This window comes from Salinicola sp. RZ23 (assembly GCF_003206675.1).
Classification (GTDB): domain Bacteria; phylum Pseudomonadota; class Gammaproteobacteria; order Pseudomonadales; family Halomonadaceae; genus Salinicola; species Salinicola endophyticus.
In genome coordinates this window covers 1-55,955 of the sequence record NZ_PZJK01000014.1, presented here as the reverse complement: position 1 = coordinate 55,955, position 55,955 = coordinate 1, and the positions used below count along the sequence as shown (strand labels likewise).

Below are 55,955 nucleotides of genomic sequence, written 5' to 3'. Positions count from 1 at the left end.
CGGCTTCGAGGAGTCCGAACTTGCCTCTCCCCGCGCCGCACTGCAAGGCCAGGGCGTGGAAACTCACGTCATCACCCCGGACGGCAAGGGTATTCGCGCGTGGGCCGAGACCGATTGGGGTGACACCTACGAGGCCGACAAGGCACTCGATGCCGCCAACCCCAGCGACTACCATGCGCTGGTACTGCCGGGCGGCCTGTTCAACCCGGACACCCTGCGCCTGAACGACAAGGCGCTGGCCTTCGTCAAGGCGTTCTTCGAGGCCGGCAAGCCGGTCGCGGCGATCTGCCATGCGCCCTGGATCCTGATCAACGCTGGCGTGGTCGAGGGGCGCAAGCTCACCTCGGTGGCGTCGGTCGCTCAGGATCTCAAGAATGCCGGTGCCCATTGGGTGGACGAACCGGTGGTGGTCGACAGCGGCTTTGTCACCAGCCGCACACCGAAGGATCTCGATGCCTTCAACGCCAAGCTGCTCGAAGAACTGGCCGAAGGCCGGCACAGTCATCAGCACGCCTGAGCGTCACCCCGCACGAGACCGAACGCCCGCCGTCAGGCGGGCGTTTTCGTGTGCTTTGCGGGATCGCCCTGTGCTCCGCATACTCAAGGCACTCGACCCAGGAACCGCCAGCCCGTGACCCACTTCCCCTCTTCATCGCGCCGCCTGCCGCGCCTGTTCATCGGCAAGCTGGCCCACTTCGCCAAGAAACTGGTGCGCCTGTTCACACGGCCGGTGCGCCGAGACAGTGGCCGTGGCGGGGTCGTGGTGCACCCATTTCGCGGCTATGGCTCCCAGCGCGAAGCCTTCATCATGGGGCGCGTGTTCCGTCAGCCAGGGCGCCTGCTGGCGTGGCAGGAGGGCGGCATGATGCAGGACGTGGTCGATATCGCCCGCCGCGTAGTACGCCGCGGCATCGCCGAGGCGCGGGTCGACATCCGACTCGGCGCCACCCACGCTTCGGTGACCACCGACCGCGATGGCTACTTCTATGCGCATATCGAGATCACCCATACCCTCCCCGCCGACGCGATCTGGCACACCGCCAAGCTGCAGGTGATTTCCGAAGAGGACGCGATCAGCACCGAGACCGAGGTCTACATCCCCCCGGCCAGCACCGACCTGATCGTGATCAGCGATATCGATGACACCGTGATGTACACCGGGGTCGCCAACAAGCTCAAGATGCTCTATCGGCTGTTCGTCGAGACCGCCGACCGGCGCACCGCCTTTCCCGGTGTTGCTGCGCTCTATCGTGCGCTCTACGGCGGTGTCGAGGGCAATCGCAAGCGCCCCATGCTCTATGTCTCGCGCGGGCCCTGGAGCATCTACGAGATGCTCGAAGCGTTCTTCAACATGAACCGCATTCCGGTCGGCCCGATCCTGTTCCTGCGTGAGTGGGGCATGACGCTCAAGCGCCCCTGGCCGCGCAAGGCGGAGGAGCACAAGTCGGACGTGATCCGCAACATGCTGGCGCTCTACGAAGACCTGCCCTTCGTGCTGATCGGCGACAGCGGCCAGCGCGACCCGGAGGTCTATACCGAGATCGTCAAGGCGCACCCGGACCGGGTGCGCGCGATCTATATCCGCAAGGTGGACGACGACCCGGCGCGCGACGCCGCGATCGCAGCGCTGGCCGAAGAGCTGCGTCAGGCCGGCTGCGAACTGGTGCTCGCCCGCGACAGCGTGAGCATGGCCGAGCACGCCCGCGACAAGGGGCTGATCTCGGAGGAGGGTTGCGAGGCGGTACGCGCCGATACCCGCGCCCAGCAACAGCGAGAGTGATGCGCTGTGGCGGTGCTCTGACACCATGGATGGGATGAGGCGTCAGGCCCGGGGCGCGCACGCCATCAGCGCATCGATATCCCCCGAGACGATGTGCGCCAGGTGTTGCGTAATGGTCTCGATGGGCCAGTCCCACCAGGCAAGTTCGTTGAGCCTGGCCACGTCTTCCGCCGCGAAGCGCTGTTTGATCGGTTTGGCCGGATTGCCACCCACGATGGTATAGGCCGGCACATCGGAGACCACCACGGCGCGTGAAGAGACAATGGCACCATTGCCGATGGTGACACCTGGCATGATCAGCGCGTCGTAGCCAATCCAGACATCATGACCGATGACGGTGTCACCCTTGAACGGCAAGTCACCCGCTTCCGGCATGACCTTTTCCCAGCCGTTGCCAAAGATCTGGAAAGGATACGTGGAGATGCCTGAGAGCTTGTGATTGGCCCCATTCATGATGAAGGTCGCGCCACGCGCGATGGCGCAGAACTTGCCGATGACCAGCTTGTCGCCAATGAATGGGAAGTGGTAGAGGACGTTGCGTTCGAAATTCTCCGCCCCTTCCGGGTCGTCGTAGTAGGTATAGTCGCCGACGACGATATTCGGATTCCGCACCGTATTCTTGATGAAACAAACCTGCGGGAACCCTGCCATGGGGTGCTTGGTGTCTGGGTTCGGACCGTGCACGGCGTTTCTCCAACGACTTTTCCAACGCGTTTCTTCAACCCCAGGGGAGCAGTCGCACTCCGCCGCGGGGTGTCGAAGCGCGCTGTCGTTGTCAGGCCGGCGTCATGACGTCACCGGCCTGAAGATACCTATCCGGCAGGGGCCTTTCAGGCCGCGCGGCCGGAGCCGATATCCGCCACCAGCGCCTTGAGGACCCGCCAGAACTCCTCGACCGAGGCGATCTCGGTGCGCTCGGTGGGCGAGTGGGCGCCGCGGATCACCGGGCCGAAGGAGATCATCTCCAGCTGCGGGTACTTGCTGCCGATGATGCCGCACTCGAGCCCGGCGTGGATCACCTTGACCGCCGGCTCCTGGCCCAGGGTCTCCTGGTGCAGACGCTTGAAGCGGGCCAGCAGCGCGCTGTCGGCGCTCGGTGTCCAGCCCGGATAGCCGTTTTCGACCCGAGTGCGCGCGCCGATCAGCCCGAAAAGCGCGGTAAAGCGGTCGGCCAGGTTGCGCGTGGCGCTGTCGCGCAGCGAACGCACCAGCGCGCAGAGGTGGAAACGCCCGTTCTCCAGCGTCACCACGCCGAGGTTGTTGGACGTCTCGACCACGCCCGGCACTTCCACGCTCATGCGCTCGATGCCGTAGGGCGAGGCATGCAGCGCCGCCACCAGCAGGTCGGTGGCGGTGTCGGTCAACGCCTCGGCCTCGTCGCAGGAGAGCTCGCCCGACGAGAGCGTCAGGGTGACGCCGTCGTCGACACCGGCCAGCTCGTCGCGGTAGAGCGCCTGCAGCTCGGCCAGGGTCGCTTCCAGCGCCGGCAGATGGCTCGCGTTGACCACGATGGTGGCGAAGGCTTCCCGCGGCAGAGCGTTGCGCAGGGTGCCGCCGTGGTAGTCGACCAGACGGATGTCGTACTCCTCCAGTGCCCGCAGCGCGCGCACCAGCAGTCGGTTGGCGTTGCCCCGCTCCTTGTGGATATCGACCCCGGAGTGACCGCCGACCAGACCGGTGAGCGCGAGACGCCGCATCACCTCTTCCTCGTCACAGCCGCGCATCGGCAGGTCGGCATCGATCACCACGTCGGCACCGCCGGCGCAGCCGATGTAGACCTCGCCGCGATCCTCGGAGTCGAGGTTGAGCAGATAGCGCCCTTCGAGCCAGCCCTCGTCGAGACCCAGCGCGCCCTTCATCGAGGTCTCTTCTTCCAGCGTGAACAGCGCCTCGATCGGCCCGTGGGCGATGTCGTCGGTTTCCAGGATCGCCAGCGCAGCGGCCACGCCGAGGCCATTGTCGGCGCCCAGGGTGGTGCCACGGGCGTGCAGCCAGCCCGCGTCGACGTAGGTGTCGAGCGGGTCGTTGAGAAAGTCGTGGGGGCGGTCGGCGTTGGCCTGGGTGACCATGTCCAGATGGCCCTGGAGAATGATCCCCGGCACCGACTCGCAGCCGGGCGTGGCCGGCTTGCGGATACGCAGGTTACCGCTGCTGTCGCGATCGTGGGCGAGCCCCTGGGCATCGGCCCACTGCTCCAGCGTTTCCACCAGTCGGGCTTCGTGCCCCGAGGCGCGCGGCGTGTTGCACAGGGTACGGAAATGACGCCAGACGGGTTCGGGGGAGAGCGTTAACAGATGATCGTTCATGTCGATTCCGGCCTCGCCGACACCGGCAGGCGGCGGCAGGCTTCCAACGGTGAAGGAAGAGAAGGGCCCGGCCCGCAGCGCGGCGGGCGGCCTGTTTCTGCGTGCCAACACCTTACTCGCCCGGCGCCGGCTTGACCATATCGCCGCCTTCACCGGCCGCTGCGAGCAGGCCACGGGCGAGCGCCCGGGCGCTCTCCTGGCGCCCCCGCCGGCCGTCGTCCGAGAGGCGTTCGTCATGGCCCTGGAACAGGGCCGCCACTGCGGTGGCAATGGCTGACGGCGTACCCAGCGCTGAGGCGGCATCGCCGCCCGGCGCATTGTCCGCCTTGACAGACGCCACCTCTCCCCCGGGCACGGGCTGGCGTCGCCACCAGTCGAGCCACGCCTGGCGCAGCCAGGGCCGCACCAGGGCCAACTCGCCACCACCGGCGGCAAACCAGGCCAGTCGCGCCTCGACCACCGAAGAGGCCGGGTCGGGCTCCCCTTCCCACAACAGTGCCGCCGCCACCTCGGGGTCGAGATCCCGCGCCGCCTGGCTGAGCAGATCCGGCAGCAGCAGACGGAAATCCATTGCCATGGTGGCCAGCGCATCCCGCGCCACAGGCGTCAGCCCCCGCCCCAGCATCAGTGCCGGCTCGCCGCTGGCCGCCTCGCGGGTCAACCCCAGGCGCAGGCTCACGAACCCGGCCCGGCGCCAGAAGGCGATCAGCCCCGGTTCGGCGCCGAAGCTGACGCCGAGCCGACCGACCCCTGCGGCACCGGCTTCCTCGGCCACCGCAGCGAGCAGTTGGCTGCCCACACCACGGCGGCGCCAGGCCGGATGCACGGCGATCCGCATGAGTCGCCACCAGCGCACGCGGGCCGCGTCGAGGTGGCCGCCATGGAACGCCAGCGACTGCGCCATCAGGTGCCCCCGCGGGCGGCGTCTGCCTTGGTGGATCTCCTCGGCCAGGGCGGCGTCGAAGCCCCCCTCCGGCTGGACCACGGCGATCGCCACCAGCGTCTCGCCGAGCATCACCGCCGGCAGCATGACCTCGGGGCCGTCGAGCAGATGACGCAGATCGCTGGGCGCGGTGCGGTAGTGGGCCTGCACCAGCAGTCCGAAGACCTGGGCCAGCCGCTCGGGGTCCGCCGCCAGTGCCTCGCGGTCGAGCCAGACCACCTGCGGCGCGTGGCTGACGGCGCTGGCCGCCACCGTTTCGGCGCTCGCCGCCTCGGCATCGAGGCACAGCAGATCGCGGGTCAGCGCCTCCAGCGGGTCGCCCTCGGCCCAGCGCACCGGCGCGCTCAGACGCAGCCGCCGCCAGCCGGGCGTCAGCCGGTCGAGACGCTCACGCAGGCGCACCTCGAAGCCACGCCCGGTGCCTTCGTAGCCGTGCACCGTGGTAGCAAAGGCGAGCCGCGGAAAGCGTTCGAGCCAGCGGATCAGCCGGGGGGCAGGGATCGCCGCCGCCTCGTCCACCAGCAGGGTCGGCGGCGAGTGCGGGTCGACCTCTGCCTCCTCGAGCGCGGGCAGCACCCGCTCCGGCGGCAGCCAGGTGATTTGCGCCGTCTGCCCCGCCAGGGCCAGGGTGAAACCCGCCTCATCCACGCGGCCTTCCGGCAGCAGCGCCACGAGGCGCGCAAATAGCGGCGCCACCGCCTCGCGGGAGGGCGCGGTCACCCAGAGCTGCCGCTCGCCCTGCTGCAGCCGGCGCGCCGCGGCGATCCCCAGGGCGGCGCTCTTGCCGCGCCCGCGGTCGGCGACCAGCACCAGCGGCCGGCGCCGGCGCAGCCGGGTCAGCCGCGCCACCGCCTCGGCCTGATCGGCGGTGAGACAGTCGGTGTCCCTGCTCGTCGGTGTCGATGGCGGTGTCTGCGCCTGTGCCGGGCCACCCGCCGATAGCGTCGCCCGCCCCGCCCGCGGCAGTGCCGCGTCGGGCGTCCACACGGCCACCGCTTCTGCAGCCGTCAGCCCCCGCGCCACCCGGCGCAGATAGCGCGCCTTCAGTATGTCCGCCGCGTGGGGCCACTGGGTCAGCCGGCGGTAGTCGGCGTCGCCCCGCCACGGGCCCGCCTCGGGGGTGAGCCAGTGCGCCGGGGTCAGCAGCACCAGCCAGCCGCCGGCGAGGACAGTACCGCTGAGCGCACCGAAAGCGTCGGGGTCGAAGCCCCCCTGGGGCGAGGCGGCATCGACGACCACCAGATCGTGTTCCTGGCCCAGCCGCGAGCGCGCCCTGGATGCAGCGATCCGGGGTATGTCGGGCGACACGCGCTCGCTGGCCGGGCCGACCCACAGCGGCGCGCGCCAGTCGCCGGCGGCGATCCACGCGCCAGCGCGCGTCAGCGCCGTGCCGGGGTCGGCGGCGATCCACAGGACCCCGCGCACCCGGCGCTCACGCAGCCCGTCACACTGCGCACGTAGCCACGCGGCCAGCGGGCTCACGTCTTTCTCCAAAGAGATCGCCTATCCAAAGAGATCGCCGAGATCGGGTTTCAACGTCGGGCAGAAGCGCGCCAGAACCAGCGCCAAGGCCACGCCGCCAAGGGTCAGCAGTATCGGCAACCAGCTGAAGGCCACCCCGGAGGAGACATAGAGATAGAGAAAGAACAGCGACATCACGCCGCCACCGAGCAGGCGCCCGGCGCGCGCGCCGGCCAGGTAGACGCTGACCAGCACGCCGAGGCAGGGGATCAGTACACTGCACAGGTTGATCACGAACTCGCGTCCGGACGCGGCGACACCGGGCAACAGCAGGCGCGCCGCCAGCTCCCATACCAGCAGATAGATCAACACCGGGGCGGCGAAGGCGCCGATCAGGCGCGATACGGTACGAACGGGCTCATCGGCGCCCGGCTTGGGCGAATGCGGGGTCTGCATCATGGATTTCCGAAACGGGTTGGCAAGAGCGGCGCGGCAGTCGTGGCCACGCCACCGGCGTCTGGCGCTATTGAATCATCCGCGCCGCCCGCCTGCATCTCCCCCGCCCCGCCTCAGGGAATCACTGCATAAATGCCTGCGCTTCATCTCGCTCGACGATTTATTCAGCGCTTCCTCAGTGCTCGATGCGCTTGAGCAGCAGCACCAGCGGCACGCTGAGCAGATAGAGACAGCCCATCCACAGGAAGATGTCGTTGTAGGCGAGCACCTGGGTCTGCACGCCGATCCGCTGGCCGAGCATCGCCACGGCGCTATGGTAGGGGTCGGCGACATGCCCCATCAGTATCGCCTGGTAGTTGGCAATCTCCTGCTGGACCACCACCCGCCCCTGATCGAGGGCCGGAATCAGCTGGTTCCAGTGGTAGTCCTCGCGCCAGTCGCGCACGGTATCGAGCATGGCCAGCCCGACCGCGCCGCCCAGGTTACGCATCACGCTGAACAGCCCCGCGGCGTTGCCCAGCTCCGCCGGCCCCAGGGTGCCCAGGGCGATACGCGAGGCGGGGATGATGCACATGATCATGCCGGTGCCGCGCACGATCTGCGGCCAGAAGAACTGCCAGAAACCCGATTCGCTGGTGAGATTCGAGTTCATCGCCGTGCCGATACCCACCAGCAGCAGGCCGAAGAAGAGCAGCACGCGCAGGTCGACCGAGTTGGTCAACCGCCCCACCACCGGCGCGGTGAAGAACATCGCCACCCCGGTGACGAACATGACCTCGCCGATCTGCAGACTCGAGTAGCCGCGCACGCCGCCCAGGAACAGCGGCATCAGATAGACCAGCCCGTACATGGCGATGCCGACCACGAACACCAGCCCGGTGCCGATCGAGAAGTTGAGGTTCTTGAACGCGCGCAGATCGACGATCGGATGCTCACAGGTGAGCACCCGCCAGAAGAAGCCGATGCAGGAGGAGACACAGAGCAGGGTCATCCACACGATCAGCTCGCTCGAGAACCAGTCGTCACCGGGTCCCTCCTCGAGCACGAACTCGAGACTGCCGAGGAACAGCGCGATCAGGATCAGCCCGCTGAAGTCGAGCCGCTTGGCGACGCTGGCGTCACCCTTGTCGACGTCGAGAAAACGCCACACCGCCAGGGTGACGAAGATGCCGGGAATCACGTTGACCAGGAACAGCCAGTGCCAGCTGAAGATCTCGGTGAGATAGCCGCCCACGGTGGGGCCGATCGACGGCGCCAGGGTCACCACCATGCCGATGATGCCCTGCACCGTGCCCATCGCCCGGCGCGGGAACAGCGAGAAGCTGACCGCCTGGGTCAGCGGAATCATGGCCCCGCCCATGAACCCCTGGATCGCACGCAGCACGATCAACTGATCGATGCTGGTGGCCAGCGCACAGCCCAGGCTGGCCAGGGTGAAGCCGGCGCACGAGATGACGAAGGCGACCCGGGTCGAGAGCCAGCGCATCAGCACCCCGGAGAGCGGGATCATGATGATCTCGGCGATCAGATAGGAGGTCTGGATCCACGAGATCTCATCGCTGGAGGCGGAAACACCGGCCTGGATCTCATTGAGCGAGCTGGCCACGATCTGGATGTCGAGGATCGCCATGAACATCCCGAACACCGCCGCAATGAAGCCGAAGCGGTGGTGCCAGGAGGGCATCTCCTGCGGGCCGCCATTGGCGGGCGGCGCGACCTCACTCATGCCGCGTCACTCCTCACGGGGTGCTGTCGTCGAGCGCGGGACCCGGATCGAAGTAGATCGCCTGACCGTCGACCTGACGTGTATCCACCGAGGGCTCCACCGAGAGCCCCGCCTGCAGCCGCCAGAGCTGATCCTTGGGCCCGGTGATGCGGATCTTGACCGGTACCCGCTGCACGATCTTGTTGAAGTTGCCGGTGGCGTTGTCCTTCGGCAGCAGGCTGAACTGGGTGCCGGTGGCCGGCGCCACGCTGTCGACCTTGCCGGTGTAGGCGATATCCGGGTAGGCGTCGACCTCGAGGGAGACCGGCTGCCCCACGCGCATGCGCTCGATGTCGGTCTCCTTGTAGTTGGCCACGACATAGGCACTGGAGGTCGGCACCAGCTGCATCAGGGTCAGCGACGGCTGGGCCAGATCACCGGCCTCCACCGTGCGGTTGCCGACCACACCAGCGCGCTGGGCCACGATGCGGGTCTTGGTGAGCTGGTTCTGGTAGTAGTCGATATCGGCCTTGGCGGCATCGCGCTGGGCCTGGGCACTCTCCACCGCGGCCTGATCGGCGCTCAGCCGGCGCTTGGCCGACTCGACGCTGGCCCGGCGCGCCGCCAGCGTGGCCTGGGCCACGCGCAGCGAGGCGCGGTCGTCGTCCAGTTGCTGGCGCGAGGCGTAATTCTTCGACGCCAGCGACTGCGAGCGTTCGAGGTGCTGGCGCGCCTGGGCGACGTCGGACTCCGCTGCGCTCACCTGCGCCTGGGCTTCGTCGATGCTGGCGCGGTCGAGCTCGATCTGGCGCTGGGCCTGGGTCACGCCGGCGACGTTGACCGCAAGCTGGGCCTGGGCCTGGGCCAGTTGGCTGCGGGTATCGCGATCGTCGAGCTGGACCAGCAGCTGGCCCGCCTCGACGCGCTGGTTGTCGGTCACCGCCACCCGCGTCACCTTGGCCGTGAGTTCGGCACGCACCGCCACACTGTCGGTGTGAATGTAGGCGTTGTCGGTGCCGACGAAGAAGCGTCCGGTATGCCACCAGTGCCACGCGAAGACGAGCGCGGCGACCGCCAACACCACGACCGCCGCCGCCGTGTAGAGCTTTTTCTTGATCTTCATGCCTTGATCTTCATGCCTTTGACTGGGTGCCGGAGACACAGGCGCGATTAAAGTGTAGTGTATGCTACACTATCTTTTGTAAAACGCCACCGCCATCGTGTTGCGGTTGGCAACGCACCCGGCGCGCCACACCTTCACCGAGGCCACCGCAAGCCCCATGCCCTCAACCGATGCCCCCCGCCCGCTGATGCCCACCACCGAGCGCGGACTCAAGCGCCGCGACGCGCTGATGGACGCGGCCCAGAAGCTGTTTCTCGAGCGCGGCTACGGCCAGGTCAGCGTCAACGACATCGTCGCCGAGGCGGGCGGCTCGCTCTCCACCCTCTACCGTCACTTCGGCAACAAGGAGGGGCTGTTCCAGGCGATGATCGAGCGCCGCTCCCACTACCTCTATCAGGCGCTCTCCGCCGAGGGCGTCGACGGGCTCTCGATCGAGGAGGCGCTGCAGCGCCTGGGGGTCACCCTGCTGATCAAGGTCACCGACTGCGAGACGCTCGGTATCTACCGTGAAGTGGTGGCCGAGAGCCCGCGCCAGCCCGAGCTCGGCCAGCTGTTCTATGCCGCTGGCCCGGGCCGTGTGCGCCAGGCGCTGGCCACCTATCTCGAGCGCCAGATGCGCGCCGAACGCCTGCCCCGGGGCGATGCCGTCGAGCTCGCCGGCATCTTCCTCGGCTCGGTGCTCGGCGAGCTGCACCTGACCCAGCTGCTGCAACTGGAATCGCCGCCTTCACAGGCGGCGATCGAGCAGCGCGTGGCGCGCTGCGTCTCCCTCTTCGTCGGCGGCTTGCGCTACGCCGAGGCGTGATCGGCGAGCAGCGCCTCGATGGTCACCGGCAGGTCGCGGTAGCGCTTGCCGGTGGCATGATAGAGCGCATTGGAGATCGCCGGCGCAATGCCGGTGAGACCGATCTCCCCCACCCCGCGGGCACCGAACTCGTTGAACTTGAAGTCCGGGTAGTCGAGCAGCTCGACGTCGATCTCGGGGATGTCGGCGTGCACCGGCACGATGTAGTCGGCCACGTTGGCGTTGATCAACCGAGCGTCGCGGGGGTCGTAGTCGAGCTTCTCGAACAGCCCCATGCCGATCCCCATGACGATGCCACCCTCGACCTGATTGCGCGCCGTGGGCGGATTGATCGCGCGGCCGATGTCCATGCTCGACACCACCCGCGATACCCGCACCCGTGAGATCCCCGGGTCGACCCGCACCTCGACGAAGTGGGCGCCGAAGGAGCGGAAACTATACTGTTTCTTCTCCTCGCCCGGGGCGCTGCTGCCCTGCCCGTTGACGCTGGACAGGCGCATGGCCTCGAGCACCTCGGCAAAGCGGTAGCTGCGCTCACCGTCGCTGAGCGTACCCTCGGCCACCGTCAGGCTGTCGGCGTCGCAGCCGGCGAACACCCCACCGTGGCCGGTCGCCACCTCCTTGAGCGCGCCCAAGGCATCGCGGACCGCCGCCGCCACGGCGGGCAGCGTGGTCGCAGTGGCCATCGAGCCCCCCGAGAGCGGCCCCGCCGGCAGGCTGGTCTCGCCCAGCTTGACCTCGATGTCAGCGAGGGCGACGCCGGTCAGCTCGGCCACCGTCTGGGCCACGATGGTGTAGGTGCCGGTGCCGATGTCCTGGGTGCCGCAGGCCGCGAACAGGGTGCCGTCGGCGCGCAGCTCGACCCGTGCCTGACACGGCTGACGCCCGGCGAACCAGGTGCATGCGGCCATGCCGTAGCCGATGATCTCGTCACCGTCGCGCATCGCCCCGATCCCGGGGTCGCGTTGGGCCCAGCCAAAGCGCTCGGCGGCGCTGTGCAGGCACTTGTCGAGCTGCTTGCTCGACCACGGCAGGCCGCTCTCCGGGTCCTTATGGGCGTAGTTGCGCAGGCGCAGCTCCACCGGGTCCATCTGCAGCGCCACCGCCAGCTCGTCCATCGCGGTCTCCAGCGCGAAGATGCCGGAGACCTCGCCGGGCGCGCGCATCGGGCAGGGCGTGCCGTGATTGAGCGCCAGGATGCGCTGGCTCACCGCCAGGTTGTCGCAGGCGTAGAAGCTCGGCGTGGCGCTGCCGCAGGCGTCGACGTAGCGGTCCACCAGCGAAGTCTCGGTGGTGGAGTCATGAATCACCGCGCTCAGGCGGCCATCGCGATCCGCCCCCAGCCGCAGGCGCTGGCGTGAGGCGGGCCGGTTGCCACCGCTCGTCATGTCCTGGGGCCGCGGCAGCACCAGCTTGAGCGGTCGACCGAGTTCACGCGCGGCACCGGCGGCGGCCACCGCGTGGGGCCACATGAACAGCTTGTTGCCGAACCCGGAGCCGATGTAGTGGGAGATGACCTCGATGTTCTCCTGCGCCAGATCGAAGATCCGGGCCATGGCGTTGCGCTGGTAGAACACCCCCTGGCTCGACTCGTGCACCACCAGCCGGCTGCCGCCATCGCGCCACTCGGCCAGGGTGGCGTGCATCTCCATCTGCAGGTGGCTCTCGGCGGCGATGTGATAGACCGCATCGACCTTCACCGCGGCCCCGTCAAACGCGGCTTCCGGATCGCCGCGGCGGGTGCCGGCGTCCTTGAGCAGCTCCCCTTCCGAGTGACTGTCATGGGCACCGTCGAGCAGGCTGGAGATCGCGCCGGTCTCCTGGCGGTAGCGGGCCACCACGCGCTGGGCCGCGGCGCGGGCCTGGGCGAAGCTCTCCGCCACCACCAGTGCGACGTACTGGCCGTGGTAGTAGATGCGCTCGCCCTCGAACGGCAGGCGCACCTCGCTCACCTGATCGCCGTGCCCCATGCTGTTGGGCGAGCGGTGCAGGCGCGGGAAGTTGGCGTGGTGGAAGATATCGACCACGCCGGGCATCGCCAGCGCCTCGTCGAGTTCGAGCCGTTCCAGCGTGCCGTGGGCGATGGTCGCCGCGACCGGATAGCCGTAGAGCATGCCCTCGATGCTGAGTTCACCGGTATAGCCGGCGCGTCCGGTGAGCTTGAACTCGCCATCGATACGCGGCGTGCGCTGGCCGACGACCTTGGGCTGGTCGAGTGTCGACTGGTTCAGATCGTTCATGCCTGGCTCTCCTGGGTATCGGTGCGGCCCTGGCCGGTGTCGTCCTGGTCGGTACCACGCTGTGCGGCGCGGCTGGCGTCGCGCAGGGCACGCACGATCGCCTGCTTGGCCAGGTCGACCTTGAAGGCGTTGTGCGCCCGCGGCTGGGCATCGCGCAGGGCGATCTCGGCGGCGCGCTCGAAGCTCGCCAGCACGGCCGGCTGGCCGACCAGGGCGGCCTCGACCTCGCTGGCACGCCATGGCTTGGTGGCGACGCCACCGAGGGCGAGCCGCGCCTCGATGATCCGCTCGCCATCCAGCTTGAGCTGCGCCGCCGCCGAGGCCAGCGCGAACTCGTAGGAGGCTCGATCGCGCAGCTTGAGATAGTGCGACCCCGCTGGCGCCAGCGGCGCGTCGAGGGTGAGCGCGGTGATCAGCTCGTCCGCGGCCAGATCGTGCTCGAGATGCGGGGTGTCGCCGGGCAGCCGGTGGAAGTCGGCGAACGCCACCTCGCGCTCGCCCGACGGCCCCTCGAGGGTCAGGGTGGCGCCGATGGCGGCCAGCGCCACACACATGTCCGAGGGGTGCACGGCGATACAGTCGGCGCTGCCACCGAGCAGCGCGTGCATGCGATTGATGCCGTCGCGGGCATCGCAGCCGCTGCCCGGCTGGCGCTTGTTGCAGGCGCTGCCGACATCGCGGAAGTAGGGGCAGCGGGTACGCTGCATGAGGTTGCCGGCGGTGGTCGCCATATTGCGCAGCTGGGTCGAGGCGCCCGCCAGCAGCGCCTGGGAGAGCAGCGGGTAGTCGCGCTTCACCTCAGGGTGATGGGCGAGATCGGTGTTGGTCACCAGCGCGCCGATCTTGAGTCGGCCATCCGCCAGCCGCTCGACCGCCTTCAACGGCAGCGCGTTGATATCCACCACCGCTGCCGGACGCATGACATCGAGCTTGACCAGATCGAGCAGGGTGGTGCCGCCGGCGACAAAAGCCGTCTCGGCGTTGCCGTGCTGCGCGGCGTTGCCGACGCTCTCGGCGCGGGAGAAGTCGAAGGCTCTCATGGGGTCTCCTCCCCGGCCTGGCTCGCGGCGTCGTCGGCCAGGGTCGCGCGCGCCTGCTGGATCGCCGTGAGGATGTTCTTGTAGGCGCCGCAGCGGCAGATATTGCCGCTCATCGCCTCTTTCACCGCGGCATCGTCGCTGCCGATGCGTGGATCATTGAGCAGCGCCGTCGCCGACATCATCTGCCCCGGGGTGCAGTAGCCGCACTGGAAGGCATCGCAGGCGAGGAAGCTCTGCTGCACCGGGTGCAGCTCGCCCTCCCGCGAAAGCCCTTCCACCGTGGTGACGTGCTGGCCTTCGCACATGGCCGCCAGCCGCAGGCAGGCGTTCATCGCCTGACCGTCGACGTGCACGGTGCAGGCACCGCACTGACCGTGGTCGCAGCCCTTCTTGGTGCCGCCGAGGCCGAGCTGCTCGCGCAACACGTCGAGCAGCACCGCGTTGGGGGCCACGTCCAGCGAGACCGGCTGCTGGTTGAGGGTGAAGTTGACGTTCAGGGTGGGCGCGGGGGGCTCGCGCCGGGTCGGGGAATGCACGGAATCGTCCATCATGCCGGCTCCTCATCGGTGATCGAGGCGCGGCCACAGTGCGCGTCACTGCGCTCGGCCACGCCCCGCGGTCTGGGGCGACTCACGTGAACGCCACGGTTTGGGGCAGGCGGCACCGACGCCGCGCTGGCGGGCGCCGGGCACACTGCGGCCGGGAACCAATGGGTGTCACGGGAATCCATGCAGGGCGGGGCGCTGTCAGGACGCCATCACCGTGTCGACTGATCAGCATAGACACCCGAGCGCCACCCCGCCCGGAGATGTCCGGAAAAGTCGCCGCCGGCCTTCCCCGCGCGTCGACTTCGGTTAAGCTTGGCCGCGCCCGCCACCCGACCCACCCAGCAAGGACGACTCACGACCGCCATGAATACGCTGATCCTGGTCCTGATTCTGCTGCTGGTGGCTTCGGCCACCGGCGTCATCACCCGCTTCGTGCCGGCGCTGCCGACGCCGCTGGTGCAGATCATCCTGGGCGCCCTGCTGGCCTGGCCGGCGGCCGGACTGCACGTCGAGCTGGAGCCGGAGATCTTCCTGCTGCTGTTCATTGCCCCCTTGCTGTTCGCCGATGCCCGACGCTTCCCGCAGCGTGAGTTCATGAGCCTGCGCGGCCCCATTCTGGCGCTGGCGCTGGGGCTGGTGCTGTTCACCGTGGTCGGCGTGGGCTACTTCATCCATCTGCTGTTCCCGGCGCTGCCGCTGGCGGTGAGCTTCGCCCTGGCGGCGATCCTCTCGCCCACCGACGCGGTGGCAGTGTCATCGATCTCCGGCCGGCTGCGGGTGCCGCCACGACTGATGCGCGTGCTCGAGGGCGAATCGCTGATGAACGATGCCTCCGGCCTGGTGGCGTTCAAGTTCGCCGTCGCCGCCGCGCTCACCGGCACCTTTTCGCTGGTCGATGCCACCTTCAGCTTCTTCATCATCGCGGTGGGCGGGCTGGTGGTGGGGGCGCTGCTGGCCTTGGGCTTCAACCTGCTGCGCACCCGCCTGATCGAGCGCCATCTGGGCGAGGCGACCACGGTTCAGGTGATCCTGCTGGTGCTGCTGCTGCCGTTCGCCGCCTATCTGCTCGCCGAGCACCTGGGGCTCTCCGGCATTCTCTCCGCGGTCGCCGCCGGCATGGTGATGAACCGCGCCGACCTCAAGCGGGTCGGCCAGCTGAATGCGCGGATGCAGACCCAGAGCGTGTGGGAGATGCTGGAGTTCGTGCTCAACGCCCTGGTGTTCCTGCTGCTCGGCTTCCAGCTGCCGGCGATCATCAACGGCGCATTGGATCACTCGCTGCACGATATCGGCGACTACGAGTTCCTGCGCCTGCTCGGCTACGTGGCGATCATCTCGCTGGCGCTGCTGCTGTCGCGCTTCCTGTGGATCTGGCTCGCCAGCGAGGTCGGCCTGGCGCTGACGCGGCTGCGCGGCCTGATACATGGCCGCCCGCGGCTGCCGCCCCCCGACGACAACGGCCGTCTGCCCCTGCGCCTGATGCTGGCGGCGACCCTGGCCGGTATCCGCGGCACCATCACCCTGGCGGCAGCGCTGTCGCTGCCGCATCTGATGGAGAACGGCACCCCCTTCCCCAACCGCGAGCTGCTGATCTTCCTCGCCACCGGCGTGATCCTGTTCACCCTGATCACCGGCAGCATCGGCCTGCCACTGGTACTGCGCAATCTGAAGCTGCCCCGCGACACCCGCGAGTTCGACGAGGAGCGGCGCGCGCGCATCGCCGGTGCCGAGGCGGCGATCTACCGTATCGAACGCTTCCACCACGACCGCACCGGCGAGTTCGCCCGGGCCCAGACCAACGACGAGACGATCATCGCGTTCAACGACATCAGCGCTCAGCTGATGGCCTACTACCGCGAGCGTATGGCGCTGCACTCCACCGAGACCGCTACCCCGCAGCTCGCCACCAGCCGTGAGCTGGAGCGCGAAACGCGGCTGGAAGCGCTGCGCGCCGAGCGCCGTGAGTATTACAAGCTTCGCCAGCGCCACCGAATCAACGACAATGTGCTCAGAAAGCTGGTGCGCGAGGTCGACCTCGCCGAGGCCGCGCTGACCAGTGACGAGGGCCAGGCGGCCCACTAGGATTGGCTAAACGACATGTTCGACACAGACAGGAGAGAGGGATGAGACGCCCGATGTCACGCTGGATCACCGCCGCGGGCCTGGCCCTGATGAGCTTCGCTACCGTTACCGCCGCCAGCGCCCAGGAGACGCCGGCCGCCACGGCGGTACCGGGCCTGATCGCAACCCCTGTCGAAGGCAGCGTTCACCAGGTGGCCGGCCGCTTTGCCAATAACGTGCGCACCAGCGGCATGACCATCTTCGCGCGCATCGACCACCGCCAGGGTGCGATGTCCCGCGATATGGCCATGCTGCCCAACGAAGTGATCGTATTCGGCAACCCCAAGACCTCGACGCCCCTGATGCAGTGCGCCGCCACCGCCGGCATCGATCTGCCGATGAAGGCGCTGATCTGGCAGGACAGCGACGGCCAGACCTGGCTCGGCTACGACGACCCCCAGTGGATCGCCACGCGCCACGGCGTCGGCGACTGCCCCGCGGTCGCCCCGCTCAGCCGCGAGATGCAGGCGCTGGTCGACGCCCTCAAGTCGTGACCGCGAAAGCCGTCAGGCGCGCAGCCCGGCACTGCTGAAGCCGCCATCCACCGCGAGTATCTGGCCGGTCACGTAGGCGGCCTCGTCGGAGAGCAGGAAGGCGACCACACTGGCGACCTCTGCGGGCTGGCCATAGCGCCGGAGCGATACGCGCTCGTGCCACTGCGCGCGCACCTCATCGGTATGCAGGGCTCGCGCCAGTGGCGTATCGATCGGCCCGGGGGCTACCGCGTTGACCCGGATCCCCTGGGCGCCCAGCTCACAGGCCATGACCCGCGTCAGCGCATCCTGCCCCGCCTTGGAGGCGCCGTAGGCGCTGCGCCCCTTGTTGCCGCAGCTGCCGGAGATCGACGAGATATTGACCACACAGCCCGGCCACCCGCGCCCGACCCAGTAGCGCGCCAGTGTCCGCGACACCACGAAGGCGCCGACCAGATTGACGTCGAGGATGCGGCGAAACTCCGCCACTTCGGTGTCGAGGGTGGCCTTGTCGATGCCGATCCCGGCACTGTTGACCAGCGCGGTCAGCCGATAATGCGCGGCCAGGGCGTCGACCGCCGCCGACACCGCCTCTTCGTCGGCCACGTCACAGGCGCAGGCGGCGTGGCTGGGCAGGTCGAGCTCGGCGCACGCCCTGGCCAGCCCCTCGGCCGAGCGATCCAGCAGGCAGACCGCCCACCCGCGCGCCTTCAGCATCGAAGCGATCGCCAGGCCAATGCCCGATGCGCCACCGGTGATCACCACCGCCCCGCCGCCTGCGGCCTGCGCCGGGGCGTTTCCAGCGCCCGTCGGGTTCATCTCAGGCTCTTGGCTCATGCCGCTGTCTCCGTATCGGGCAACCACTCTTCCAGCGTCACCTCGAAGGTCACGCAGACCGGATTCCAGCCCGCCAGAAAGGGGCCGCCGTAGACGTTGCCCTGGGTGTCGGCGACGATTCCTGCCAGCGCTGCCACCGGCGCGCCGTCCGGTCCCGAGCGCACCTCGCCGGCGATGCTCACCACCTCCACCGCGGGCCCGGCGACCTGCTGGTAACCGCCGTCGCGCAGGCCGAGGCTGGCGTCGATCAGACTCCCCAGACCACCACGCACGAAGGCGTGGCGGAACCCTTCGGCGAGGCAAAGCTTCTCCACTCCCTGCACCAGATCCTCGTTGGGTGCGATGCGCGCGTAGGCGACCCGCCCCATGCGGCCGGTCTCGGTGGTCGCAACCCGTGTCGTATCCGTGGTGGCCATCTCAGGACTCCTTGAAGGGCTTCAACAGAGGGATGTTGGTCTCGTCGTCGAGGGCCTGGCGCAGCTCGAAGCCCTCCAGCGCGGTCACCAGCACCGGAATCGGCTGCGCGCCGACGATCGAGGCCTGCGGCACGATGTGCCCACCCTTGACCTCGCCGCTCGCGACGCGCACCGACGCATGGCAGTGCACCAGGGCCTTTCCCTGCATGTCCTTGCCCAGGGTGGCGTTGCCGAACACCAGATAGGCCGCCCCCGCGTCGATCGGCGGAGAGTAGGCGATGACCGCATGACCGCTGGGGTCGGGGGGGGCCACGCAGTACTCGAGGCGTGCGAACTGGCCACCGAGAATGGTGGTCGAGGCGCTGGTCACGCCGATCTCCGCCAGCGGCCGCACCAAGGCGTCGTAGAGCGACAGCCCCGGCGCCAGCAGCAGCCGGATGTGGCGACCGCTCTGGTGATGCATGCTGTGAATGCGCACCGGGCTGAAGCGCCCGACATGGCGCAGCATGCGCGGGCGGTGATAGCCGGCGTGAAGCGACTGGGTCATGGGGTTGCCTCCCGGCGCTCGACCGCCTGCCGCACGAGCTGCTTGGTGATCTTGCCGTAACTGGACTTGGGCAGGCTGTCGAACAGGTGATAGCGCCGCGGCACCTTGTAACTCGCCACGTGCGCCTTGACCCAGCCTTCGAGCGCCGCCAGATCGAGCTCGGCCCCCTCCCGCGGGACCACCGCCGCCACACCGATCTCGCCCCAGCGCGGGTCCGGCATGCCCACCACTGCGACCTCGCGGATATCCGGATGGGTGAGCATTTTCTCCTCGATCTCGCGCGGGTAGATATTGGAGCCGCCGGAGATGTACATGTCCGACGCCCGCCCGGTGATGTAGAGAAAGCCTTCGTCGTCGAGATGGCCCAGGTCCCCGGTACGGAACCAGCCGTTGCGGAACGACTTGGCGTTGGCCTCCGGGTTGGCGTAGTAGCCGGCGAAGACGCCGAGGCCGCAGACACAGATCTCGCCGCTCTCCTGCGGCGGCAGTTCACGGCCGGCCTCATCCTGGATCGAGACCTGCATCGCGGTACGGTCATAGCCGCAGGTGCCCACCTTGAAGCACGCGTCATCGGCGCTGTGCAACTGCGGTGGCAGCACGGTGATATTGCCGGTCACTTCGCCCAGCCCGTAGTACTGCACCAGCACCGGCCCCAGGCGCGCCAGCGCACGCTGCTGATCGGCGCGGTACATCGGCGCGCCGGCGTAGATCACGTAGCGCAGAGAGGCCGCCGAGTAGCGTTCGGCCGCGGGGTCCTCCACCAGCAGCTTGACGATGGTGGGCACGGTGAACAGGTTGGTGATGCGGTGGGCGTCGATCAGCGCGAAGATCTCCTCGGCATCGAACCCCGGCGCGCTCGGCAGCACGGTCTTCACCCCGCGCGCAAGCTGGGTCAGATAGTGGATCCCCGAGCCGTGGGAGAGCGGCGCCACCACCAGGCTGGCGTCACTCGCCTGATCGGTGCCCGGCATCAGATCGCAGAGATGGTTGGTGACGATGAAGCCCATCTGGCCGTGGGTGAGCACCGCCGCCTTGGACTTGCCGGTGGTGCCGGAGGTGAAGAAGAACCAGCACGGGTCGTCGTGCTCGATGTCCACATTGGCACAGGTCTGGCCCAGATACGCCGCCACCAGGGCCTCGTAGCCGGGCTCGCCGCCCTCGGGCGTTTCGCCCAGGCAGAGGGTCAGACGCAGCGCCGGGTCGGCCGCCGCCATGGCGCGCCGATGGTGCTCGAACTCCGGACCCACCACCAGCATCTTCGCCTGGGTCAACTCGGCGAGCCAGGCCGCCTCTTCCGGCGCGATACGGAAGTTGGCCGGCGCCCAGATCGCCCCCAGCCGAAACGCGGCGAGCTGCGTCTCGATCATCTCGAAGCCGTTACGGCTCTGCACCAGCAGGCGGTCACCCTTTTCCAGCCCATGCGCCCGCAGCCCCAGCGCCAGTGCACTGACACGCTGATCCAGCGCGCGCCAGGAGAGCGTCCTGTCGCCCATCACCAGCGCCGGCTCCTCGGGGTAGCGCCGCGCCGCCTGGGTGAGAAAGTGGCCCAGATTCATCACCCGCCGGCTCACCGGCGCGAGGCCGCCCACGGGATGCTGCCGGGTATCGCTCATCGCACGCGCTCCAGAATGCTGACGTAGTTGGCCACCGCGGCGCCACCCATGTTGAACACGCCGGCAAGACCGGCCCCGGGAATCTGCATGTCACCGGCCTCGTGCATCAGCTGCATGCAGGCCAGCACGTGCATCGACACGCCGGTCGCCCCCACCGGATGCCCCTTGGCCTTGAGCCCGCCGGAAGGATTGACCGGCAGGCGCCCGCCCTTGTGGGTCCAGCCCTCGCGAATCGCGCGATGCCCCTCGCCCCGCGGCGTCAGGCCCATGGCTTCGTACTCGATCAGCTCGGCGATGGTGAAGCAGTCGTGGGTCTCGACCAGATCGAGATCATTCAGGCCGAGCCCGGCCTGATCCAGCGCCCCCCGCCAGGCCCTGGCCGCCCCCTCGAAGGCGGTCGGATCGCGACGGCTCAGCGCCAGCACGTCGTTGGCCTGCACCCGGGCGCGAAAGCCGATCGCCCGGTGCAGCGCCTGCGCGGTCTGTGCATCCGCCAGCACCAGCGCGGCGGCGCCATCGGAGATCATCGAGCAGTCGGTACGCCGCAGCGGATCGGCCACCAGCGGATTGCCCTCGTCGGCCCGGTTGCAGCGTTCGAAGCCGAGATCGCGGCGCACATGGGCCAGCGGATTGGCGACGCCGTTGGCGTGATTCTTGGCCGCGATCATGGCCATCTCCTCGCGGCGGTCGCCGTAGCGCGCGAAGTAGTCGCTGGCGATGCGCGCGAAGACGCCGGGAAAGCCCCCCGGTGCCTGCTCCTCACGGCGATAGCTGGCCCCCAGCAGGATCTCGCCGACCGCGGACGAGGGCAGCGCCGTCATCTTTTCCGCACCGATCACCAGCGCGATCCTGCCACGGCCGGACTCGATGAAGTCCATGCCCGCATGAATCGCCGCGGAGCCAGTGGCGCAGGCGTTCTCCAGCCGCGTGGCCGGGGTCGAGGCCAGTGCCGGTTCCCCCATGCCGACCAGTGCTGCCTGGAAATCCTGCGGCGAGAAGCCGTTGTTCATGACGCCGACGAAGATGGCATCGACGGCCTCCGGGGTGATCCCGGCGTGCGCCAGGGCCTGGGGCGTGACCTGCGCCATCATGGCTTCGGTATCGGCCTCGGGGCGCTTGCCGAACGGCAGATGTGCCCAGCCGACGATCGTGGCTCGCGTTGACATGTTTTCTCCGTATTCCATAAAATGGAATTAAAAAATATGATATCAATTACGCTATTCGCCGATTAGAGCGCCTTCAATCGAAAGATGGCCGTTATATACCAAATAATTAGGCCACATTATGGAACGACAGGAGCCAGCCATGAGTTCAGGCCATATCCAGGGCGCGCAGTCCACCTATCGCACCCTGCAGGTCCTGCGTGCCATTGCCGGAGAACTGGGCAGCGGCGTGTCACTGGCCTACATCACCCAGCGCACGGGACTCTCCAAGCCCACGGTTCATCGATTGCTTCAGGCGCTCATGGCGGAGGGCATGGTCGAGAAGAGCGATGAAGAGGGTTATTTCCTGGGGCCGGAGTGTTACGCCCTGGGGGTGATCGCCAACCAGCGCTATGGCCTGAGGGAGATCGCTGCGACGCCGGTCGCGCGCATTGCCGCCGACACCGGCGACAGCGCCTTCTTCTGCCTGCGCAGCGAGTGGCACTCGCTCTGCCTCATCCGGGAAGATGGCAGCTACCCGATCAAGACCCACGTACTGCAGCCCGGCACGCGCCTGCCGCTGGGCGTGGGTGGTGCCGGCATCGCGATGCTGGCCGCGATGAGCGACGACGAGGTGGAGCAGTGTCTGGCCGCCAATGCCGAGGAGTGCGCAGCACACTTCCCCAACGACCAGCGCGCGGATCACCTGCCGCGTATCGCCGAGTGCCGCGCCCTGGGCTACGGCATCAATCGTGGCTCGGTGGTGGCGGGCTCCTGGGGCATCGGCGCCGCCGTGCGCGACCGTCACGGGAGAGTGCTCGGTGCGCTCTCGGTGGCGGCGATCGAGAGCCGCCTGCAGCCCCAGCGCCAGCGCGAACTCGGCCCGCGCCTGATCGAGGCCGCCAGAACGCTGGAAGCCAAGATCCATCGCGCCCAGCGCATGCGCTGAACGCGGGTCTCGCCCGCCCTCTCGGCGCCGGCAACCGTTCAGCCCGTGGCGGCACGCAGCGACAGGCCGCCATCCACGCGCAGGCTCACCCCGGTGATATAGCGAGCCATGTCGGAGGCCAGAAACAGCGACGCATTGGCCACGTCCCAGGCATCTCCCATGAACCCCGTGGGACACTGGCGATGGCGCGCTTCGAGCATCGCCGCGGTGTCGCCACCATAGGCCGCGGTGAGCGGCGCGTGGATCATCGGCGTATCCATCAGCCCGGGTAGAATGCAGTTGGCTCGAATGCCATCGGCCGCACACTGGGCCGCCAGATTCTCGGTGAAGGCAATGATCGCTGCCTTGGACGCGGTGTAGGCCGAGTAGGCGAAACCGATCCAGCGCACCGCCGCGATCGAGGAGATATTGACGATGCACCCGCCGCCCTGGCGCCGCATGATCGGCAGCACGTGCTTGCAGCTGAGGAAGACACTGGTCTGATTGATCCGCAGCACCTGCTCCCATGCCGCCTCGGAGGTCTCCTCCGGCCCGCCGGTGATGGCCATGCCGACGTTGTTGTGCAGCACATCGATCCCGCCGAGGACGGCGGCGGCGCGCTCGATCATCGCCGCCACCTCCGCCGCCTGGCCCACGTCCGCCTCCAGCGCCTCGCACTCACCGCCCGATTCGCGAATCAGGGCCTGGGTCTCAAGCGCCGCCGCCAGATCGCGGTCCACCGCCACGACCCGCGCCCCCTGGCGGGCATAGGCGACCGCTGCGGCCTTGCCGTTGCCCCAGCCGTCACCGCAGGCACCCGCCCCCACCACGACCACGCGCCGGCCGGCCAGCAAGCCGCCGGCGGCGAGCGCCCCTGCATGGCGCGGTGCGCCGCCCAGCGTCTCATTCGGCATGCCGCACCTCCTCGATCGCCTGCTGGAAGGTGTCGACCAGTGCCGGCCCCACCTTCTGCGACCAGCTGTCGAAGGTCTGGCGCGTCGCCTGCTGGAAGGTGCCGAGCTGGGCGTCGTCCAACTGCGTGATCTCCATGCCATGCTCGGCCAGGGTGGCGTAGCCCGACTGCGTCTGCTCGCGGGTGAGTGATTTCTGATAAGCCATCGCCTCCTGAGCCGCCTGACGCATCGTCTGCTGCATCTCAGGGCTCCAGGCATTCCACTTCTCCTCGCTCACGGCGAGAAAGGCGGGGTCATAGGAGTAGTGCCAGGCGGTCAGATACTTCTGCACCTCATAGATACGCTGCGGCACGATGACCGCCCCGACGGGGTTTTCCTGGCCATCGACCACGCCCTGCTGCAGCGCGGCAAAGGTCTCGGTCCACTGGATTTGCTGTGGATTGGCCCCCAGCTCGTCCATGACATCGATGAACATCGGGCCGGCCACGCGGATCTTCATGCCGCGCAGGTCGGCGGGGGAGGAGACCGGCTTGACGCTGTTGGTCAACTCGCGGAAACCGCTCTCCCCCCAGCCCAGCACGACGAGACCGTGCTCAGCCATGATCTGCTCCATCCGCCGTGCCGGCTCTCCCTGGAGCGTGGCGTCGACCTCCGCATAGTTGCGATACAGGTAGGGCAGCGAGAACACCGCCATCTCGGGGATCAGCGGGGTGACCGAGATCGCCGTGGAGAGCACGAAGTCGATATCGCCACGCCCCACCATCTCGGCTTGTCGCAGCTGATCGCCGCCGGCGAGCACCGCATTGGCGAATACCTTGACCTGCGTCTGCCCCTGGGTCGCGGTATCGACGAGCTGCGCGAAACGCGCCGCTCCCATGTTGCGACTCGTGGCGTCGCTGGTCTCACTGGATAGTCGCAGTGTCTCTGCCGCCACGCCGGTGGAGACCACCAGCAGAAGGCTCCCCACGACAGCGCCACTGGCCCTCAACACGCCGATCTTCACGTTACAAAACAACGCCATAACACCCTCCGATTCGTGTGAAAGCGCCACCGCAAAGACGCCGGCGCCTCCCGAGAATCGGGAAAGCACTCGCCACCCCGCAATACGACCTACTGACTAAATTTCATATAATGGAATTTTTGAAAACCCCAGAGGTGGATAAATATCGGAGAACTACGAAGAAAGGACCATGAAATAGAAAAGCTATTTTGATGATAATCAATCGATTAGGATAAAAACGACTCAAGGCCGCCCGGGTGTTTACAACCATCGTCCAATTCCCCGACACGACCCGCTCGTCCAATCTGCCAGCGACAAGCCATAACAATTCCACTCTACGGAACGCGAGACACCCCATGATCAAGCGTACGCTGATTCCGCTGGCCGTCGCGGCATGTACCACCCTGCTGTCGCTCTCGGCCCATGCCGATACCTATCGCCTGACCCACAACACCTCCGACGCCACCTCCTGGCAGAAGGGCGCCGAAAAGTTCAACGAGCTGCTGAAGCAGGCGTCCGACGGCGATATCGGCGTGCGCATCTTCCCCAATGCCGTGCTCTCCGGCGGCGACCAGATGAAGCAGGCGGAGATGGTAGGCCGTGGCGATATCGACTTCGTCATCACCTCGGCGATCAACGTCACCCCGCTGATTCCCGAGATGGCGGTCTTCTCGCTGCCCTATCTGTTCTCCAACTACGCCCAGGTGGACAACGCCATTCAGGGCGCACCGGGGGACGCGGTGAAGGAGATCGCCCGCGACAATGGCATCGAGATCCTCGCCTGGGGCGAGAACGGCTTTCGCGAGCTGACCAACAGCGTCAAGCCGGTCTCCTCCCCCGCCGACCTGCGCGGCATGAAGATCCGCGTGGCCGGCCCGATGTACATCGATGTGTTCGATGCCCTGGGCGCCAATCCGCAGCAGATCCAGTGGACCGAGACCTTCTCGGCACTGCAGCAGGGCGTGGTCGATGGTCAGGAGAATCCGGTGGGCTCGATCATCGTGCCGCAGCGGCTCTACGAGGTGCAGAAGTATCTGACCGAGTGGCACTACTCCTACGATCCGATCTTCATCGGGGTCAGCGAGAAACGCTGGAACGGCTGGGATGCCAAGACCCAGGCTCTGGTCGCCAAGGCGGCGCAGGAGGCCATGGCCTATCAGCGCGACCTCGCGCGCGACCAGACCCGCAGCGGCGTCGAGACGCTGAAGCAGCACGGCATGACCATCACCACCCTGGACGCGACCCAGCTCGAGGCGTTCAAGCAGGCCACCAGTGAGGTCTACGACCAGTGGGCGGCACGCGTGGGCGAGGATCTGGTCACGCAGTTCGAGCAGGCGGTCAAAGACACGGCTAGCCAGTAACGAGACGATCAACACGGGAGCGCAACGCTGATGCGATCGGCCTGGCACCATTTCGAGGAAGTGATCTGCGGCTGCGTGTTTCTCGGCATGACGCTGCTGGGCTTCATCAATGTCGTGGTACGCAACCTCACCAACTACTCGCTGGCATCCACCCAGGAGCTGATCATCAACGGGATGGTGCTGCTGACGGTGTTCGGTGCGGCGATCGCAGCCAAGCGCGGCCAGCATCTGGCGGTGACGGTGCTCTACGATATCGCCCCCGCCCGCTTCAAGCGCGTGCTGGTGGTGGTCTCGACCCTGCTGGTGCTGGTGACCCTGGTGCTGTGCACGCTCTTTACCGTGACCCTGCTCGGTCACCAGTACGCCAGCGGAGTGGTCTCCAGCGCCCTGCAGGTGCCGCAGTGGTACTACACGCTGATCGTGCCGCTGGGCTTCGTCATGCTGATGATCCGCCAGCTGGAGCTGGCGATCGCCGAGCTGCGCCGTCCGGGAGGTGTCGCATGCTAGACCTCTCCGCCGGTACCCAGATGATCATCCTGTTCTTCGTGCTGGTCCTGATTCGTGTGCCGGTGGCGTTCAGCCTGGCGCTGTCGGCCATGGCGGCGATGTACATCATGGGCTTCGGGCTCGACATGGTGGGCGACCTGATCGTCTCGGGCATCGCCAAGTATTCGCTCCTGGCGATCCCGTTCTTCATCCTCGCCGGCAATATCATGGGGATCACCGGCATTGCCGAGAAGATGATCAACTTCTTCCGCACTCTGGTCGGCGGGCTACCCGGTGGCATGGGCCTGGTCGGTACCGTGGTGTGCCTGTTCTGGGGCGCGGTGAGCGGCTCGGGGCCGGCCTCGGTGGCGGCGATCGGGCCGCTGATCATCCGCGGCATGGTCGCCGATGGCTACTCCCGCGCCTTCGCCGCGGGTCTGGTCTGTACCGGGGCGGCGCTGTCGCTGATCATTCCGCCCTCCATCGGCCTGGTGATCTACGGCATCCTCGCCGGCACCTCGATTTCGGATCTGTTCCTGGCCGCCATTCTGCCGGGCCTGATGCTCGGCCTGCTGATGCTGTGCGCGCTGCCGTTCGCACGGCTGAGCGCCACGCCGCCCTCGGCGAGCGAGAGCGCCAGCGCGGATGCCGCCTTTCTGCGCGCGGTGGGCGAAGGCAGCGGTCTGCCCTACGCCACGCGCCTGCTGCGCGCCTTCCGCGAGGCGTTCTGGGGCCTGCTGACGCCGGTGGTCATCCTGGGCGGCATCTATGGCGGCCTGTTCACCCCCACCGAAGCGGCGATCGTGGCCACCGTCTTCGCCATGTTCGTGGGCTTCTTCATCTACCGCACGCTCAGCCCGCGGGCGCTGTTCGCCTGCGTGGCGGCCTCGGCGGGGTCCTCCGCGGTGGTCATGCTGGTGGTGGCGTTCGCCAGCCTGTTCGGCTGGGTGGTGGTGGTCGACGGGCTGGTCGGCGACTACTCGGATGCGCTGCTCGGCATCAGCCATAGCCCCTGGGTGATCGTGCTGATGATGCTGGTCATCCTGCTGCTGGCAGGGATGTTCATGGACGCCATCACCATCATGTTCATCACCCTGCCGATCTTCATGCCCGTGGTGCAGCAACTGGGCCTCGACCCGACCTGGTTCGGGGTGGCCTTGATGACGGCGCTCTCCATCGGCCTGATCACCCCGCCGGTGGGCATCAATCTGTTCGTCGCCGCCAATATCACCGGGCTGCCGCTGGGCCAGATCGCGCGTGGAGTGATCCCTTTCCTGATCGTGTCGCTGATCGGGCTACTGATCGTGGCCTATGTGCCGGCGATCTCGCTCATCGCGCTCTAGCCCCGCCGCACTTAGCGCGACGACACCGACGACGACAAATAGCCAGACCAAGACGAAGACAAAGACGCCGGCCCTGGGGCCGGCGTCGATGCGTTGTGGATCTGGCTCAGGCCGTGCGGGCCTCAGGCACATCATCCATCAGCTTGTCGAGGGTGATCGGCAGCTCGCGGATACGCTTGCCGGTGGCGTGGTACACCGCGTTGGCCACGGCGGCGGCGAGCCCGGTGATGCCGATCTCGCCGATACCGCGGGCCCCGTACTCGTTGAACCGGGTATCGGGGTAGTCGAGCAGGATGACATCGACCTCGGGCTGGTCGGCGTGGACCGGCACCACGTACTCGGCATAGTCGTTGTTGACCGGACGACCGTTGCGGGCGTCGTATTCGGTCGCCTCGAACAGCCCCATGCCGACGCCCATGACGATTGCGCCCTCGACCTGGTTGCGTGCGGTGGTCTCGTTGATCACCCGGCCGACATCGATGGCGCTGACCACGCGGGCGACGCGCAGATGCGAGATGCCCGGGTCCCAGCGCACCTCAACGAAGTGCGCGCCGAAGGAGCGGTAGGAGTATTGTGCATCAGCCCCCTCGGTGTGGGCTTCGCCATCGGCGCTGCCGTAGCGCGCGGCGCCGAGGATGTCGGCAAAGCTCACCTGCTTGCCATCGGCGTTGCGCAAGCCGCCCTCCGCGACCTCGAGCTCGTCGCTGGCGACCCCGGCGAAGGCACCATTGGTGCCGGTGGCGTAGCGCTTCATCTCGTCCAGTGCGACCCGCGCCGCCTTGGCGATCGCCGGCAGCGTGGTCGCCGTGGCCCAGGAGCCGCCGGAGACCGGGCCATCCGGATAGGAGGAGTCCCCCAGTTCGACCGTGATCCGCTCCAGCGGCAGGCCGGTGAGATCACTCACCGCCTGGGCGACGATGGTGTAAGTGCCGGTGCCGATGTCCTGGGTGGCGCAGGAGGCCAATGCGGTACCGTCGGCGCGCAGCGAGACCCGCGCATCGCACGGGCGCTTGAGCGCCTCCCAGTTGCACGCCGCCATGCCGTAGCCGACGATCTCGCGCCCCTGGCGCATGCTGCCGATCTCGGCGGAGCGTTCGTCCCAGCCGAAGCGCTCGGCGGCACGCTGGGTCGCCTCGACGATATGGTTGCTGGAGAAAGCGAGATCCAGGCTCTCGTCGCGCTCGGCGTAGTTGTCGAGGCGGAAGGCGAGCGGGTCGGCGCCGACGGCCACGGCCATCTCATCCACCGCCGACTCCAGCGCGAACAGCCCCGGTGCCGCACCGGGGGCGCGCATCGAGGTGGGCGTACCGCGATTCACCTGGGTCGTTGCGTGGCTGACGGTGAGATGGGGGCAGCTGTAGAGACTCTTGGTCACGCTGCCGCAGGTCTCGACGTACTGGTCGGTGAACGAGGTGGTGTTGATCGACTCGTGGCGCAGGGAGACCAGCTTGCCGTTGCCATCGGTGGCCAGGCGCAGCCGCTGGCGCGTCTCCGGCCGGTGGCCGGTGGTGGTGAACATCTGCGCCCGCGGCACCACCAGCTGTACCGGGCGCCCCAGCTCGCGCGCGGCGGCGGCAGTGGCCACGGCATGGGGCCAGGTCCACAGTTTGCTGCCGAAGCCGGAGCCGATGTAGGGCGCATGCACGGTGACCCGCTCCGGCGGGATGGCGAAGATCTTGGAGAGCGCGTTACGCGCCATCACCACGCCCTGGGAGGCATCGAAGATCGTGAGATGATCGCGCTCCCACCACGCCGTGGAGGCGTGCATCTCCATCGGGTTGTGGGTCTCCACCGGCGTCCGGTAGGTCACGTCGATACGCTGGGCGGCACTGTCGAAGGCCGCCGCGGCATCGCCGCGTGAATGGTCGCCTCGGCCGGCCCGGGTGCCGTGGGCGGCCACCCCCTGATCCAGGTTGGCGAGTGCGTGGTCTTCGGCGTAGCTGACCTCGACCTCTCGCGCCGCGGCGCGGGCGTTCTCGAAGGTATCCGCCACCACCAGCGCCACGAACTGCCCGGCGTAGTAGATGCGCTCGTCCTCGAACGGCAGACGCGTCTCCTCGACCTTGTTGCCCTGAGCGAAGCTCGACGGCGAACGGTAGAGCTTGGGGAAGTGCCCGTGGTGAAAAATCTCGATCACACCGGGCATCTGGCGTGCCCGAGCCACGCTCAGTTGACTCACCTTGCCGCTGGCGATGGTGCTGAACACACCGTAGCCGTAGACGAGACCGGCGGGCTGCTGGTCGGCGGCGTAGTGGGCACGGCCCGAGAGCTTGTCGGGGCCATCGATCCGCGGCACGCCGGCGCCGATGATCGCACCGAAGTGCGGGGCAGTGGGCTTGTCGTCACTCATCTGGGTCTCTCCTCGCCGTGGCTCAGGCTATGGTCAGATCGGTCAGGTTGCGTACGATCGCCTGCTGGCCGAGGGGAATCTTGTAGGCGTTGTGGGAGTAGGCGACGGCATGCTCGAAAGCGAGCTTGGCGGCGTCGGCAAAGCGCTGCTCGCTCGCCGGCTCACCCTTGAGCGCCGCCTCTACCTCCGGCGCCCGCCACGGCTTGGTGCCGACGCCGCCCAGCGCCACCCGTGCTTCTCTAACGGTGTTTCCATCCATCTGCACGATTACCGCGCTGGAGGCGAGCGCGAACTGATAGGACTGGCGATCGCGCAGCTTGAGATAGGCCGAGCGGCTGCCGGCGAGCGGGGCGTCGAGCACCACATGGGTGATCAGCTCGCCGGGCGCCAGCGCGTGCTCGCGCTGCGGCGTGTCACCGGGCAGCAGGTGGAAGTCGGCGAAGTCGATCTCGCGTCGTCCCTCGGGGCCTTCGACCTGCACCTTGGCGCCGATCGCCGCCATCGCCACGCACATGTCCGACGGGTGAGCGGCGATGCAGCTGTCGCTGGTGCCGAGCACCGCATGCACCGAGCGGTTGACGCCGCCGATCGCGGCACAGCCGCTACCCGGCTCGCGCTTGTTGCAGGCCGAGACGCCATCGCGGAAATAGGGACAGCGCACCCGCTGCATCAGATTGCCACCGGTGGTGGCCTTGTTGCGCAGCTGGGTCGAGGCGCCTGCCAGCAGCGCCTGGGAGAGCACGGCGTAATCCTCGACGACACGCTTGTCACGGGCCAGCGCGGTGTTGGTCACCATGGCGCCGATGCGCAGGCGGCCGTCGTCCAGAGACTCGATCCGGTCCAGCGCCACGCCATTGATATCGACCACCTTGCGCGGCTGCATGACATCCAGCTTGACCAGATCGAGCAGCGTGGTGCCGCCGGCCAGAAAGGCCGCCTGGCCATCGCTGCCGTGGGCCGCAATCGCGGCCGCCGGGTTCTCCGCCCGGGCATAATCGAAGGCTCTCATGCCGGATCTCCTGCAAGTTTGCCACGTGCCGACTGGATCGCCGCGACGATGTTCTTGTAGGCGCCACAGCGGCAGATGTTGCCGCTCATCGCCTCGCGCACCTCGGCATCGCTGGTGCCGATCGCGTCATCGTTGAGAATCGCCACCGCGCTCATCATCTGCCCCGCGGTGCAGTAACCACACTGGTAGGCATCGTGCTCGAGGAAGGCCTGCTGGATCGGGTGCGGCTGACCATTCTGCTCGAGCCCTTCGACCGTGGTGATGGCGTCGCCGTCGTGGGTAACCGCCAGACTGAGGCAGGCATTGATCGCGGTGCCGTTGACCAGCAGCGTGCAGGCCCCGCACTGACCGTGATCGCAGCCCTTCTTGGTGCCGGTGAGACCGAGACCATGGCGCAACGCGTCGAGCAGAATCACGTTGGGGGTCACGTCCAGTTGCTGGCGCCGGCCGTTGACGATCAGCGTGATGCGCTGCCGGCCCTCGGCCGGCGGGACATCGGTCTGGGTCTGCGGCTGGTCCGGCGAACCGGCATAGCTCACCTGGGACAGCGCCGGTGCCGCCGCCATAGCGAGACCGGAAGCCCCCGCGGACTGCAGGAAACGCCGCCGCGCGGGAGAGCGGGGCTGGGTGTCGCGGCGGGGATCGAAGTGATCGACCCCCGGCGTCGCGCGCTCGTTGTCATCCATGTCTGAGATCCTCATCAAGGCTGTGCCGCTGCCGGCATCATTGTCTTTCTCACGTGGCGTTCTGGCGCGTCGTGCTCGCGTGTCTGTCGAGATGCCCTGTCGGGTGCGGGGCTGGCGCTTGCCGCTCGAGCGGCGATGCGCGCGTCTTGTCCCACGACGGCCAGCGCGAGAGGCGGTATGCCAGGCGGGGCGCAGGCGCGCAGGGTGTGTCAGGCACCGCAGCGCGATGTCGAAGGGCGGCCAGTCGTAGCACTGACGTTAGGAAAAGAGCGGCATCAATGCCAAATCATTGGCGTAATTCGCGCAATTCACGCAGAAATGGGCATCCTCCGCAGGCCCGCGGCGCGGCTGGCCTTTTGCTCGGGCCTGCCGTATGTTTTCGCCCAACTGCATCGTCACAGGGATCAGAGAGATGAGTGTTTCACGTCATGGCGTCCGTCTGCTGGCGCTCGCCGCCGGCCTCTCCACCGCCGCCGCGGCCAGCGCGGCCCAGCCGACCTGGGAAGGCAGCGTCGGCGCCGGCGCCCTCTACGCGCCGGACTATCAGGGTAGCGACGACTACGAGTGGAGGGCCTGGCCGTCGCTGGATGCGACCTACGGCAACACCTTCTTCGTCAGCGTGACCGACGGCATCGGCTGGAATCTGGTGCGCGAGGGCAAGTGGCGGGTCGCGCCCTTCATCGGCTACACCTTCGGCCGAGACGACACCGGCGACATCCGCGCCCTGGATCAGGTCGACGGCGGCGCCACCGCCGGCCTGCGCGCCAGCTATCTCGACGACACCTGGCACTACAGCGCCGCCGCCGAGACGCCGTTCACCGGTGACCTCGACGGCTATCGGGTCAAGTTCGCGGCGACCCATGTCGCCCGCCTCGGCGAGCGCGCCGCCTTCACCGTCGGCCCGCGCTTCAGCTACACCAGCGCGGCCTGGACCGACGATCTGTTCGGGGTCTCCGCCGGAGAGAGTGCGCGCTCGGGGATTCGTGCCTACGACCCGAACGATGGCTACTTCACCCTGGGCGCCGATGCCACCCTGAGCTACTACCTCACCCGGCAGTGGTCGGTCACCGGCCTGGTCGGCGTGGCACGCCTCACCGGCGACGCCGAGGATAGCCCGATCGTCGACGACCTCGGCGACGCCACCCAGTGGCACGCGGGCGCCTTCATCAACTACCATTTCTGATACCGGCCACCGTTGACATCGCCAGGGGCGTGCCACGCCGCCCCATCGGCAAAAACGCCCGCCCCGGCATCGGCCGGAGCGGGCGTTTTCGTCTTTCCACGGACAGCGCTGGGGGTGATGCCAAAAGTCGGCGAGCGACGTCCGTTGTCGTACCCAGCCTAACGACGCTTCAACTCGGCACCGAACTCCAGCATGCGATTCAGCGGTACCAGCGCCTGGCGTGCGATCTCGGGATCGACATGAATCTCCTGACCACAGCCGTTGGCGTCCTCCAGCACCGCCAGGGTGTTCTCGAGGCCGTTCATCGCCATCCACGGGCAGTTGGCGCAGCTTCTGCAGGTGGCGCCATTGCCCGCCGTGGGCGCGGCCATGAAGGTTCTGTCCGGCATCAGCTGCTGCATCTTGTAGAAGATGCCGCGATCGGTGGCGACGATGAAGCTGGGGTTATCGAGCTTCTGGGCCGCGCTGATCAGCTGCGAGGTGGAGCCGACCACATCGGCGATCTCCACCACCGAGGCCGGTGACTCCGGGTGCACGAGCACCGCGGCCTGCGGATGCAGCGCCTTGAGATCGAGAATCCCCTTGGCCTTGAACTCATCGTGGACGATGCACTCGCCCTCCCAACAGAGCACGTCGGCCCCGGTTCGCTCGCGCACATAGTTGCCCAGATGGCGATCCGGCGCCCACAGGATCTTTTCGCCCTGCCGGTCGAGGTGATCGATCAGTTCCACCGCGATCGACGAGGTCACCACCCAGTCGGCACGCGCCTTCACCGCCGCCGAGGTGTTGGCGTAGACCACCACGGTGCGCTCCGGATGCTGGTCGCAGAAGGCGGAGAAGGTGTCCGCCGGACAGCCGATGTCCAGCGAACAGGTCGCCTCCAGCGTAGGCATGAACACCCGCTTCTCTGGGCTCAGGATCTTGGCGGTCTCGCCCATGAACCGCACCCCGGCAACGATCAGCGTGGTCGCCGGGTGATCCTTGCCGAAGCGGGCCATTTCCAGCGAGTCGGCGACGCAGCCACCGGTCGCTTCCGCCAGCGCCTGGATCTCGGGATCGGTGTAGTAGTGCGCGACCAGCACCGCGTTACGCGCCTTCAACTGCGCCGCGATACGCGCCCGATAATGCGCCTTGGCGCCCTCGTCGAGCGTCGGCTGCGCGTGGCCCGCCAGATGCTCGCGAACCCGATCCCGCTGCCGTTCCGCCATCGCTTCGTCTCCGTCAGTCCTGCAGCCACTCGGTGTGGAAGGTCCCTTCGCGATCGACACGCTTGTAGGTGTGAGCGCCGAAGAAGTCGCGCTGGGCCTGAATCAGGTTGGCCGGCAGTTTTTCGCTGCGGTAGCTGTCGTAGTAGGCGATCGCCGAGGAGAAGGTCGGCACCGGAATGCCGTTCTGCACGGCATGAGCGATCACGTCCCGCAGCGCCGACTGATAGTTGCCGGCGATATCGCCGAAGTACGGCGCCATCAGCAGGTTCTTGAGCTCAGGATTCTCCTGATAGGCATCGGTGATCTTCTGCAGAAAGCGCGCGCGGATGATGCAGCCGGCGCGGAACAGCTTGGCCACTTCGCCATAGTTCAGGTCCCAGCCATGATCCTCGGAGGCGGCGCGCATCTGGGCGAAGCCCTGAGCGTAGGAGGCGATCTTGCTGAAGAAGAGCGCCTTGCGCACCTTCTCGATGAACTCGGCCTTGTCGCCCTCGAAGGTCTTCTGCGCCGGGCCCTTGAGCACCTTGGACGCTGCCACACGCTCCTCTTTCAGCGCCGAGATGAAGCGCGCGAAGACCGATTCGGTGATCAGCGGCAGCGGCACGCCGAGATCCAGCGCGCTCTTGCTGGTCCACTTGCCGGTACCCTTCTGCCCCGCCGAGTCGAGAATGATATCGACCACATCGTGATCGGTCTGGTCATCCTGCTTGGTGAAGATCTTGGCGGTGATATCGATCAGGTAGCTGTCGAGTTCGCCTTCGTTCCACTCACTGAACACCTCGGCCAGCTCGGCGTTGGAGAGCCCCAGCGAGCCCTTGAGGATCGCGTAGGCTTCGGCGATCAGCTGCATGTCGCCATATTCGATGCCGTTGTGGACCATCTTGACGTAGTGGCCGGCGCCATCCGGGCCGACATAGGCCACGCAGGGCTCGCCGTCGTCGGCGCGGGCAGCGATCTTCTCGAGGATCGGCGCCACCATGTCGTAGGCTTCCTTCTGCCCACCCGGCATGATCGACGGCCCTTTCAGCGCCCCCTCCTCGCCACCGGAGACGCCGGTGCCGATGAAGTTGAAGCCCGCCTCGGAGAGCTCCTTGTTGCGGCGAATGGTGTCCTCGAACGGGGTGTTGCCGCCGTCGATCAGGATGTCGCCCTGGTCGAGATGCGGCTTGAGCGACGCGATCGTCTTGTCGGTGGCATCGCCGGCCTTGACCATCAGCAGAATGCGCCGCGGGGTCTCCAGCGACGCCACGAACTCCTCGACGCTATAGAACGGTTTGAGCTTGCTGTCACCGTTCTCGGCCATCACCTCGTCGGTCTTCTCCGCCGAGCGGTTGTAGATCGACACCGTATAGCCGCGACTCTCGATGTTGAGCGCCAGATTGCGCCCCATGACGGCCATGCCGACCACGCCGATTTGCTGTTTGGCCATGGAATTGATGCTCCTTGCAAAAATGAAGCCGCCACGCGGCGATGAACGTCACCCGCTGACGGATGCTCCCTATTGTAAGGCAGAGCGGGCGTTCCGCCGAATCGCCCGCTGCCCAGCATGAGGCCACCTGGCTGGCACGCTTCCAGCCCGAGGTCAGTGCGCCTCGTCCCAGTTGGCGCCGCTATTGGCATCGACGATCAGCGGTACCTTGAGTTCAGCGGCGCGCTGCATGCGCTGGCGCACGGCGGCGATGAAGTCATCGCTCTGCGCCTCGGCGACCTCGAACACCAGTTCGTCGTGCACCTGCATCACCATCCAGGCGTCGAACTCGGCATGGCCCTGGGCCGGGTTGAGCCAGTGGTGCACGTCGATCATGGCGAGCTTGATGATGTCCGCCGCGGTGCCCTGCATCGGCGCATTGATCGCGGTACGTTCGGCGGCCTGGCGCCGGGCGTGGTTCTGCGCCTTGATCTCCGGCAGGTAGAGCCGGCGCCCGAACACCGTCTCCACGAAACCATCCTCCGCCGCCTGGGCGCGAATCCTGTCCATGAAGGTGGCGACCTTGGGGTAGCGGTCGAAGTAGCGATCGATATAGGTCTGCGCCTGGCCACGCTCGATGTGCAGCTGCTTGCCCAGGCCCCAGGCGCTCATGCCGTAGATGAGGCCGAAGTTGATCGCCTTGGCACTGCGCCGCTGATCCACGGTGACCTTCTCCAGCGCGACACCGAAGACTTCGGCGGCAGTGGCGGCGTGGATGTCCTGATCGTTGGCGAAGGCGTCGAGCAGCCCCTTATCGTCGGAGAGATGCGCCATGATGCGCAGCTCGATCTGCGAGTAGTCGGCAGCGACGATACGGTAGCCGTCGCGGGCGACGAACGCCTGGCGGATCTTGCGCCCCTCTTCGGTGCGAATGGGGATGTTCTGCAGATTGGGGTCGGAGGAGGAGAGCCGTCCGGTGGCGGTGACCGCCTGGTGGTAGCTGGTGTGAAGCCGCCCGGTGGCGGGATTGACCAGCCGCGGCAGCTTGTCGGTGTAGGTCGACTTGAGCTTGGTCATGCCGCGGTGGGCCATGATCAGCTTGGGCAGCGGATAGTCCAGTGCCAGCTCTTCGAGCACCGCTTCGGCGGTACTCGGTGCGCCCTTGGGGGTCTTCTTGATCACCGGGATCTTCTGCTCCTCGAACAGAATCTCGGCAAGCTGCTTGGGCGAGCCGAGGTTGAACTCCCGGCCCGCCAGTTCGAAGGCTTCACTCTCGAGCTCGCGAATGCGGGTTTCCAGCGCCTGACTCTGGGCGTGCAGACGTGCCGGATCGAGGGCCACGCCGCCGCGTTCCATGTGCGACAGCACCGGGATCAACGGCCGTTCGATACGGTCGAGTACTTCGGCCAGACGCCCTTCCGCCTCGAGCTTGGGCCGCAGCTCGCGATGCAGACGCAGGGTGATGTCGACATCCTCGCAGGCGTAGGGCACGGCTTCCTCTAGCCCGATCTGATCGAAGGTGAGCTGCTTGGCGCCCTTGCCGGCGATCTCCTCGAAGCTGATCGTCTTCTCCCCGAGGTACTTGAGCGCCAGCGAATCCATGTCGTGGCGCGTTGCCGTGGAGTTGAGCACGTAGGACTCGAGCATGGTGTCGATCAACTCGCCGGCGACCTGGATGTCGTAGCGCGCCAGCACCGAGATATCGTACTTGAGGTTCTGCCCGATCTTGGCGATGTCGGGGTTCTCGAGCAGCGGCTTGAGCGCCGCCAGCACCGCGTCGCGGTCGAGCTGGTCGGGGGCATCCAGATAGGCGTGGCCCACCGGAATGTAGGCGGCCTCATGGGGTTCGAGCGCCAGCCCGATGCCGACGATATCGGCCTCCATATAGTTGAGACTGGTGGTCTCGAGATCGAAGCAGAACGCCTCGCTCGCCGCCAGGCGCTCGATCCAGGCGTCGAACTCCGCCTGGGTGAGCAGGGCGTGGTCTTTGCGTGCAGCGCTGGCCTGCGCCGGGTCTGCGTCGACATCGTCGCTCGCGACCGCGGTGCCCGAGGCGACGTCATCCACGCCCTCGTCCTTGCCTTCGAGCAGCTCGCCCAGCCAGTTCTTGAACTCGAGCTGGGTGTACAGCGCCTTCAAGGCGTCGCGGTCTGGCTCGGCCAGATGCAGCTCGTCGAGCCCCACCGGCAGCTCGCAGTCGGTCTTGATCGTGGCCAGGCGATAGGAGAGGAAGGCCTGCTCGCGGTTGGCTTCGAGCTTCTTGGGCAACGTCTTGGCACCGCGGAAATCGAGCATGGTGACGCGCTCGAGATCGGCGTAGATGGTGTCCAGGCCGCCGCCCATGCCCTGGAGCAGACCGAGCGCGGTCTTCTCGCCGACCCCGGGTACTCCCGGGATGTTGTCGACCTTGTCGCCCATCAGCGCCAGGTAGTCGATGATCAACTCGGGCGGAATGCCGAACTTCGCCTCCACCCCGGCCACGTCGAGGGTTTCGTCCTTCATCGTGTTGACCAGGGTGATGTGCTGGTTGACCAGCTGGGCCATGTCCTTGTCGCCGGTGGAGATCACCGCATCGCGTCCGGACTCGGTGGCGAGCCGGGCCAGCGTGCCGATGACGTCGTCCGCCTCGACACCCTCGATGCACAGCAGCGGCAGGCCGAGCGCCTTGACGCACTGGTGCAGAGGCTCCACCTGGGGCCGCAGGTCATCCGGCATCGGCGGCCGATGGGCTTTGTACTCGGCGTAGATCTCGTCGCGGAAGGTCTTGCCCTTGGCGTCGAACACCACCGCCATGGGGCTCTGCGGATACTGCTTGATCAAGCTCTTGAGCATCGCCAGCACCCCGCGCACCGCGCCGGTCGGCTGGCCGTCGGCGGTCGACAGCGGCGGCAGGGCGTGAAAGGCGCGGTAGAGATAGGAGGATCCGTCGACTAGGACGATGGGAGCATCTGCCATGAGCTGGGGCATCCGTGACTGGCTTTCGATCGCCTCATGATACGCAAGGCGCCGCTCGGCGTCAGGGCACGCCGCCGGCGATCGGGAATCCACGCCTGCGCCTGCGGTCGAAGCAGGTGCGGATGGCCGCGATCCAGCGCTAGACTAACCACCGCCAATGGAGGTGACCGCCATGCCCACTACGCTATCGCACACCATGCTCCGCGCGCTGCCGGGCCTACTGCTGGCCGGCCTGCTGGCCGCGACCGCGCTGCCCCCCGCGGCTCTGGCGCAGAACACACCGACACCCGAGATCAAGACGCATAGCGACGCCCAGCAGACGGTCTCGGAGTATCGGCTCAACGGTAAGCTTTATGCCATTCGCGTGGCACCGAAGTCGGGACAGGCCTATTTCCTTTATGACGCCGACGGCGACGGCAACTACCAGCGCCGCGACACCGACACGGTGCCGGTACCCGAGTGGGTGCGCCGAGAGTGAGCCGCCGAGGGCGCAGCCGCATCGCCGCAATCCACACGAAGGCAGCAACGCACGCGAGGTAGGAGCGCGCCGCCGCAACCGCTACAATGCGCGGTTTCCGCTCCCAGATCCGATATTGCCATGGCCGTATTCACTCCCCTCGACGACGCCCAGGTCGCTGATTTCCTCACGCGCTACGCCGTCGGCGATTTCGCCGCGCTGAAAGGCGTCCCCCAGGGCACCGAGAACAGCACCTTCTTCGTGACCACCGACCAGGGCGAGTGGGTGCTGACGCTGTTCGAGCAGGGGGAGTTCGAGGACCTGCCGTTCTTCGTCGATCTGCTCGACTATCTGGATGCTCAGGGCCTGCCGGTGCCGGGGCCGGTCCACGACCGCCAAGGGGTCGCCCTGCAGCGTCTCGCCGGCCGCCCGGCGCTGCTGTTCCCGCGCATGCCCGGCAGCCACCCCAGCGCGCCCAACCTGGCCCAGTGTGCCGCGCTCGGCGATGCACTGGGGCGCATGCACCAGGTATCGCAGCGGTTCACCGGCCAGCGCGACAATCCGCGCAACCTGGCCTGGCTGCGCCGCCGCCATCGCGAAGTGCTGCCCCACCTGGAGAGCAGTGACCAGGCGCTGATGCGCGAAGAGCTCGCCGCCTACGCCACGGCCTTCGCTGACGCCGACCTGCCGCGCGGCGCCATCCATGGCGATCTGTTCCGCGACAACACCCTCTACGACGGTGACCGCCTCGGCGGCATCATCGATTTCTACAACGGCTGCACCGGCGAGCTGCTGTTCGATCTGGCGATCGTGATCAACGACTGGACCAGCGACGCCACGGGCGAGATCGACCGCGCGCGTTACGACGCCATTCTCAGCGCCTATCTGGCTCACCGCCCGCTGAGCGATGCCGAGCGCGCGCTGTGGCCGCTGATGCTGCGCATGACCGCACTGCGCTACTGGCTGTCGCGCCTGCTGGTGATCCACGTCGACCCGCCCGCGCACGACATCACGCCCCACGACCCGGCCCGCTTCCGCACCCTGCTGACGCGACGGCTCGAGGGTGAGGTCCCGCCGTTGCCGGCGTGAGCGCCGGGCGCTTTTTCGACTAGGCTTGTGCGGGGCCGCACCAGCGGCACCTGTTTCGGAACGCTGCCAGAACAGTCTGGCAGCCCTGGGCTTTTTTCCTGAAATTCATGGTTCCCGACACAGTGCGACGGCATAATGCGCGCCATCGTCACCCGGCGCGCTACCTGTCTTTTCGCCGGGACTTCACCGCCGGTCCATCGGAGAGCGTCATGCCGAATCCTTCTCCCGCCGCACAGGCCCGCCGCACCTACAATATCGATCAGTGGGGCAGTGGCTACTTCGACGTCGACGACCAGGGACGCACGCTGGTACGCCCGCTGGGCAGCGAAGTCCCCGGCCCCAGCATGGTGCTCGATACTCTGGTCGACAAACTGCGCGATGCCGGCCTGCGCCTGCCGGTGCTGGTACGCTTCATCGATATCCTGCACGACCGGGTCGAACAGCTGTGCATGGCGTTCGATCAGGCGATGCAGGAGGAGCGTTATCAAGGTGGCTATACCGCGGTCTACCCGATCAAGGTCAACCAGCAGCGCCGCGTGGTCGAGGAGATTCTGGCCACCCAGGAGCGCGGTCATGGCCGTGTCGGTCTGGAAGCCGGCAGCAAGCCGGAGCTGATGGCGGTACTGGCGCTCTCCGGCGACGGCCCCTCGGTGATCATCTGCAACGGCTACAAGGATCGCGAGTACATCCGCCTGGCGCTGATGGGCGAGAAGCTCGGCCACAAGGTCTACCTGGTGGTGGAGAAGTACTCCGAGCTGAGCCTGATTCTGGAGGAGGCGGAGAAGCTCCAGGTGCGACCTCGGATCGGCGTGCGTGCGCGCCTCTCCTCGGTGGGCAAGGGCAAGTGGCAGGATACCGGCGGCGAGAAGTCGAAGTTCGGTCTCACCGCGACCCAGATCCTGACCATCACCGAGCGCCTGCGCGATGCCGGTGCCCTCGACAGCCTGCAGTTGGTGCACTTCCACCTGGGCTCGCAGATCGCCAATATCCGTGACATCCAACGCGGCCTGCGCGAGTGCGCGCGCTTCTACCACAGCCTGCGCGAACTCGGTGCGCCGATCGATACCGTCGACGTCGGCGGCGGTCTCGGCGTGGATTACGAAGGCACTCGCTCGCGCAGTTTCTGTTCGATCAACTACTCCATGCGCGAGTACGCCAGCAACGTGGTGTGGGCCTTCAGCCAGATCTGCAACACCCACGAGCTGCCGCACCCGCAGATCATCTCCGAGTCCGGACGCGCCCTGACCGCCCACCATGCGGTGCTGGTGACCAACGTCATCGGCGAGGAGCGCATGGGCCACATCGAACCGGAACGCCGGGTCGGAGAGGACCCGCACGTCGACGAGCTGTGGCGGGTCTATGATCGGCTCGAGGGCATGCGCGAGCCGCGCGATCTGGTCGAGGCGTACCACGACGTGGTTCAGGCCGTGGGCGAGCTGCAGGATCGCTTCGTCATGGGGCTGGCCGATATCCAGGCCCGTGCCGAGGGCGAGTCGGTCTACTTCGCGGCCTGCCAGCGTCTGCGCGACCGTCTCGATGGCCGCAACCGCGCCCATCGTGACATCGCCGATGAGCTGGCCGAGAAGCTCGCCGACAAGCTGTTCGTCAACTTCTCGCTGTTCCAGTCGCTGCCGGACGTCTGGGGGATCGACCAGGTCTTCCCGGTGCTGCCGCTGACCGGCCTCGACCATACTCCGACCCGGCGCGGCGTGATCCAGGACATCACCTGCGACTCCGACGGGCGGATCGATCTCTACGTCGATGGCCAGGGGCTCGAGAGCACGCTGCCGCTGCCCGAGTGGGACGATGACGACGACAAGCTGCTGGGGCTGTTCCTGGTCGGCGCCTACCAGGAGATCCTGGGCGATCTACACAATCTGTTCGGCGATACCGACTCGGTCGACGTGGCGCTGGATGCCAACGGCGAGTGGCACCTCTCCCACGTGCAGCAGGGTGACACCGTGGCCGCGGTGCTGGGCTACGTCAACTTCGATGCCGAGGCACTCAAGCAGCAGCTCACCGAGCAGCTGATCGCCAGCCCGCTGAGCGTTGAAGAGCGCGAGCAGTTCGTCGAAGAGCTCTCCGCCGGCCTGAGCGGCTACACCTACCTGGAGTGAAGCGCCGCCGCCAGGCCAGCCCCATGCCAGATGCAAAAAACCGCGACGAGATCGCGGTTTTTTGTGCCCGGCGTTTTTGCGTCCGGTGCCGGTGCACCGACACCTTCATGCGCCTAAGCGAGTGCGCGTGCCGACATCCAGCCCCAGCGACAGCGACAAGCCAAGCACCGCCTCCCGCGGCAACTTGCCGACGCCGGCCGGGGTCCCGGTCAGCACCACGTCGCCGGGCTCGAGGGTGAAGGTGCGGGTCATCTCTTCGAGCAGCGCGGGCACCGAGAACAGCATGTCGCTGAGCTTGCCGCTCTGCTGGCGCTGCCCGTTGATATCCAGATGGAAAGAGACGCTGGCCCAGGCGGTGTCGGCGTCCACCGGCACGAAACGCGACAGCGGGCAGGCGCCATCGAACGCCTTGGCGCGCTCCCACGGATGGCCTTTCTCCTTGAGCGCCGACTGCACGTCGCGCAGGGTGAGATCCAGCGCCAGTCCGGCGCCGGCGATGCCTGCGAGCGCTTCTGCCTCGCTCGCTTCGCTCAGGCGCTCACCGATCAGCAGCGCCAGCTCGGTTTCGAAGTGCACCTCGCCATGCGTGAACTGCCGGGCGATCGGCGATTCGAGCTCCACTGCACTGGTCGCCGGCTTCATGAACAACAACGGTGCACTGGGAACCGGATTGTTGAGCTCAGCGGCGTGCTCGGCGTAATTACGCCCCACACAGAGAATCTTGCCCAGTGGATGCCCGGTCTCGCTGCCGTCGACGAAGCGCGTGGTAAAAGCCATGCTCTACTCCCCTGCCAATGTTGAAGCCCAACGAAGTGCGCCGGCGGCACCATGAAAAGCCGCCGTTGACGCAGACTCGACGAGTCTAGCCTCAACGGCGGCCGATGGCATCACGCCTGCCTGCGCGCCGACGCGCCTGGCTCAGTACCTACGAACCAGGCGGCGGCGGCGTGTCGTCAGTGGGTCACGCCCTGGGGCGTCCACACCTCATCCGGCGCATGGGCCAGAAAGTCAGGACGCGACTGCTTGGCCCCGAACGGGCGCACGCAGGCGTTGTCGCGACGGTTGAAGACGAAGAAGGCGTTGCTGCGCGGGTCCGGCGACATATTGGCGTTGGAGCCGTGCAGAGTATTGCAGTCGAACAACAAGAGCCCGCCGGCGGCCCCGGTCGGCGCCTGAATGCCGTTGCTCTCGATCAGCGCGCGCAGGGCCTCTTGCCCGGGCACGCCGAACTCCTGCTGCTTGAGCGAGCGCTTGTGATTGTCGTCCGGCGTCTCGCCCAGGCAGTGCACGAAGACCTTGTGCGAACCGGGCACCAGCATCAGCGGGCCGTTGAAGTGGTGGTTATCGGTAAGCACGATCGAGGCGCTGACAGCGTGCATCTCGGGCATGCCGTCCTCGGCGTGCCAGGTCTCGAAGTCCGAGTGCCAGTTGAAGCCTTTGCCGTGGAAGCCAGGCTTGTAGTTGATCCTCGACTGATGCACGTAGACGTCGCCGCCTACGATCTGGCGTGCCCGCCCGGCCAGGCGCGGGTCTGCCGCCAGCTGCGCGAAGCGTTGCGACAGAAAGTGCACCGCGAACAGCGAACGAATCTCCTGGCTGTCCGGCTCGGTGATGGCAAAGTCGCGGTCGCGGAAATCATCCCGCGCCAGGAGTAAGGCGAGCTCGTCGTTCAGTGCGGCGACCTCGTTCTGTCCCAGAAAGTTGGGCTCGAACAGGAAGCCGTCACGCTCGAAGGCATCCATCTGGGTGCCGTCGAGCGGCCCTTCCAGGTGGCGGCCCTTGACGACTGCCTCCTGGCGCTCACGCCAGAGCGCTTCCTGCGGCCGGCGCAAACGTGTCGGATAGCGATCCTGCTTCGTCCACGTGTCTTGTTGACGGGGGGATGCGGTCTGTACTGACATCCAATCACCTCCAAGTTTGTGATCAGGTTTCAGATCCAGTCCTCGGCAGTAGTGCCGATAGGTGGGTCGAGTGAAGTTTCCTCATCTGACATCAAAGGGGTCTCTAGCCTAGAAAAGTCGGCCAGAATTGCAACTGCCTGCCCGGGGTCAGCCCCGAGCCGCTGGCGGCGCTGCGCTTCTGCGACCGTTTCGGCTACGCCACCGTGGCAGGCCCGCCCAGGGGCAGCGATAACGTAAAGCAAGAAAATGACAGGTTCGTGCTACACGGCCCGAGGAGGATCGTGCGCGACGTCATCAAGATTTCATCTAATATGGACACACTCCGCCTGCCGTTTCCCAGGGGAGGTAAGCCATGATCTGCGTCACACTCGATATGCAGTGCTCGCTGTGCGGCAGCGACCGATTCCATCTGCCGACGCAGCCCGGGGAGAGCCCCCACGTACGCTGCGCCAACTGCACCGCCGTGAAGTGCCAGACACTGGCCCTGGAGTCGACCTTGATGGCGTATCGCCGCGAGCACACGCCGCCGCACCATCGCGCAGCATGACCCGCCGCTCTTGCAGCCGCCGGGCCGATCTCAGGGAAGTCGGGAAGCGCTGGAATGTCTGAGAAATCTGGAAAGCAGTGCAAGTCCTGAGACACTGGGCCTGATAGCACGGGTCTGAGAACGCGGGTCAGAGAGAACAGCACAAAACGCCCACCACCGCCCGACAGCGAGCCTCATGCAAAGGGCACAAGCGGAGCCACTATCCGCGCAGACGGACAGCGAACAAATATCTCCACGCCCCTCGCTCCAATGCCTCTCATCAACAAGCCACGCATGGGTAGCTCAAGACAGCCCCCCTAGCGCCAGGGTGGTGTTACGGTGCCGAGCGCACCGCAGACTGCGCCTCCTTATGCCTGGGGGATGCCATGGATTCCGCTTCGCTATCCTGTCTGATGGCTAAGTCCGCTTGGGCGCGACCGGCATCGAGCCGTTGATAAGGCACCATCGGCCGCGTCGTCGGCTGGCCATAGAAGACATGAAAGGGCTCCGTGATCAACGGTTCGGGCGGACGCGGCACGTCCCCATAACGGCAGCGGAACTCGGCACAGTCACCGGCCAACGCGCCGGCCCCCTGGCCCAGGCAACTCAGTGCCAAGATAACGGCAAGCGTCTTCATTCCACCTCCTGAGTCACATCCATCGCCCGCGGGAACAGGAGCGAGTATAGGTGTGCCCGGCCTCACCCGGAGGACGATAAACCTGCTACTCGGCGGCCGATTTACCTCTCCATCACAGCTTTCTACACGCCGACTGGCACCGTGCTGACGGCCAGACCTACTGATTACAAGACAACGTCACTATCGAGTAAAAACAAGAGGTTGGATTTTCCCGCGCTACGCATACCCCGGCTCTCCAGGGAGCTGTCGCGGAGTGTGCGGGGGAAGTGTTCATCATCTCCTCCCCCCGTCTAGCGCCCTTTTCTCCCGTCCTTTTCTCCCGTCCTTTTCTCCACGACCAGAACCGTGTCCTGCACCCCGGCATGGTAGGCCGCTATCGCTGGCGTGGGTTGTCCCTGGGCGGTGGACGTTCAGGGCGGATTGAGGCCGGCGGGCGGGCGTCGCACTCTCGGGGGATCGTGAGGTGCCGGGGTGCCCGCGCCGCTCATCGGCGCGGGGCTCGGGCGAGTCGAGTGCCAATCCGGGGGTGTGCGCGTGCCGCGAACCGTGTCGAGTCTTCAGGGCGATACCGTCGATCGCCTGTGCCAGCGCCACTACGGGCGTACCGATCTGGTGGTGCAGGTGCTGGCGCACAATCCCGGGCTGTGCGCCCTGGGCCCGCGGCTGCCGAGCGCCACACTGGTGGAGCTGCCGGATAGCGCGTCGCCACCGCCCACCCCGCGCGTGGTCGAGCTGTGGCGCTGAGCCCGGCCCGGGCACCTCTTCTTTCATCTCGTCGCGGGCCGGTGTGGCGGTCACGCTGGCGCGCGTCGACGCAGGAATCGGTATGGCCCATCAGTTGAATATCACCACCGAGGCGTTCAAGACGGCCCCGCCGGCGCTGGTCTCGCTGCTGCACGCCGGGGGCATGACGCCGTCGAGCTGGGTGACGCTGCTGACGCTGGCCTATCTGGTGCTGCAGATCGGGCTGCTGGTGCCGCGCTATCTCGCGCGCTGGCGTGCCTGGCGGGCGCAGCGGAGGCAGTCGTGAGCCCGCTGGCGCGCTGGATCGGCGGCGGCGCGATCGGCGGTGCCTGTGCGCTGGCGCTGTCGATCTCGATCCAGGTGGTCAAGCAGTTCGAGGGCACCCAGCTGACGGCTTATCCCGATCCGGTGGGGGTGCCGACGATCTGCACCGGGCATACCGGGGCCGAGGTGATGCTGGGGCAGACGCTGACTCCGGCGGATTGCGAGGCGCTGCTGGCCGGCGATCTCGGCCACGCCTTCGCGGTGGTCGATGCCGCGCTGACGCCCGCCGCCCAGGCGACCCTGACCCCGGCGCGGCGGGCGGCGCTGGCGTCGTTCGTGTTCAACGTCGGTGAGGGGGCGTTTCGCGACTCGACCCTGCTGACGCGGCTGAACGCGGGCGAGATCCGCGCCGCGTGTGACGAGCTTGCGCGCTGGGTCTACGCCGATGGGCGTCGGCTGCCGGGGCTGGTGCGACGGCGTGAGGCGGAGCGCGAGCTGTGCCTGGCGGGGCTGGATGGATGACCCTGCGCCTGTTCGCCCTGGCCGTCGGGCTGGCGCTGGCCACCGGCGCTGGCTGGTTCAGCCGCGGCTGGCTGGAGGATGCCCGGCGCTTCACGGCGCTGGAGGCGGCCAAGGCCGCCACGGCCCGGGCGTTGGCGCGGGAGTCGGTGATTGCCGGGGTGGTCGAGGCGCGGCTGGCGACCCTGGACGCCCAGCAACGGGTCATCGACCGGGGAGTGATTCGTGAGATTCAGAAGCCGATCTATCGCCGCGTCTGCCTTGAGCCTGACGCTGTGCGCCTGCTCAACGCTGCCGCCGCCGGCCGCGCCCCCGATTCAGCAGACGCTGCTGAGCCGCTGCCCGACGACCCTGCCGCCGCTGAGTGACGGCAGCGGGGCCAGCGTGGTGCTGACGCTGCGCGACTGGGCGGCGCAGTACCACGCCTGCGCGATTCGACATAACGGTCTGGTGACCACCCTGAAGGAGACCCGGCATGCACCTGCTGAACGCACTGATTGAACACCTGCGGCGCACCGTACCGGCGCTGCAGGGGATGCCGAACCGGCTTTCGGCCCAGGTGGATGAGGGGCGGCTCCGGTTCGCCGCGGGGGCGTCGCTCTCCCACGGCTACGCGGTGACCGCGCAGCTGACGCTGCACGCCTACGACGACACCCTGGATGCGGTGATGCTGCCGCTGCTGGCGTGGCTGGCGCGCTATCAGCCGGAGCTGGGGCCGGAACCGGGGCTGCGCTTCTCCTGGATCTTCGCCGGGGAGACACCCGCCGATCTGCGCCTGTGGGTGCCGCTCGAGTCGCGCGTGGTGGCGACCCATGACTGCGGCAGCGGCGAGATCACCCTCGACCACCGCCAGCCCGCCTTCGCGCATGAGACCTGCCCCGCCGAGCACTGGCAGCTGCTGGTGCGCGACGAGAGCGCGGGTGAGGAGGGGTATCGGTTGGTGGCCGAGTGGGATGGCCCGCTGGCCTGACGCCCTGCTTCGGGGGCGATAAAAAGCCTGACGCCCGGCTTTGGGGGCGATAAACGGCACACGCTCGGCCCCGGGGGCGATAAAAAGCCTAACGCCCGGCCCCGGGGGCGATAACAGTCGAACCCCCGCTGACAACGCCCGCGGCTCGCCAGCCCGCCCCGCGCCGCGGACCATGAGCGCATGCCGTCTCCCGCCACCGGTGCGCCATGAATCCCGTTGAACTTGCCCGTCTGCTCCACAATCTGATCCGCGTCGGCCGTGTCGCCGCGATCGACCACGCCGCGGTGCGTGTGCGCATCCAGAGCGGTGCGCTGCTCACCGACTGGCTGCCGTGGCTGACCGCCCGCGCCGGCCACACCCGCAGCTGGAATCCGCCCACCCTGGGCGAGCAGGTGCTGCTGCTCGCCCCCGGCGGCGAGCTGCGCGGCGCCCTGGTGCTGCCGGCGCTGAACTCGGATGCCGTGCCGGCGCCGAGCCACGACGCCAATCTGACCCAGCTCGAACTGCCCGACGGCGCGGTGATCGCCTACGACCACGCCGCCAGCCACCTGAGCGCCACCCTGCCCGGCTCCGCCAGTCTCGATGCCCAGGGCGCGGTGAGTGTCACCACCGCTGCCGCCCTCACCGCCACCGCCGCCGCCGGCGCGACGCTCAATGCCGACACCGTGATCAACGGCAATCTCACGCTCAACGGTAACTTCAGCCAGCCCAGCGGCCAGACCGCGACGATGGCCGGCGACGTCCGCTTCACCGGCGCGGTGACCAGCAACGGCCGCGACATCAGCGCGAGCCACACCCACGGCGGCGTGAAGCGCGGCGGCGACCCGACGGATGGGGTGAACTGATGGCCGGCATGGATCGCACCAGCGGCACGGCGCTGGAGGGCGTCGCGCATATCCGCCAATCCGTCACCGACATCCTCACCACGCCCCTCGGCTCGCGCGTCATGCGCCGGGACTACGGCTCGCTGCTGCCGGAGCTGATCGACCAGCCGCTGGATGGCGCCACCGCCCTGCGCGCCTATGCCGCCTGCGTGGTGGCGCTGATGCGCTGGGAGCCGCGCATTCGGGTGACCCAGATCCAGCGCCACGTCTCCGCTGAGCGGCCGGGGCGGCTGACGCTCAGCGTGCAGGCCGAGCGGATCGACGACGGCGCCGACCTCACCTTCGACATCCCCCTGGGACAGGAGACCTAAACCATGGCCGGAGGCTTCACCGCCGTCGATCTCTCGCGGCTGCCCGCGCCGGATATCGTCGAGCCGCTCGACTTCGAGACGATCTTCGCCGCCCTGCTCGCCGATCTGCGCGCGCGGGCCCCGGCATTCGATGTCAGCGTCGAGTCCGACCCCGCTTACAAGATCCTGCAGGCCGCCGCCTATCGCGAGCTGCTGCTGCGTCAGCGGATCAACGAAGCCGCCCAAGGGGTGATGCTCGCCTACGCCCGCGGCGCCGATCTCGACCACCTCGGCGCGCTCTTCGGCGTCGCCCGCCAGACCCTGGACGCCGGCGACCCCGCGGCCGTGCCGCCGGTGCCGGCGACGCTGGAGACGGATGCCGACCTGCGCCGGCGCATCCAGCTCTCGCTGGAGGGCTTCTCCACCGCCGGCCCCGAGGGCGCCTACGTCTTCCATGCGCTCTCCGCCGACGGCCAGGTGCTGGATGCCAGCGCCACCAGCCCGGCGCCGGGGGAGGTGGTGGTCACCGTACTCGCCCGCGACGGCGACGGCAGCGCCCCGGCGGCCCTGCTCGCCCACGTCGATGCCACCCTCTCGGCGGAGGACGTTCGCCCGCTCACCGACCATGTCAGCGTGCGCAGCGCCGAGATCGTCGACTACCGCATCGACGCCACCCTCTACTTCTACGCCGGCCCCGACCGCGAAGTGGTGATGCGCGAAGCGCGCGCCGCCGCCGCCATCTATGCCGAGCAGCAGCACCGCCTGGGGCTCGATGTCACCCTCTCCGGGCTCTACGCCGCGCTGCATCAGCCCGGGGTGCAGCGGGTCGAGCTGGCCGAGCCCGCGGTGAGCCTGGTGATCGACCGCACCCAGGCGACCCACTGCACCGAGATCGCGCTGCATGACGGAGGTCTCGATGAGTGAGCCGCGCCACCGCGCCAGCCTGCTGCCGCCCAACTCAAGCCCCCTGGAGCACGCCCTGGAGACCACCGCCGCCGGCGCCAGCGAGCTGCCGGTGCCGCTGCGCGCGCTGTGGAACCCGGACACCTGCCCCGCCGAGCTGCTGCCGTGGCTCGCCTGGGCGCTCTCGCTGGATGCCTGGCAGCCCTACTGGCCGGAACGCATCAAGCGCCAGCGCATCCGCGACGCGATCGCGATCCAGCGCCGCAAGGGCACCGCCAAGAGCGTGCGCGACGTGGTCCGCTCCTTCGGCGCCAGCCTCGCCCTGCGCGAGTGGTGGCAGAAGGCCGAGCCGGGCCCGCCGCACACCTTCGACGTGGTGCTGACCCTGGGCGCCGAGGTGCCCCGCAGCGCCGCGTTCCAGCAGGACATCGTCGACGAGATCACCCGCACCAAGCCGGTCCGCGCGCACTTCACCTTCACCGCCGGGCTCAGCGCCGCAGGCGGTGTCGGCGTCGCCGGCGGCGCCCGCGCCTTCGTCTACCGCCGCCTGGCGGCCACCGCCCACTAGAGGACCCCCGATGGCCATCGTCTTCACCATCACCGATGCCGGCCGCGCCGCGCTGGTCGACGCCGACCACGACGGCACCACGGCCCTGACCCTCAGCGAAATCGGCTTCGGCCGCGGCCGCTATACCCCCAGCGCCGACCAGACCGCCCTGCGCGAACCGATCAAGCGCCTGGCCAGCATGGCCGGCCAGGCGGTCGCCGCCGACACCCTGCACGTCAGCGTGCAGGACGAGAGCAGCGACACCTACGCCGTCGGCGAGATCGGCCTGTTCACCGACACCGGCGTGCTCTTCGCGGTCTATTCGCAAAGCGAGTGGATCATCGAGAAGGCCGCCCCCTCGACCCTGCTGCTGGCCACCGACCTGGTGGTCGAAGCCCTCGACGTCTCCGCGATCACCTTCGGTGACGCCGCCTTTCTCAACCCGCCGGCCACCACCGAGGTCGCCGGGGTGCTCGAGCTCGCCACCCAGGCCGAGGTCGACGCCGGCAGCGACGCCCGCCGCGGGGTCGTCCCGCGCACCCTCAAGGCGTTCATCGACAAGGTGCTCGCCGCCTACGCCACGCTGAAGCAGCTCAACGACCACGCCGCCAGCCGCAACCACCCGGCGGCTACGACCAACGCCCAGGGCATGGTCGAGCTCGCCACCTACGCCGAGACCAAGGAGGGTAGCGACAACGCCCGCGCGGTGACGCCGGCGGGTCTCAATGCGCGCACCGCGACGACGACCACCGCCGGCCTGGTGGAGAAAGCGACCGACGCCGAGGCCAAGGCCGGCGCGGCCGGCGTCTATCCCGATGCGGCGGGGGTAGTAGCTGCCTTTCGGCAGTACGGCCTCGGTGTCACCACGCTACCGAGCTGGCCCAACTCGAGCTTCAACGATGACCCGCTGAACGTACCGTCCGGGATGTATCGACTGACATCGACCACCGACGGCACGCCGCTCGGCTCCGGCTGTGTTCTGTGGATGCGCTACAACGACAGCCAGTACGGCACGGCCCTCTTCATGCCCTACTCGGGAGTCGATATCTACACCCGCAGCTATCGCTGGGATACCCGGTGGTCGCCGTGGGTGAAAGGGTTCAACGAACAGAATCACCGCCCGGCAACGCGCAGCGAAGCCATCGCGGGCACCAGCGACGCCGTCTGGGCGACACCGCGGGCGATGGCCGAACACGTTCACGCCATCGGCTGGGGTGGCAGCGCTCCCGACTGCAACGACCTGATGGGCAGCGACTTCGATATCTGGCTCACCCAGGATTTCGTCGGTACCACCTCGGGCAAGTGGCTGAATGGGCCCTATGGCGATGCCATCCATACCGGCTTGCTGATCAATCTGGCCCGCACCTACAACAATGGGGTGATTCAGACCTACTGGGACTCGACGACCGGCGAGCAGTTTCACCGGGTCAACGTGGACTCCGACTTCAGGGCCTGGGAAAAACAGCTGACGGACCGGCTGCTGAAACCCTCGACCCAATCACAGGTCGAAGCCGGGACCGATACCGCCTCATTTCTTAGCCCCCGTGGCGGTCACCAGCTGCTGAATCTGTTTGGTCTCGGCGCTCAGACCTGCCCCACCTGGCCGCTCGACGACCTGGACACCACGCCTACCGACGTGCCGTCAGGGCTCTATCGCATCACCTCGAACTTCAATCGCCCTGGCGGCTCCGCCACCGTGCTCTGGACCCGCTATAACAGCGGAAGTGGCTCGATGCTGCTGCTCGAGCATGACAAGCCCAGCGTCAGACTCCGTGGCTATGGCGGATCTAGCTGGTCAGGGTGGTTTACGTTCTGGAACGATCAAAACCAGGGCGCAGGATCGGGGCTGGATGCCGATACTGTCGACGGCAAGCAGGCCGACGAATTCGTCTGGTCCGGGGGCAAAGATGATCAGCAGATCGGTGGAGGCTTGACGCTAGTTGGAAGCGGACACGCCGCCACGAATGCCGACGTGCCCTACGGCATAACACTGATGTCGTTCGGTCCAGCGGTCGTATTCAAAGACCGAAGCTCTAGTGCCGGCAGCGGCGCGCTGTGGTTCGATGGCGATGGGCTGAATTACACCTACAGCGCGTCCGGCGCAGACAATCCCGCGGAGAGCGATGATGCGGCAAGGCTACTGAAGATCACACCCTCGGATTTCATCCACAACGGCAATCGCGTGTGGACGTCTGGCAACGATGGCGCGGGTTCCGGGCTCGATGCCGATACTGTCGACGGCCTCCAAGCCGGTCAGTTTCTGCGCAGCGATGTCGGCAACTATCGTATTCCCTTTGGATCGACGGGCAGCTCGAATTGGGATGGCATCATCTGGGATGATAGTGCCAATACCTACTCCTTTTTCATGGACCAGGACCCAGATAAAGACCAACCCTACGCGATCATCGGCAAGGGTTATATCGAGCTCCAAGGGCAGCGTGCCTGGCACGCCGGTAATGACGGTTCGGGCTCGGGTCTCGATGCCGACCTTCTCGATGGCAAGCACGCGAGCGACTTCATCTGGTGTCGTGGCCAAGCGTCACAGCAGATCGTCGGCGGGCTGGAGTTGTGGGGCTCGGGCCATGCGCTGAACAATTCGTCAGACGCCTATGGCATCACGCTCAAATCTTTCGCACCCGGCGTGGTATTCGAGGACCGCACCACCGATGCCGGCAGTGGCGCGCTGTGGTTCGATTCTGACCGCCTGACCTACAGCTACAGCGTCAGCGGCGGCGAAAATCCGGTGACCAATGCCGACGCGGAAGAGATGCTGCTGATCAGCCCTCGGGACCTGCGCTACAAGCAACAACGCATCTGGCACGACGGAGAAGCCGCCGCGAGCATCCGGACCAACGGCTATGCACGGCTACCCAACGGCCTATTGATTCAATGGGGCAGGGGCACCTCACGGCAGCACACCAACTTCCCGATCCAGTTCAATAATATCTATTCCGTGCAGGTCAATGGCAATAGATATACCGGGGACGGCGCCTGGTCGGTCGATGAATTCACGACGTCTTACTTCGTGGCAGGCGGCGAAGATATCGGTACCGGCCCTGTCTTATTTATTGCAATAGGAAACTAATATGGCCCTCTTTTTCAGCGCATCGGTTCTATCCTTTTTCGACTCGGCAATTCATCGCGAAATACCCGAGGATGCCGTCGAAGTCAGTCACGACGAACATCAGGCCATGCTCGAGGGGCAGACCAGCGGTCAACGATGGGCCGCCGACGACACCGGCCACCCGATGCTGGTCGATCCGCCACAACCGACCCTAGCCGAACTCGCCAACCGCCAGCGGGCGACGATCGAATCGGCCCTGGCCGCCGCCCTGCGCGCCGGCATGCCCTACACCCTGCCCGGTGGCAGCGAGGATGTGATCCAGACCCGGCCGGAGGAGGACGAAGCCAACCTGCTCGGGCTGGCGATCGAGGCCCGCGACCGTCGTGCCGCCGGCGACACGGACGCCAGCATGGCGCTGCGGGCGCAGTCGAACACCGTCTATTCGCTCACCCCGGCGCAGATGATCTCGCTCACCGATGCCGCCAAAGCGTTCAAGCAGCGGCTGTTGGCCAAGTCGTGGGAATTGAAGGACGCGGTCAGCGCCGCCGAGGCCGCCGGCGACCGCGAGGCGATCGAGGCGGTGGTGTGGGAGGCCGCGACCTAGCCCGACGTCACTTCGCCTCGAAAACCACCGGATACCGCGTCTGCCCGCTCTCGCAGTTCGGCTGGGCGCGGTACTCGGTCAACTGGAAGTCGCTGCCCTGCCACACCCAGGTGCGCTCGCCGCCGCAGCCACCGGCACCGCGATCCTTGTAGCGGTCGTGCAGGGTGCCGCGCTGCGCATCGAACTCGGGGTCGAACAGCGTCCGCGTGCCGGTCCAGCTCCCGTCCCGCCACAGCGCGAACAGCAGCGCACGGGGCGTCCCACCGTCCGGGGCGAACACCGCCTCGTAACCCGTCTGATAGGCGCCGACGGTACAGGGCACCAGCCACACCTCTCCTGGTAACCATCCCTTCACGCTGGCGTGGCGAGGCGCGAGACCGGTGGTTGCGTCGCTGATCACGCAGGCATCGCTCACCTCAGCCTTCACCGCCGCCGGCATCTCGCTGTTCGCCAGGGCTGCCATCGGCAGCGCGCCCAGCGCCAGCACCCCGGCCATCATCATGCTGCGCCACATATCGCACCTCTGCTGGATTGGGTCATCAGGAAGGCGGGGAGAGCCCGCGCCCAGCTGGTATAGACGAGTCTCGGTCGGAGCGCCATGGATAGCCTGGATGACGCATGGGGGAATGGGGCATCGATTGCCAAGTGGTGGGGACGCAGTTGGGACGGATCGGTAGAGATCGGCAAAACGAAAAAGCCCCCGGGCGGGCGGAATCTCACGTCAGGAGATGGGCAAATTTCTGATAAATTTTTCCTCTTTGACAGTCACGAAAAGTATGGCCTTTGAATTTATCAGTCACGAAGACCCACTTTCTTTCATAGACATCAGTATAGCGAATCACCAGTGAAAAATCGGCCATATAACCAGCCAGCTCATCGTTCGGCATACGTAAACACTCGCGACCTCCGTCCGGCGGCCCCTTTTCCTCAGGAGGGTAAAATGACGCTATTGTCATATAATCATTGGCCCCCATCGCAAACCCGAAATCCATCGCCGCCACTTTCGACACACGAATCTGGCCTTCAAATGCTTTCCCAAGAACATCTCTGACTTTCTCATGGGAGAAGCCTTTCCCCTTCTTCTCTTTGTAGAAAACCTGAAAGTCTCTAATTATTGCGGGGCCAAAACCCTTATTATGAACATCAATAGTGCATAGGCCATCTTCATGGCCAGGGTAGCTTGCCCATATTGCAAAAACGGGTTGAACCTGATTTCGACCAGATTGCCATTGCGAATAGGCACTCCACGCCACAAAAATCAAGGTTACAAGAGAAGCAGCCAAGCCCGCCCAATCCAACCAGCTACCGGTTGCCGACTCTACAAAGACAGGTATTACACTCACGCCATCTATCCTCCGAAGCTTGTTGTCACCAGTTCCACACCGCCCCCCGCTCGCCCCAGACTACCATCCCCCACACCATGAGCCCCTGACAGCCCCGTTACCCTGATCAGGACCCCCTCATGGCACTCGACCAATACCATCACGGCGTGCGCGTCTCGGAAGTCAACGACGGCACCCGTACCCTGCGCACGATCTCCACCGCGGTGATCGGCATCGTCGCCACCGCCGCCGACGCCGATGCGACCGCCTTCCCCCTCGACCGCCCGGCGCTGGTCACCGATATCGCCACCGCCATCGGCCAGGCCGGCAGCAGCGGTACCTTGAAAGGCGCCCTCAGCGCCATCGCCGAACAGGCGCGGCCGATCGTGGTCGTGGTGCGCGTCGCCGAAGGCGCAGATGCCACCGAAACCAGCGCCAACGTGATCGGCACCACCACCGACAGCGGCCAGCGTACCGGCCTGCAGGCGCTGATGACCGCCAAGCAGAAGCTCGGCGTGACCCCGCGCCTGATCGGCTGCCCGGAACTCGATACCCCGGAAGTGACCACCGCCCTGGTGCCGGTGCTGCAGTCGCTGCGCGCCTTCGGCTACGCCTACGCCCACGACTGCGAGACGCTGACCGACGCCACCGCCTACCGCGACCAGTTCGGCGCCCGCGAGCTGATGCTGATCTGGCCGCGCTTCGAGGCGTTCGATGCCGATACCGCCGC

Annotated in this window: 52 protein-coding genes and 1 pseudogene (1 of these 53 running past the window's edge); 26 read left to right on the top strand and 27 right to left on the bottom strand. The window is 67.1% G+C overall.

What is annotated here, in order from left to right:
* Positions 1 to 517, top strand: the 3' portion of a protein-coding gene (locus tag DOM67_RS14195) for a type 1 glutamine amidotransferase domain-containing protein (RefSeq protein ID WP_110677063.1). 47 nt of this gene lie to the left of the window's left edge; 517 of the gene's 564 nt are visible here — the last part of the coding sequence; the start codon falls outside the window, past its left edge; its stop codon occupies positions 515 to 517.
* 114 nt (positions 518 to 631) lie between these two features.
* Positions 632 to 1,780 (top strand): phosphatase domain-containing protein, encoded by a 1,149-nt coding sequence (locus tag DOM67_RS14190; RefSeq protein ID WP_232825269.1) that lies wholly within the window; start codon positions 632 to 634, stop codon positions 1,778 to 1,780.
* Positions 1,781 to 1,822: 42 nt separating this feature from the next.
* Here DOM67_RS14190 and DOM67_RS14185 read toward each other — a convergent pair whose 3' ends face one another.
* The 6 genes from DOM67_RS14185 to DOM67_RS14160 all read right to left on the bottom strand — a co-directional run bounded on the left by DOM67_RS14185 (position 1,823) and on the right by DOM67_RS14160 (position 9,774).
* Complete coding sequence (locus DOM67_RS14185) at positions 1,823 to 2,464, bottom strand: Vat family streptogramin A O-acetyltransferase (protein WP_110677061.1); 642 nt, start codon at positions 2,462 to 2,464, stop codon at positions 1,823 to 1,825.
* A gap of 146 nt (positions 2,465 to 2,610) precedes the next feature.
* Positions 2,611 to 4,086, bottom strand: coding sequence for an aminoacyl-histidine dipeptidase (locus tag DOM67_RS14180; protein WP_110677059.1), 1,476 nt, complete (start codon positions 4,084 to 4,086; stop codon positions 2,611 to 2,613).
* A gap of 112 nt (positions 4,087 to 4,198) precedes the next feature.
* Complete coding sequence (locus DOM67_RS20230) at positions 4,199 to 6,511, bottom strand: GNAT family N-acetyltransferase (protein ID WP_157958867.1); 2,313 nt, start codon at positions 6,509 to 6,511, stop codon at positions 4,199 to 4,201.
* Between the two features lie 21 nt (positions 6,512 to 6,532).
* Complete coding sequence (locus DOM67_RS14170; RefSeq protein WP_110677055.1) at positions 6,533 to 6,946, bottom strand: hypothetical protein; 414 nt, start codon at positions 6,944 to 6,946, stop codon at positions 6,533 to 6,535.
* Between the two features lie 175 nt (positions 6,947 to 7,121).
* A complete protein-coding gene (locus tag DOM67_RS14165; RefSeq protein WP_110677053.1) occupies positions 7,122 to 8,672 on the bottom strand; it encodes a DHA2 family efflux MFS transporter permease subunit in 1,551 nt (516 codons plus the stop codon).
* Positions 8,673 to 8,685: 13 nt separating this feature from the next.
* Positions 8,686 to 9,774, bottom strand: coding sequence for an HlyD family secretion protein (locus DOM67_RS14160; RefSeq protein ID WP_110677050.1), 1,089 nt, complete (start codon positions 9,772 to 9,774; stop codon positions 8,686 to 8,688).
* A gap of 157 nt (positions 9,775 to 9,931) precedes the next feature.
* On the opposite strand from DOM67_RS14160, the gene DOM67_RS14155 reads away from it, so the two are divergent.
* A complete protein-coding gene (locus tag DOM67_RS14155) occupies positions 9,932 to 10,579 on the top strand; it encodes a TetR/AcrR family transcriptional regulator (protein ID WP_110677048.1) in 648 nt (215 codons plus the stop codon).
* Here the strand turns inward: DOM67_RS14155 and DOM67_RS14150 are convergent.
* The 3 genes from DOM67_RS14150 to DOM67_RS14140 are packed head-to-tail and all read right to left on the bottom strand — an operon-like array spanning position 10,564 to position 14,410.
* Positions 10,564 to 12,819 (bottom strand): xanthine dehydrogenase family protein molybdopterin-binding subunit, encoded by a 2,256-nt coding sequence (locus DOM67_RS14150; RefSeq protein WP_110677046.1) that lies wholly within the window; start codon positions 12,817 to 12,819, stop codon positions 10,564 to 10,566. The two genes, DOM67_RS14155 and DOM67_RS14150, sit on opposite strands and share 16 nt — an antisense overlap.
* Positions 12,816 to 13,859, bottom strand: a complete 1,044-nt coding sequence (locus DOM67_RS14145) for a xanthine dehydrogenase family protein subunit M (protein ID WP_110677044.1) — start codon at positions 13,857 to 13,859, stop codon at positions 12,816 to 12,818. The genes DOM67_RS14150 and DOM67_RS14145 overlap by 4 nt, the downstream gene beginning before the upstream one ends.
* The gene (locus DOM67_RS14140; protein ID WP_110677042.1) at positions 13,856 to 14,410 is read right to left on the bottom strand and encodes a (2Fe-2S)-binding protein; all 555 of its coding nucleotides are present in this window, start codon (positions 14,408 to 14,410) and stop codon (positions 13,856 to 13,858) included. Before DOM67_RS14140 ends, DOM67_RS14145 begins: the two co-directional genes overlap by 4 nt.
* Positions 14,411 to 14,770: 360 nt before the next feature.
* Between DOM67_RS14140 and DOM67_RS14135 the strand changes: the two genes are divergently transcribed.
* The gene (locus DOM67_RS14135; RefSeq protein WP_110677040.1) at positions 14,771 to 16,489 is read left to right on the top strand and encodes a Na+/H+ antiporter; all 1,719 of its coding nucleotides are present in this window, start codon (positions 14,771 to 14,773) and stop codon (positions 16,487 to 16,489) included.
* Positions 16,490 to 16,530: 41 nt separating this feature from the next.
* The gene (locus DOM67_RS14130; protein WP_198651823.1) at positions 16,531 to 17,022 is read left to right on the top strand and encodes a DUF302 domain-containing protein; all 492 of its coding nucleotides are present in this window, start codon (positions 16,531 to 16,533) and stop codon (positions 17,020 to 17,022) included.
* A gap of 12 nt (positions 17,023 to 17,034) precedes the next feature.
* Here DOM67_RS14130 and DOM67_RS14125 read toward each other — a convergent pair whose 3' ends face one another.
* Genes DOM67_RS14125 through DOM67_RS14105 form a run of 5 tightly spaced genes read right to left on the bottom strand, consistent with a single transcriptional unit; the run spans position 17,035 to position 21,580 of the window.
* The gene (locus DOM67_RS14125; protein ID WP_198651822.1) at positions 17,035 to 17,838 is read right to left on the bottom strand and encodes an SDR family oxidoreductase; all 804 of its coding nucleotides are present in this window, start codon (positions 17,836 to 17,838) and stop codon (positions 17,035 to 17,037) included.
* Positions 17,835 to 18,254 carry a PPC domain-containing DNA-binding protein gene (locus DOM67_RS14120; protein ID WP_198651821.1) on the bottom strand — a complete coding sequence of 140 codons (420 nt, stop codon included), beginning with the start codon at positions 18,252 to 18,254 and terminating at the stop codon, positions 17,835 to 17,837. The genes DOM67_RS14125 and DOM67_RS14120 overlap by 4 nt, the downstream gene beginning before the upstream one ends.
* 1 nt (position 18,255) lies before the next feature.
* A complete protein-coding gene (locus DOM67_RS14115) occupies positions 18,256 to 18,801 on the bottom strand; it encodes a DUF296 domain-containing protein (RefSeq protein WP_110677036.1) in 546 nt (181 codons plus the stop codon).
* Positions 18,798 to 20,414: an acyl-CoA synthetase gene (locus DOM67_RS14110; RefSeq protein ID WP_110677034.1), complete on the bottom strand. Its 1,617-nt coding sequence runs from the start codon at positions 20,412 to 20,414 to the stop codon at positions 18,798 to 18,800. The genes DOM67_RS14115 and DOM67_RS14110 overlap by 4 nt, the downstream gene beginning before the upstream one ends.
* Entirely contained in the window at positions 20,411 to 21,580 is a 1,170-nt protein-coding gene (locus DOM67_RS14105) for an acetyl-CoA acetyltransferase (RefSeq protein WP_110677032.1), read from the bottom strand. The genes DOM67_RS14110 and DOM67_RS14105 overlap by 4 nt, the downstream gene beginning before the upstream one ends.
* Positions 21,581 to 21,719: 139 nt before the next feature.
* Between DOM67_RS14105 and DOM67_RS14100 the strand changes: the two genes are divergently transcribed.
* Positions 21,720 to 22,505 carry an IclR family transcriptional regulator gene (locus tag DOM67_RS14100; protein WP_198651820.1) on the top strand — a complete coding sequence of 262 codons (786 nt, stop codon included), beginning with the start codon at positions 21,720 to 21,722 and terminating at the stop codon, positions 22,503 to 22,505.
* 38 nt (positions 22,506 to 22,543) lie between these two features.
* Here the strand turns inward: DOM67_RS14100 and DOM67_RS14095 are convergent, their stop codons facing one another.
* Positions 22,544 to 23,398 (bottom strand): SDR family NAD(P)-dependent oxidoreductase, encoded by an 855-nt coding sequence (locus tag DOM67_RS14095; protein WP_110677028.1) that lies wholly within the window; start codon positions 23,396 to 23,398, stop codon positions 22,544 to 22,546.
* Positions 23,388 to 24,365: a DctP family TRAP transporter solute-binding subunit gene (locus DOM67_RS14090; RefSeq protein WP_232825268.1), complete on the bottom strand. Its 978-nt coding sequence runs from the start codon at positions 24,363 to 24,365 to the stop codon at positions 23,388 to 23,390. The genes DOM67_RS14095 and DOM67_RS14090 overlap by 11 nt, the downstream gene beginning before the upstream one ends.
* A 389-nt stretch (positions 24,366 to 24,754) precedes the next feature.
* On the opposite strand from DOM67_RS14090, the gene DOM67_RS14085 reads away from it, so the two are divergent.
* From DOM67_RS14085 to DOM67_RS14075, 3 genes are read left to right on the top strand one after another with little or no spacing between them, the layout of a single operon-like run.
* Positions 24,755 to 25,759: a DctP family TRAP transporter solute-binding subunit gene (locus DOM67_RS14085; RefSeq protein WP_110677024.1), complete on the top strand. Its 1,005-nt coding sequence runs from the start codon at positions 24,755 to 24,757 to the stop codon at positions 25,757 to 25,759.
* 30 nt (positions 25,760 to 25,789) lie between these two features.
* The gene (locus tag DOM67_RS14080; RefSeq protein WP_110677022.1) at positions 25,790 to 26,266 is read left to right on the top strand and encodes a TRAP transporter small permease subunit; all 477 of its coding nucleotides are present in this window, start codon (positions 25,790 to 25,792) and stop codon (positions 26,264 to 26,266) included.
* Complete coding sequence (locus DOM67_RS14075) at positions 26,260 to 27,588, top strand: TRAP transporter large permease (protein ID WP_110677020.1); 1,329 nt, start codon at positions 26,260 to 26,262, stop codon at positions 27,586 to 27,588. The genes DOM67_RS14080 and DOM67_RS14075 overlap by 7 nt, the downstream gene beginning before the upstream one ends.
* A 106-nt stretch (positions 27,589 to 27,694) precedes the next feature.
* Here DOM67_RS14075 and DOM67_RS14070 read toward each other — a convergent pair whose 3' ends face one another.
* The 3 genes from DOM67_RS14070 to DOM67_RS14060 are packed head-to-tail and all read right to left on the bottom strand — an operon-like array spanning position 27,695 to position 31,633.
* Positions 27,695 to 29,938: a xanthine dehydrogenase family protein molybdopterin-binding subunit gene (locus DOM67_RS14070; RefSeq protein WP_110677018.1), complete on the bottom strand. Its 2,244-nt coding sequence runs from the start codon at positions 29,936 to 29,938 to the stop codon at positions 27,695 to 27,697.
* Positions 29,939 to 29,960: 22 nt separating this feature from the next.
* A complete protein-coding gene (locus DOM67_RS14065; RefSeq protein ID WP_110677017.1) occupies positions 29,961 to 30,947 on the bottom strand; it encodes a xanthine dehydrogenase family protein subunit M in 987 nt (328 codons plus the stop codon).
* Positions 30,944 to 31,633, bottom strand: coding sequence for a (2Fe-2S)-binding protein (locus tag DOM67_RS14060; RefSeq protein ID WP_110677015.1), 690 nt, complete (start codon positions 31,631 to 31,633; stop codon positions 30,944 to 30,946). Before DOM67_RS14060 ends, DOM67_RS14065 begins: the two co-directional genes overlap by 4 nt.
* Before the next feature lie 412 nt (positions 31,634 to 32,045).
* On the opposite strand from DOM67_RS14060, the gene DOM67_RS14055 reads away from it, so the two are divergent.
* A complete protein-coding gene (locus DOM67_RS14055) occupies positions 32,046 to 32,816 on the top strand; it encodes a MipA/OmpV family protein (RefSeq protein WP_110677013.1) in 771 nt (256 codons plus the stop codon).
* Positions 32,817 to 32,974: 158 nt separating this feature from the next.
* Here DOM67_RS14055 and nadA read toward each other — a convergent pair whose 3' ends face one another.
* From nadA to polA, 3 genes are all read right to left on the bottom strand, one after another.
* The gene (nadA, locus tag DOM67_RS14050; RefSeq protein WP_110677011.1) at positions 32,975 to 34,024 is read right to left on the bottom strand and encodes a quinolinate synthase NadA; all 1,050 of its coding nucleotides are present in this window, start codon (positions 34,022 to 34,024) and stop codon (positions 32,975 to 32,977) included.
* 13 nt (positions 34,025 to 34,037) lie between these two features.
* The gene (gndA, locus tag DOM67_RS14045) at positions 34,038 to 35,453 is read right to left on the bottom strand and encodes an NADP-dependent phosphogluconate dehydrogenase (protein ID WP_110677009.1); all 1,416 of its coding nucleotides are present in this window, start codon (positions 35,451 to 35,453) and stop codon (positions 34,038 to 34,040) included.
* 153 nt (positions 35,454 to 35,606) lie between these two features.
* A complete protein-coding gene (gene polA, locus DOM67_RS14040; protein ID WP_110677301.1) occupies positions 35,607 to 38,387 on the bottom strand; it encodes a DNA polymerase I in 2,781 nt (926 codons plus the stop codon).
* Positions 38,388 to 38,559: 172 nt separating this feature from the next.
* Between polA and DOM67_RS14035 the strand changes: the two genes are divergently transcribed.
* The 3 genes from DOM67_RS14035 (at position 38,560) to speA (ending at position 42,050) form a co-directional block, all read left to right on the top strand.
* Positions 38,560 to 38,865: a DUF2782 domain-containing protein gene (locus DOM67_RS14035; protein WP_198651819.1), complete on the top strand. Its 306-nt coding sequence runs from the start codon at positions 38,560 to 38,562 to the stop codon at positions 38,863 to 38,865.
* Between the two features lie 120 nt (positions 38,866 to 38,985).
* Entirely contained in the window at positions 38,986 to 39,933 is a 948-nt protein-coding gene (locus DOM67_RS14030; protein WP_110677007.1) for a homoserine kinase, read from the top strand.
* A gap of 209 nt (positions 39,934 to 40,142) precedes the next feature.
* Positions 40,143 to 42,050, top strand: coding sequence for a biosynthetic arginine decarboxylase (speA, locus tag DOM67_RS14025; RefSeq protein WP_110677005.1), 1,908 nt, complete (start codon positions 40,143 to 40,145; stop codon positions 42,048 to 42,050).
* A 105-nt stretch (positions 42,051 to 42,155) separates the two neighbouring features.
* On the opposite strand, the gene DOM67_RS14020 is transcribed toward speA, so the two are convergent.
* Positions 42,156 to 42,827 carry a fumarylacetoacetate hydrolase family protein gene (locus DOM67_RS14020; RefSeq protein WP_110677003.1) on the bottom strand — a complete coding sequence of 224 codons (672 nt, stop codon included), beginning with the start codon at positions 42,825 to 42,827 and terminating at the stop codon, positions 42,156 to 42,158.
* A gap of 176 nt (positions 42,828 to 43,003) precedes the next feature.
* Complete coding sequence (gene thpD, locus DOM67_RS14015) at positions 43,004 to 43,951, bottom strand: ectoine hydroxylase (protein WP_110677001.1); 948 nt, start codon at positions 43,949 to 43,951, stop codon at positions 43,004 to 43,006.
* Positions 43,952 to 44,303: 352 nt separating this feature from the next.
* Between thpD and DOM67_RS14010 the strand changes: the two genes are divergently transcribed.
* Positions 44,304 to 44,498 (top strand): hypothetical protein, encoded by a 195-nt coding sequence (locus DOM67_RS14010; protein WP_110676999.1) that lies wholly within the window; start codon positions 44,304 to 44,306, stop codon positions 44,496 to 44,498.
* Between the two features lie 313 nt (positions 44,499 to 44,811).
* On the opposite strand, the gene DOM67_RS14005 is transcribed toward DOM67_RS14010, so the two are convergent.
* Positions 44,812 to 45,114 (bottom strand): hypothetical protein, encoded by a 303-nt coding sequence (locus DOM67_RS14005; protein WP_110676997.1) that lies wholly within the window; start codon positions 45,112 to 45,114, stop codon positions 44,812 to 44,814.
* Positions 45,115 to 45,585: 471 nt separating this feature from the next.
* On the opposite strand from DOM67_RS14005, the gene DOM67_RS14000 reads away from it, so the two are divergent.
* The 11 genes from DOM67_RS14000 to DOM67_RS13950 all read left to right on the top strand — a co-directional run bounded on the left by DOM67_RS14000 (position 45,586) and on the right by DOM67_RS13950 (position 53,903).
* Positions 45,586 to 45,858, top strand: coding sequence for a tail protein X (locus DOM67_RS14000; RefSeq protein ID WP_348627307.1), 273 nt, complete (start codon positions 45,586 to 45,588; stop codon positions 45,856 to 45,858).
* Positions 45,859 to 45,940: 82 nt separating this feature from the next.
* The gene (locus tag DOM67_RS13995) at positions 45,941 to 46,144 is read left to right on the top strand and encodes a hypothetical protein (protein WP_110676995.1); all 204 of its coding nucleotides are present in this window, start codon (positions 45,941 to 45,943) and stop codon (positions 46,142 to 46,144) included.
* A complete protein-coding gene (locus DOM67_RS13990) occupies positions 46,141 to 46,644 on the top strand; it encodes a lysozyme (RefSeq protein WP_110676993.1) in 504 nt (167 codons plus the stop codon). Before DOM67_RS13995 ends, DOM67_RS13990 begins: the two co-directional genes overlap by 4 nt.
* Positions 46,641 to 47,009, top strand: coding sequence for a hypothetical protein (locus DOM67_RS13985; RefSeq protein WP_110676991.1), 369 nt, complete (start codon positions 46,641 to 46,643; stop codon positions 47,007 to 47,009). The genes DOM67_RS13990 and DOM67_RS13985 overlap by 4 nt, the downstream gene beginning before the upstream one ends.
* A gap of 107 nt (positions 47,010 to 47,116) precedes the next feature.
* On the top strand, positions 47,117 to 47,611 hold the full coding sequence (locus tag DOM67_RS13980) for a phage tail protein (RefSeq protein WP_110676989.1): 495 nt from the start codon (positions 47,117 to 47,119) through the stop codon (positions 47,609 to 47,611).
* 206 nt (positions 47,612 to 47,817) lie between these two features.
* Positions 47,818 to 48,456: a phage baseplate assembly protein V gene (locus tag DOM67_RS13975; RefSeq protein WP_110676987.1), complete on the top strand. Its 639-nt coding sequence runs from the start codon at positions 47,818 to 47,820 to the stop codon at positions 48,454 to 48,456.
* Entirely contained in the window at positions 48,456 to 48,806 is a 351-nt protein-coding gene (locus DOM67_RS13970) for a GPW/gp25 family protein (RefSeq protein WP_106418712.1), read from the top strand. The genes DOM67_RS13975 and DOM67_RS13970 overlap by 1 nt, the downstream gene beginning before the upstream one ends.
* A 3-nt stretch (positions 48,807 to 48,809) precedes the next feature.
* Entirely contained in the window at positions 48,810 to 49,709 is a 900-nt protein-coding gene (locus DOM67_RS13965) for a baseplate J/gp47 family protein (RefSeq protein WP_110676985.1), read from the top strand.
* Positions 49,702 to 50,256, top strand: a complete 555-nt coding sequence (locus DOM67_RS13960) for a phage tail protein I (protein ID WP_110676983.1) — start codon at positions 49,702 to 49,704, stop codon at positions 50,254 to 50,256. Before DOM67_RS13965 ends, DOM67_RS13960 begins: the two co-directional genes overlap by 8 nt.
* 10 nt (positions 50,257 to 50,266) lie before the next feature.
* Entirely contained in the window at positions 50,267 to 53,320 is a 3,054-nt protein-coding gene (locus DOM67_RS13955; RefSeq protein ID WP_110676981.1) for a hypothetical protein, read from the top strand.
* A 1-nt stretch (position 53,321) separates the two neighbouring features.
* Complete coding sequence (locus DOM67_RS13950) at positions 53,322 to 53,903, top strand: DUF4376 domain-containing protein (protein ID WP_110676979.1); 582 nt, start codon at positions 53,322 to 53,324, stop codon at positions 53,901 to 53,903.
* A 7-nt stretch (positions 53,904 to 53,910) separates the two neighbouring features.
* Here the strand turns inward: DOM67_RS13950 and DOM67_RS13945 are convergent, their stop codons facing one another.
* Positions 53,911 to 54,417, bottom strand: a complete 507-nt coding sequence (locus DOM67_RS13945; protein ID WP_110676977.1) for a DUF1176 domain-containing protein — start codon at positions 54,415 to 54,417, stop codon at positions 53,911 to 53,913.
* A gap of 202 nt (positions 54,418 to 54,619) precedes the next feature.
* Positions 54,620 to 55,246: a hypothetical protein gene (locus DOM67_RS19835; protein WP_157958866.1), complete on the bottom strand. Its 627-nt coding sequence runs from the start codon at positions 55,244 to 55,246 to the stop codon at positions 54,620 to 54,622.
* A 119-nt stretch (positions 55,247 to 55,365) separates the two neighbouring features.
* On the opposite strand from DOM67_RS19835, the pseudogene DOM67_RS13940 reads away from it, so the two are divergent.
* Positions 55,366 to 55,955: pseudogene (locus DOM67_RS13940) on the top strand (phage tail protein); the annotation flags it as partial.

What these genes read in the sequence shown, in the direction of transcription:
- DOM67_RS14180 (WP_110677059.1), bottom strand. Translation starts at nt 4,086, where the DNA reads ATGAACGATCATCTGTTAACGCTCTCCCCCGAACCCGTCTGGCGTCAT.
- DOM67_RS14170 (WP_110677055.1), bottom strand. Translation starts at nt 6,946, where the DNA reads ATGCAGACCCCGCATTCGCCCAAGCCGGGCGCCGATGAGCCCGTTCGT.
- DOM67_RS14165 (WP_110677053.1), bottom strand. Translation starts at nt 8,672, where the DNA reads ATGAGTGAGGTCGCGCCGCCCGCCAATGGCGGCCCGCAGGAGATGCCC.
- DOM67_RS14160 (WP_110677050.1), bottom strand. Translation starts at nt 9,774, where the DNA reads ATGAAGATCAAGAAAAAGCTCTACACGGCGGCGGCGGTCGTGGTGTTG.
- DOM67_RS14155 (WP_110677048.1), top strand. Translation starts at nt 9,932, where the DNA reads ATGCCCTCAACCGATGCCCCCCGCCCGCTGATGCCCACCACCGAGCGC.
- DOM67_RS14150 (WP_110677046.1), bottom strand. Translation starts at nt 12,819, where the DNA reads ATGAACGATCTGAACCAGTCGACACTCGACCAGCCCAAGGTCGTCGGC.
- DOM67_RS14145 (WP_110677044.1), bottom strand. Translation starts at nt 13,859, where the DNA reads ATGAGAGCCTTCGACTTCTCCCGCGCCGAGAGCGTCGGCAACGCCGCG.
- DOM67_RS14140 (WP_110677042.1), bottom strand. Translation starts at nt 14,410, where the DNA reads ATGATGGACGATTCCGTGCATTCCCCGACCCGGCGCGAGCCCCCCGCG.
- DOM67_RS14135 (WP_110677040.1), top strand. Translation starts at nt 14,771, where the DNA reads ATGAATACGCTGATCCTGGTCCTGATTCTGCTGCTGGTGGCTTCGGCC.
- DOM67_RS14130 (WP_198651823.1), top strand. Translation starts at nt 16,531, where the DNA reads ATGAGACGCCCGATGTCACGCTGGATCACCGCCGCGGGCCTGGCCCTG.
- DOM67_RS14125 (WP_198651822.1), bottom strand. Translation starts at nt 17,838, where the DNA reads ATGAGCCAAGAGCCTGAGATGAACCCGACGGGCGCTGGAAACGCCCCG.
- DOM67_RS14120 (WP_198651821.1), bottom strand. Translation starts at nt 18,254, where the DNA reads ATGGCCACCACGGATACGACACGGGTTGCGACCACCGAGACCGGCCGC.
- DOM67_RS14115 (WP_110677036.1), bottom strand. Translation starts at nt 18,801, where the DNA reads ATGACCCAGTCGCTTCACGCCGGCTATCACCGCCCGCGCATGCTGCGC.
- DOM67_RS14110 (WP_110677034.1), bottom strand. Translation starts at nt 20,414, where the DNA reads ATGAGCGATACCCGGCAGCATCCCGTGGGCGGCCTCGCGCCGGTGAGC.
- DOM67_RS14105 (WP_110677032.1), bottom strand. Translation starts at nt 21,580, where the DNA reads ATGTCAACGCGAGCCACGATCGTCGGCTGGGCACATCTGCCGTTCGGC.
- DOM67_RS14100 (WP_198651820.1), top strand. Translation starts at nt 21,720, where the DNA reads ATGAGTTCAGGCCATATCCAGGGCGCGCAGTCCACCTATCGCACCCTG.
- DOM67_RS14095 (WP_110677028.1), bottom strand. Translation starts at nt 23,398, where the DNA reads ATGCCGAATGAGACGCTGGGCGGCGCACCGCGCCATGCAGGGGCGCTC.
- DOM67_RS14085 (WP_110677024.1), top strand. Translation starts at nt 24,755, where the DNA reads ATGATCAAGCGTACGCTGATTCCGCTGGCCGTCGCGGCATGTACCACC.
- DOM67_RS14080 (WP_110677022.1), top strand. Translation starts at nt 25,790, where the DNA reads ATGCGATCGGCCTGGCACCATTTCGAGGAAGTGATCTGCGGCTGCGTG.
- DOM67_RS14075 (WP_110677020.1), top strand. Translation starts at nt 26,260, where the DNA reads ATGCTAGACCTCTCCGCCGGTACCCAGATGATCATCCTGTTCTTCGTG.
- DOM67_RS14070 (WP_110677018.1), bottom strand. Translation starts at nt 29,938, where the DNA reads ATGAGTGACGACAAGCCCACTGCCCCGCACTTCGGTGCGATCATCGGC.
- DOM67_RS14065 (WP_110677017.1), bottom strand. Translation starts at nt 30,947, where the DNA reads ATGAGAGCCTTCGATTATGCCCGGGCGGAGAACCCGGCGGCCGCGATT.
- DOM67_RS14060 (WP_110677015.1), bottom strand. Translation starts at nt 31,633, where the DNA reads ATGGATGACAACGAGCGCGCGACGCCGGGGGTCGATCACTTCGATCCC.
- DOM67_RS14055 (WP_110677013.1), top strand. Translation starts at nt 32,046, where the DNA reads ATGAGTGTTTCACGTCATGGCGTCCGTCTGCTGGCGCTCGCCGCCGGC.
- nadA (WP_110677011.1), bottom strand. Translation starts at nt 34,024, where the DNA reads ATGGCGGAACGGCAGCGGGATCGGGTTCGCGAGCATCTGGCGGGCCAC.
- gndA (WP_110677009.1), bottom strand. Translation starts at nt 35,453, where the DNA reads ATGGCCAAACAGCAAATCGGCGTGGTCGGCATGGCCGTCATGGGGCGC.
- polA (WP_110677301.1), bottom strand. Translation starts at nt 38,387, where the DNA reads ATGGCAGATGCTCCCATCGTCCTAGTCGACGGATCCTCCTATCTCTAC.
- DOM67_RS14035 (WP_198651819.1), top strand. Translation starts at nt 38,560, where the DNA reads ATGCCCACTACGCTATCGCACACCATGCTCCGCGCGCTGCCGGGCCTA.
- DOM67_RS14030 (WP_110677007.1), top strand. Translation starts at nt 38,986, where the DNA reads ATGGCCGTATTCACTCCCCTCGACGACGCCCAGGTCGCTGATTTCCTC.
- speA (WP_110677005.1), top strand. Translation starts at nt 40,143, where the DNA reads ATGCCGAATCCTTCTCCCGCCGCACAGGCCCGCCGCACCTACAATATC.
- DOM67_RS14020 (WP_110677003.1), bottom strand. Translation starts at nt 42,827, where the DNA reads ATGGCTTTTACCACGCGCTTCGTCGACGGCAGCGAGACCGGGCATCCA.
- thpD (WP_110677001.1), bottom strand. Translation starts at nt 43,951, where the DNA reads ATGTCAGTACAGACCGCATCCCCCCGTCAACAAGACACGTGGACGAAG.
- DOM67_RS14010 (WP_110676999.1), top strand. Translation starts at nt 44,304, where the DNA reads ATGATCTGCGTCACACTCGATATGCAGTGCTCGCTGTGCGGCAGCGAC.
- DOM67_RS14005 (WP_110676997.1), bottom strand. Translation starts at nt 45,114, where the DNA reads ATGAAGACGCTTGCCGTTATCTTGGCACTGAGTTGCCTGGGCCAGGGG.
- DOM67_RS13995 (WP_110676995.1), top strand. Translation starts at nt 45,941, where the DNA reads ATGGCCCATCAGTTGAATATCACCACCGAGGCGTTCAAGACGGCCCCG.
- DOM67_RS13985 (WP_110676991.1), top strand. Translation starts at nt 46,641, where the DNA reads ATGACCCTGCGCCTGTTCGCCCTGGCCGTCGGGCTGGCGCTGGCCACC.
- DOM67_RS13980 (WP_110676989.1), top strand. Translation starts at nt 47,117, where the DNA reads ATGCACCTGCTGAACGCACTGATTGAACACCTGCGGCGCACCGTACCG.
- DOM67_RS13975 (WP_110676987.1), top strand. Translation starts at nt 47,818, where the DNA reads ATGAATCCCGTTGAACTTGCCCGTCTGCTCCACAATCTGATCCGCGTC.
- DOM67_RS13970 (WP_106418712.1), top strand. Translation starts at nt 48,456, where the DNA reads ATGGCCGGCATGGATCGCACCAGCGGCACGGCGCTGGAGGGCGTCGCG.
- DOM67_RS13965 (WP_110676985.1), top strand. Translation starts at nt 48,810, where the DNA reads ATGGCCGGAGGCTTCACCGCCGTCGATCTCTCGCGGCTGCCCGCGCCG.
- DOM67_RS13960 (WP_110676983.1), top strand. Translation starts at nt 49,702, where the DNA reads ATGAGTGAGCCGCGCCACCGCGCCAGCCTGCTGCCGCCCAACTCAAGC.
- DOM67_RS13955 (WP_110676981.1), top strand. Translation starts at nt 50,267, where the DNA reads ATGGCCATCGTCTTCACCATCACCGATGCCGGCCGCGCCGCGCTGGTC.
- DOM67_RS13950 (WP_110676979.1), top strand. Translation starts at nt 53,322, where the DNA reads ATGGCCCTCTTTTTCAGCGCATCGGTTCTATCCTTTTTCGACTCGGCA.
- DOM67_RS13945 (WP_110676977.1), bottom strand. Translation starts at nt 54,417, where the DNA reads ATGTGGCGCAGCATGATGATGGCCGGGGTGCTGGCGCTGGGCGCGCTG.